Raw genomic sequence first — 57,671 nt, 5'->3', positions numbered from 1 at the left:
GAACCACGACGAACAGGGCGCCCAGAATCGACAGCGGCCAGACCAGAACCTCGACGAATCTGAGCGCGAGGTCGAGAGAAGTCACAGTGCGCGAGCGTAGTGCGTGAAGCCGATCTTCGTTACACCTCAACGAACATGCGCTGTCACGTGGAATCACTGCTGGTTGCCAGCATCGAGGGCAGAGCGACCACTCCTGCTCGGGCAGTTAAACGAAGAAGTCCTGACAACCGATCGAGGACGACCCCAATCAGTATGTCGGATCGAGTCAGACAGGGGAGCACGACGGTCCACTCCGGCGAGGTGTCTCACACACCTATCTCCCGAATCCGACGACGTCGTACTTCTGCCCCAGCAAGCGCATGACTGACCGCCCGGGATGAGGACATAGCGGAACCTACTCATGGACCTCGGAGACCGGGCAGACGACCTCCGGTTCCTCATCCGCGACCGGGCCGGCCAATTCACCGCCTCATTCGACGCCCGCCCTCTCCGACGCAGGCATCCAGGTCGTGAAGACCCCACCACAGTGTCCACGAGCCAACTGCCACGCCGAACGGTTCGTCGGCACCATCCGACGCGAAGCCACCGACCGACAACCAACACCACCTCAGAACAGTGCTGAACCACTACGCGGCCCACTACAACCACCGCAGACCACACCAAGCACTGCAACTCACCCCACCACGACCGCACCAGCCGATCACAGAGCAGGGCTACACCTCGATACGCCGCCGACCAGTCCTCGGCGGACTGATCAACGAGCACGAACCAACAGCAGCATAAACGCAGGTCAGACCCCATAGCCGAGTTTTGACACCCCACAGGCACCGCAGGCTCGTGGCACGCAAGTGGGATCACACCGCGCAGCGACGTACGGGACGCCGCCCACCCGAGCCGCGATCAAAACGGTCGTGCTATGGCTCGCCAGAGAGAACCCGCGATGGGGTCATCGGCGGATACAGGGTGAACTGGCCCGACTCGGCCACCGCATCGCCTACTCGACGGTCTGGCGGATCCTGCACGACGCGGGCATCGACCCGGCGCCACGCCGTAATGGCCCGACCTGGCGGGAGTTCCTCACCGCCCAGGCCCAGGTCATCATCGCGGCGGCTTCCTCCACCTCGACACCGTGCTCGGCAAGCGGCTCTACGCACTGGCGTTCCTCGAACACGGCACCGGGCGCATGCACGTCACCGACGTCACCTCCACCCGACCCGGGAGTGGACGACCCAGCAGGCCAGCAACCTCGCCGCCGACCTCGGAACGCGCATGGAGTCCCCACGCATCCTGCTCCGCGACCGCGACGACAAGTACGGCCACGCGTTCGACACCGTCTTCCCGGCGGACGACCTACGCGTCATCAAGAGCGCGCCACAGGCGCCTCGGACGAACGCCCACCGCGAACAAGTCATCGGCACCATCCGACGCGAACTCCTCGACCACATCCTGATCATGGGCGAAGCCCACGCACGACAAATCCTCAAGACCTACGAGAACCACTACAACCACCACCGACCCCACCAAGCCCGCGACCAACCACCACCCGAGACCCAACATCAACCTCCGGCAGCACACAACCTCAACACCCGCAGACTGCAACGCACCCGAGTTCTCGGCGGTCTGATCAACGAGTACAGACACGCCGCTTGACCAGCAGCGATGATTTTTCGAGCGGCACAGGCCCGCCAGGAGAACGACCGCAGGGATCACCGACGGATCCAGGATGAACCGACCCATCTCGGCCACCACATGGCACCCTCGACCGTCCCGTAGCTCCCGCCTGACGCGGGCGTCGGACCGGTGCCACGCGGTGTCCGTCTTGGGCAAGACCGACCGACGACCTGCCAGGCGGACCGATCGGCTCGCTGGCCGCGACCTGCTGACTACCCGGAAGTGTCCGCCGTGCCGCTGTTCGGCACGGCGATCCGCTGTCCCCGAGTCGTGATCAGCCAGTCGTAGAGGTCGGTGGTCCGGGCGACCATGCCCCCCACGCGGTGCCGTTCGAGAATCGTGCGGCGGGCTGCCGCACCGAGCCGGGCACTGCGCTGGGGGTCGAGGGCCAGCCGGATCAGGGCCTCGGCCAGCGACGTCGGGTCGCCTGGGGCCACGACTTCCCCGTTGACGCCGTCGGTGACGAGATCGGCCAGCCCGCCGACAGTTGTGGCGATCACCGGCTTGCTCAGGCCCATGCCCTCGGCCACGGCCAGGCCGAAGCCCTCCGAGAGGCTCGGTGCGACAATGGCGTCCGTCCGCGACAGCACGCCGGGCATCTCGTCCGGCAGGCGGGGGCCGTGGAAGAGGACGATGTCGTCGAGGCCCAGGCGGCGGACCTCCTCGCGCGCCGCGTTTGCGTATTCGGACGGGCCGTCCGGACCGACGATGACCACGCGCAGGTGCGGCGCGCTCGGGAGGGCTATCGCTGTCGCTCGGATCAGTTCCAGTATCCCCTTGGGACGGTAGATCCGGCCGACGCACAGGGCGATCCACGTGTTCTCGTCCAGTCCCCAGGCGGGACCGTGGCCGGTCGGTGGCCGATCGCCTACGGCGGGAGGCGCCTCGACACCGTGTGGAATCAGGTGGATGCGCTCGGGTGGAACGCCTTCGGTGCGGGCACGGTTGTAGTAGAACGAACTTGGTGCGATGACCGCGTCCGGAGCCAGCCTGTCGAAGACCAGTCGCAGCCGGCCACGGCCGAACGCCTCGGTCTGCGGTGCGTGTTCGTGGATGGTGACGACCAGCGGGACGTCTTGGTGATCGGCGACCATGCGGCCGAGGACGGCGGTCTCGATGCTGTTCGCATGCACCAGGTCGATCGAATCGAGCCCGTCCAGCACGCCCTGCAGTTCGTCCAGCACCGAGAACTGCATGGACCGCCATGTGACGCGCCTGGTGTCCCGCAATTGCTCGGTGTAGCGGGTGAGTCGGTGCACGCCCGCCTCGGAAGTGGGTGCCGACTCTCGCAGCGATCGGGTGTGGCCGTCGGTGACCACGGTGACGGTCCACCCCGTCTTCGTCGCATGCGCGTAAAGGCGGTGGGCGTATCGTTCCGCGCCTCCTGGAGAGGGCGGGAACCACGGGGCCAACAGTAATGCGTGCGGCACGGTCAGCCTACCTCGAAGGCGGCACGCAGGGCGTCGCGATGGGCTCGTACGTAACGGATGTCTGCCTCGTATAGGTCGGCGTGACCCTCGGCGATGTGCTGCTGGAACGCCTCGTTGCCCTGCGCGGCTTGGTCACGCATGAAGTCGATGAGCGCCTGCAACCGGTCGGGGACGACATCGACGACCTCGACGCCCACCTCCGCTCCGTACGCCCGGCAGAAGGCGGCGACCCGGTGCCCCTGCTCCAGCGGGGTGCCGAAGCTCTCCGGGTTGTCCGGGCCCTGCAGCGGCGCGAACCGGTAGACGGCGTAGGCGACGTCCCAGACCCGAGGTCCGGGGTGGGTGGCGTCGAAGTCGATGAAGCCGACCGGCAGGCCGTCCTTGACCACACAGTTGTACTGGGCGGCGTCACCGTGGCACATGACCTCGGCCGGTTGCCTGGCAGGGAAGAGCCAGGGGTCGTCGGGGTACGGCTGGAAGGTGACGCTAGCATCGTGCAGGCCCCGCAGCAGGGTGGCGACAGCGGCGAGCAGTTCGGGCGTGCGCAGGTCGGGTGTCAGTGCCTCGGGCACCTCGCCGTCGAGAAAGGTGAGCATCTCGTTGCCCTCGCCGTCGAAGCCCCGTGCCTCCGGAGCACCGTGGAACCCGTGATCGTGCAGGTGCTGCAGGAGTCGCTGGATCGCCGGTGACGCCGGTGACGCCGGCCGGTGCACCACGTCACCGTTGCGGCGCACCAAGTTCACGCCGCCCTGGAATTCCTGCCAATCAGTCATGTGGTACTCGCTTTCCAGTCCGTGTCGGCCCAGCGGGTGACCGACTCGCGCCGGTACTCCTCGGCCAGGGTGAGGTTGCGCTGCCACTGGTCGGCGACGTAGACCGGCGCCCATTCCTGTTCGCGCTTCCACAGCGCGACCTGGTCGCGGAGCTGGTCGTCGGTGAGGGTCTGCTCGTCGCGCTGGTCCTCGGGGCGGCCCATCGCCACCCAGGCGCGGTGCCAGGCGACGTGCCGGACCGGGTCGTGCTCGCGTGACGGCGCGGGCCCGATGGTCATGTCGTCCGGGTCGATGCCGTACAGCTCCCGGTAGCTGCCCACCGCGCCGGCGCGGGCGGCCCACAGTCGCCGGTCGTCGTCCTCCTCGGGCATCGGGCCCAGCGCGACCAGCGCCCAGTCGGGCGGGGAGATGATCGCGGCGCGGGACATGATCTCGACCCGCTCGTCCATGAGCTTGCCCAGGTCCTGCGCGTACTCGCTGATGGTGCCCGCGAAGGACTGCAACCGGTTGGTCCACCGGCCGGGGCACAGTTGGTCGGAGGTGGGTTCGAGGAGCTTGTCGACCCGAGACCGGATCACGGCGGAGACTGACTCGACGTCGTCGAGGGACCGTTCGTTGCCGACCGCGACCGCCCCATCCGCAGACAGCGGCAGGATCCACGAGTCCCGGTCCGACGTACGCGCGCACCGACCACAGGTCGACGTCATCCCGCCGCGTACCGGTTGCGACCGGCGGGCTCGCATCTTTTCCTGCTCGCGAAAGCGTTTGATCGGCCAGCCATGAACCGTGCGCATATCCGCTGGTCAAGGCCGGTTCGACAGCGGTCCGGGCGGTGTGTCGGCAGGGATCGATGCGCCTGACGCATTACTTCCATACCCGTGACGTGGGTGTGGTGGCGTGCCCGCCCTCTAGCGTCTCGCCGTGTTCGGTGGTGAGACCGGCGGGCGGCCCCTCGCGGGGGCGCCCGCCGGCATCGTCCGGCTCCGCAGCAACGGGGTCGGCCGTGCGCCCCACCGTCGGGCGGGCGGGGTGGTCGGTGGCCTTCGACAGCAGCGCGACCGCCCCGCGTCCCGATCGATCACGTGATGGAGGACGCCGAATGAGATTACGACCAGGCCGCCGCGGGCCGGGAGGCGCGGACCGCACCGGGTGGCTCGGAGCACTCCTGTCCACCTGGCAGGGGACCCTGCGACTGCTGACGGCGCTGTCGGTCGTGACGATGCTCGTGGTCCTGGCTGCCAGGTTCACGAGCTTCGAGGTCGAGCTCGGGCCGGTGAAATTGCGGTTCACACAAGGGCAGGCACAGTAGCCGTTCTCCGGACGCCGCGCCGCCGCCGACTGACCACCACCGGCCGGGCATCCTCGGGCGGTGGCGACTCCCGGTCGGTGTCACCGCATCGGGCGGCTTGCCTCCCGGAACGGGCATGGCCAGGACGGTGATCGGCACGGCGTGTGTAGCAGTAGTCGCAGGAGGTGCATCGGCCGTTCGTCGAGTTACCACATTTACCCTGACCAGCGGAAACAACGCTCGGCAAGGTGGCCGGGTGAACTCCGTCGACCGCTTACCGTGGATTCCGGGCCGTCGGTCGACCGGCACCCTGCGTCACTGGTCACGACGCCCTTAGCGTCAATGCCGGTACCTGGCACAACGCCAACGGGCGGCCCCGCACGGGGCCGCCCGTTACCATCCCGGACCCGGTGCAACGGGCCGGTCGGTCGCGCCGTCTCCGGGTACCGGCGGGGCGGCCGGTGCTCGTCACAGCAGGTCCGGCCACCCCGCGCTCACCGATCGATCATTCGGAGGACGCGAGATGAGATTAGGTCGGCGGCAACGCCGCGACACCTGTCGGTGCGCCGACGAGACACCTGTGTGCGACGACCGGCACGCCGCGCCGATCGCTCCCGATGAATCCCCCGGCCGGACGGTCCTGCGCCACCTGGCCACCTGGCCGGGCACCCTGCGGCTGCTCCTGGTCCTCACCGTCGTGGTCGGGCTGCTGACGGTGCTGATGCTGGTCACGCCCATCCGGCCCGTTGACCGGACTAAGGGACGACACGCCAGGTAGTTCTGCTACGGTTTCCTCGCCTCCTTCCGCGCGACCTCCCTGTTCGCGCACGTCCGGCGGCGGTTCAGGCCGGATCTGTTCGCGCTGGTGGAGGAACGCGGCCGCGCGCTGAAGGCCGAACCCCACCGGGTGCGGCTGGCGCTGGTCGCGGTCAGCAGGATGGTGCTGCACACCGGCCGCGACGTCGACCTGCTCACCGCCGAGAACCTGTTGGCCCTGCGCGCGAACTCCACGCGGCGACGCGGCTGTCCGGACCCCGACCTGCCGCTGGCGTGGTCGTTGCTGTGCGGTGTGGCCGACATGGGCGAGCACGCCACCCTCAGGGACGCGGTGCGCCACGGCCGCCAGTCCACCGCAGAGATGGTGGACCGCCACGGCATCCGCTCCCGCGACGTCCGGGAGGTGCTGATCCGCTACCTCGACGAACGCCGACCGGCGATGGACTACAACAGCCTCGTCCAGCTCGCCGCCCGCCTGGCCGGAAGCTTCTGGGCCGACATCGAGCGGCATCACCCCGGCATCGACAGTCTGCACCTGCCCGGCGAGGTCGCCGAGGCGTGGAAAGAGCGGATGCGGACCACGACCGGTGCCGCGTCCGGCGCCAGGCCGCGCAAAGAGCGCTGGGGGTTGTTCGTCGTGGTGCGCTGCTTCTACCGGGATGTGCAGGAATGGGCTCAGGACGACCCTTCCTGGGCGCGGTGGAGCGTTCCGAACCCCATCCGCAAGAGCGACACCGTCGGCCACGCCAAGGCCAGGCGGCGCAGCACCGCGGAGATGCACCAGCGGGTGCGGGACCGGCTGCCGCACCTGCCCGTCCTGGTGGAGACGGCAGAACGGGAGAAGGCCGACGCTGCCCGGTTCCTGGCCCTGGTCCGGCAGGCCCGGCTCGGGGCGAGGTCGTGTTCGACGGGCGGCGGTACCGTCGGGTCGCACCGGCCGCGTACGGAACCCCCTACTACAGCGGGGACACCCTTCCCACGCGGGCAGAGGACCTCGACTCCGGAGAGGTCGCCGACGTCGCGCAGGACGAGCACGAGGCTTTCTGGGCCTGGGCCGCGATCGAAGTCCTGCGGCACACCGGCGTCCGGATCGAGGAGCTGCTGGAACTCACCCACCTCGCCCTGGTCTCCTACCGGTTGCCCGACACCGGCGAGGTCGTCCCGATGCTCCAGGTCGTGCCGTCCAAGGCCGACCGCGAACGCCTGCTGCTGGTCGGCCCCGAACTGGCCAGCGTGCTGGCCACGATCATCACGCGGCTGCGCGCCGAGAACGGCGGCACGGTCCCGGCCACCGCCCGCTACGACCCCTACGAACGCGTGACCGGGCCGCCCCTGCCGCACCTGTTCCAGCACCGCGTCGGCTGGCGCTGGGAGGTGCCCGACAAGAAGACCGTCCAGAAGTGGCTCACCCGCACCCTGACCCGCACCGGCCTGACCGACCAGGCGGGCCGCACCCTGCACTGCACCCCGCACGACTTCCGCAGGATGTTCGCCACCGAAGCAGTCTCCGGCGGCCTGCCCTGCACATCGTCGCCCGCCTGCTCGGCCACGCCAACATCACCACCACCCAGGCCTACACCGCGATCTTCGACGACGAACTCGTCCGCTCCTACCGGACCTTCCTCGACAACCGACGCGCCCTGCGTCCCGAGGCCGAATACCGCGAACCCACCGAGCACGAGTGGCGGGAGTTCCAGCAGCACTTCCACACCCGCAAACTCGAACTCGGCGAATGCGGACGCCCCTACGGCACCCCCTGCAAACACGAACACACCTGCTTAACCGAAATGATCTTGGAGCAGATCCGTGTCCAGTTCGAAAGCGGCGAGACTACCTAGAGTAACTACGAGGACTTTCGCGGAACATCGGCTCGGGCGTGTCGTGTGGTCGTGCAGGTCCGAGTAGTCGCGCTTCACGGTGTGACAGGTCGTTCCGGTCAATTCATGAAGCAGCCCCTCGTCCATGAGGCAACGTCAGCAGCCACTGCTGCGACTGACGCGCGTGGCGATCCTCGAACCACGGTTGCCACCCGCGCTCAGCATCCTCGTTGATCGTGAGGAACCGTCGACTGTGGGCGGATTGGATGAGGTAGCCGACTCCATCTGGGCTGTCCTCCAGCCGCCACCGTTGCCACGGTTCGCGATGGACTTCCCACATAACCGGGTGAATGTCTCCCGAAGTTGGGACAGTTGAGTCCAGCGCGAGCGCGTTGGCCAGGGACACGATCAGCACTTCACCAGCGGTGCCGCTTGGCTTGAGCTGCCAGAGTTGGTGCTGCTGGCCGTGTGGCGACCATACTGTGGCCCCGGTCCCTGGCTCAGTGCCGAAGGCGGTGTCGAGCGCGAAGCCACATGCCCTGTTGATGATCAGGTAAGGACCGCTCACCTTGTCTCTGCGCCTGAAGACAGTCCGAATATCGTCCACGCCGATCACCAGACCGGGCAGACGTAGCTCGAGTTTCACCGTGGCCATGTCCGCTCTATCGACTACTACCGGCCACTTCGTTTCAGCGCCGAGGTGTAGACATCGCACCTGCTCGCAAGCCCTGGGCATGCTCGGCCGCGCTGCCCGTCCGCTCATCGGCACGAGCAGACGGGCAACTGGTGTGGATCAGCCGTTGGAACTCGACTTCTAATAGGGCTTTGTTAGGTCGAGTGATGGGATGTGTGGGCGGTGTGATCTTCTGCGGTGGTGACGCCGGAGGAGACGGCCGAGGTGCGGCCGGTGATCGAGGGGTTCGCCGCGGAGGTGTTCGGCGGGTTCGCCCGTCGTGACCAGCGCGGGAAGGGTGAGCTGTATCTGCGTGGGCTGCTGCTGGATGGCAGGCGCAAGTCCATGCAGCCCATGGCCGAGCGCCTGGGCTTGGATCATCAGCAGTTGCAGCAGTTCGTCACGAACTCGACCTGGGACCATGTCGAGGTCCGGCGGCGGTTGGCGGTGTGGGCGGCGGGGTTCGTCGATCCTGACGCGTTGGCGATCGACGACACCGGCTTCCCCAAGGACGGCACTTCCTCGCCCGGGGTGGCGCGGATGTACTGCGGGGCGTTGGGCAAGCGGGGCAACTGCCAGGTCGGGGTCAGCGTGCACGCGGTCACCGACTGGACCTCGGCGGCGGTGGACTGGCGGCTGTTCCTGCCCGAGTCCTGGGACGACCACAAGACCGACGACGACCAGGCCGCGGCGGAGATCGCCCGCAAGCGGGCCCGCTGCGCGATCCCCGACAAGGTGCGGCACCGGGAGAAGTGGCGCCTGGCACTGGACATGGTCGACGAGCTGCTGGCCTGGGGCATGCCCCGGCGACCGGTGGTGGCCGACGCCGCCTACGGCGACAACACCGCCTTCCGCCAAGGGCTGACCGACCGCGGCCTGACCTACGCGCTGGCGGTCTCGGCCTCCACCAGCCTGCACCCGGCCTCGTCGGTCCCGGTTCCGGCGACCTGGTCGGGCACCGGCCGCCCACCGACGAAGACGACCTACCCGGACAAGCCCATCACCGCCAAGACCCTCGCGACCGAGGCCGGGCGCTCGGCCGGGCGGTTCGTCCTCTGGCGCCACGGCTCCCGCAAGAGCGCCGGCAACCCGACCGCGACCATGCGCTCGCGTTTCCTGGCGCTGCGGGTGCGCCCGGCCAACCGAAACATCCCGCGCGCCGCCGACGGCAGCCTGCCCGAGTGCTGGCTCCTGGCCGAATGGCCCACCGGCGAACCCGAACCCACCGACTACTGGCTCTCGACCCTGCCCTCCGACATCCGCCTACGGGACATGGTCAGGATCGCCAAGATCCGCCGGCGGATCGAACACGACCACCGCGAACTCAAAGACGGTCTCGGTCTGGACCACTTCGAAGGCCGCTCCTGGCTGGGCTGGCACCGCCACGTCACCCTCGCCTCCGTCGCCCAGGCCATCTGCACCAAGCTCCGTCGCACCCCACAAGCCCCTGCGCAGGCCTGACCCTCTACGCCGTCCTGCGCCAACTCCAAGCCTTACTCACTGCCTGGACCGGCATCTGCCACACCTGCAGACAACCCGTCCAGGCCACAACCAACCCACAGAAACCACAGGTCAACAGCACCTAACAAAGCCCTACTAGTGGCGCGTCTTGGAGGGTTGACCCGGTAATCGAGCGGTTGGGTTGATCGGCGAGGCTGGTCCCGCGTGTCGAGTGCGGGAGGTGGTTGTGGCTCGTCGTCCGAGCGTGTTCGTGAGGCCGTTGTCGATGGAGGAGGGCCGGAAGCTTCAACGGGTCACCAGGACCGCGAAGGATCCGGTGCGGTTGCGGCGGGCGATCGTGGTGCTGATGTCCGGTCAGGGCCAGGCGGTGCGGGACATCACCTCGTTGATGCAGGTGAGCGAGGACTACGTGCGTGACGTGATCCACGCGTTCAACGAGCGGGGGTTCGCGGCGCTGGACCCAAAATGGAGCGGCGGGCGGGGTCGGACGATCGGTGAGGCGATCCGTGAACGGATCTGTCTGATCGCCCGCACTGCGCCCGCCGACTGGGGCATCACCGCGTTCTCGACCTGGTCGTTGTCCAAGCTGCGCGACCATCTGCTCGACCGCGGCACCGTGGCCGCGGTCAGTCGGGAGACGCTGCGGCGCATCCCGCGCGACGCGGGCGTCTCCTGGCAGACCACCACGACCTGGAAGGCGTCCACCGACCCGGACTTCCTTGCGAAGATGCACCGCATCCTCGACCTCTACGACCATCCGCCCGGCGACGGGCGGGTGATCTGCGTCGACGAGTTCGGGCCGCTCAACCTCATGCCGCGCAAGGGCAAAGCCTGGCGACCTGCCGGGTCGCCGCGCCGATTACGGGCGACCTACAACCGTCGCCATGGCGTGATGCACATGCTCGCCGCACTCGACCTGACCACCGGAAAGATCCACTACCGGATCCGACGCCGCAAACGCCACCGCGAGTTCCTCGACCTGCTCAAGACCCTGCGCGCCCGGTGGCCCGACCAGCGGCTCCACCTGGTCATGGACAACTTCTCCCCGCACCGGCACCCCGACGTCCGCGACTGGGCGACCGACCACGACGCCGAGCTGGTGTTCCTGCCGACCTACAGTTCCTGGCTGAACTGGATCGAGGCCGAGTTCGCCGCCCTGCGCTACTTCGCCCTCAACGGCACCGACCACCTCACCCACGCCGAACAGAACGCCGCCATCGGCTCGTTCGTCCGCTGGCGCAACGCCCGAGCCCAGCCCAAGACCGGCTTCGCCACCGACTCACCCATCCGCACCTGGACCCATTACCCGACCAAGGTTGCGTGACATGGCACTAGTCTCCCCCTGCACACGTAGTTGTGATCTTGAGAATTTCGAGAGCGCCGTTCCGGATCGACGCTCGCTGCTCGGGGGACAACTTCCAATCGTCTTGCGGCTCTCGCCCGCTCCGCAGCCTGCTGACATAGGCCCGACACTGTCGCCCGGCCCCTTCGGTGAAAACCGCTTCCGAAAGATTCTCGAATACTTCGTTGGACAAACTATACTGAGGCTTCCCGAACTCTCCCCCAGGCACCGAGACCAATGGCGTCGGGTCATCCACCCGAGAGCCTACGTAGACGCTTACAGCAGCCTTGGCGTAATGCGACTCGACCAGATCATGAGCTTTGACCACGACATGAGAATGAGCTTCCTTCTCGACGCGAGCTTGCAGGTCCTGAGGCGAGGGCGAACACCCGGCAACGACCACCAGAACGGACATACCTGCAAAAATCAGCCTTCTCAGCATGACCACCGCCCTGCGGCACAGATCGCATTGGCCTTCTTGTAGTTCCGCATCATGGCGTCATGATAACTCTTGCCGTACGGACCCAACTCTCCTCTACTGTAAGACTCGTTAAGTTTGGGGAGACCGATATTGTACGCAGCTGCGGCCAACTGCTCCGTGGAATACTTCTGCTTCATAGCAGCCGGAGCGCTGGCCTCGATGTCCACTTGGAGATCCTTCAACACGTAGGCCGTCATCTTTATTGCCAGGGCGTCATTTCCGATCATGTCGACCGATCGAGTACCGGCAAACTGTTCCGGGTGACGACTTGCCGTCTCGACGTAGAGCGCTTCCTGCACGTTACCCCAACCAATCGACGGAGGATTGTCCTTGAGGACACCCTCGTAGAGACCCATCCACTGAAGACCGATCTGGATCCACTGTACCGCGTCGTCGATCCCACCGAGTCTTTCAGACTTGCCCACCTCGATCATGAGAATGGCTAGCAGAAAACGTGGGTCGACACCAGCCTGCCTGGCCGCAGGCATAACGGCCGCTATCCAGTAGTCTGGCCCCTTGAACGTGTTGCAGCCCGCGCAGACCGGGTATGAACTGCCTACGGCAGTCGACGCCGGACCTCCACAGGACTGGAGGGCGAGATAAGAAGGAACACCGGCGCAATTGTTTTGAGCGGTAGGCTTTTTGGCGCTCGCAGCAGATTTTCGAGCCTGCTGACCGATGAAGTGGGCTACGGGATTGAAAGCGTTCGACTGGTCGTAGTTCCGCCCTCCGCAGCCTGTGGGGTGTCAGAACGTTGCACTGGGCTGCTGAGCTGCGACGATCACGCACGCTGGACCACCAGGGCATGATCGTGGGGTGTGGCGTTACGAATGCTGTACCTGATCTTCGCCCGACTTGGTGACTGGCTGGTTCTGCTCGGCCGGTCCTCCGGGGCCAAGGACGTGGAGTTGCTGGTGCTGCGGCACGAGGTCGCCGTGCTGCGCCGAACCAACCCCCGCCCGCAGTTGGACTGGGCCGATCGTGCGGTGCCCGCCGCGTTGGTGCGACGTCTGCCCGGCTGGTTACTGGAACACCGGTTGGTGACACCGGGCACCCTCCTACACTGGCACCGACGCCTGGTCGCGAAGAAGTGGATACCCCACCGCACCGGCCGCCCACCGGTCGACGACGCCGTCATGGCGTTGATCGAGCGGATGGCCCGGGAGAACACCGGCTGGGGCTACCGCAGGATTCAGGGAGAACTGCTCAAGCTCGGCCACCGGACAGCAGCCTCGACCATCCGCCGTGTGCTCAAGCGCCTGTGGTTACCGCCCCAGCGCGACACCGACACCTCCTGGCGACGGTTCCTCCGCGCCCAGGCATCCGGCATGTTGGCCTGCGACTACTTCCACGTCGACTGCGCCGTCACCCTCAAGCGGGTCTACGTGTTCTTCGTGATGGAAGTCGCCACCCGCTACGTGCACATCCTCGGCACCACCGCGAATCCGGACGGCCCTCAGACCACGCAACAAGCCCGCAACCTGCTCATGGATCTCGGCAACCGGGCAGACGACTTCCGGTTCCTCATCCGCGACCGGGCCGGCCAATTCACCGCCTCGTTCAACGCAGCCTTCTCCGGCGCAGGCATCCAGATCGCCAAGATCCCACCACGGTGCCCACGAGCCAACGCCCACGCCGAACGATTCGTCGGCACCGTCAGACGCGAAGCCACCGACCGACTACTCATCCTCAACGAACACCACCTGAGATCAGTGCTGCAGCACCACGTAGCCCACTACAACCACCGCAGACCGCACCAAGCCCGGCAACTCGCACCCCCACGACCGGACCGACCGATCGCAGAGCCGAGCTGCACGTCGATACGTCGCCGACCAATCCCCGGCGGCCTGATCAACGAGTACGAACCCACAGCAGCCTAACCGCAGCTCAGAGCACATGGCCGAATTTCGGCACCCCACAGGCACCGATGGGTCGTGGAACGCACCATCGCCTGGCTGTTCGGCCACCGTCGCCTGGTCGTCCGCTACGAACGCCACGCCGACAACTACTGCGCCTTCGCCACCCTCGCCGCCACCCTCATCTGCTTCAAACAGCTCGTCAAAACCACCACGTGAGACCAGCTTTTAGCCACTCGATCGGAACACGCAGTTCGGCAACGCTCGCAGTTGCGGTGCAGGTGGGCGGCAAGTTTGCGCGGGCTCCACCGGGTGAAGGGCAGGACTGCCCTTCACCCGGGCGAGCCTTGGCCGTCGCCACGACGAACGCTTCGTCGTCGGGGCTGATCAGGCGGGGACGACCTCCCGCCCAGCCAGGGTCCAGTACCGCCAAGCCGCGGGCGTTGAAGTCGTGGATCACGCCCCGAACGGCGTCGGCGCCTGCGGCGACCAGTCGCGCGATCGACGGCACCGGGGTTCCGGAGGACGACGCCAGGATGATCATCGCCCGGCGCATCCGGATCGTGCCCTGCCTGCCCCGACGCACGTAGTTCAGCAGGCGACGGCCCTCGTCCTCGGTTAATCGACGTGCTCTGACCGGCTCGGCCATCGACCAGCATCCATGCTCGGCGACTACGTCACCGCCGAACATGGGATCACGACGAACCGGGCATCAGGGATCTTGTCCAGCGTGTCCCCAACCCGGTGAACGTATGTGGTCAACACACTGGCCAGCGCTGCCCCGGCGGGGTTGACATGCTCGGAACGACTCAGTGCGCGGGCCGGTCGCCCCGATCGGCAGACATGTCGAACACGCCGTCGTACTCGCGCCCGATCAGCGCGAACAGGCCGGGCGAGGCCACCTCCGTCACCCACAGCAGCGGAGTGGTGGCGACTTCCTCCAGGATCTGGTCCCCCACGACCCGGCGGATCTCTTCCTGCTCCGGTCCCTCGAACTCCCACATCAGCAGGATGAAGTCGCAGTACCGGACGGCGTCCACCGCCGTCCGCGGGTAGTCGCGGAACGCCGGGAAGCCGAACTCGATCCAGAACTCCCCGACCGCCTGCGCGTCAGTGATTCCGAGTACCTCCGACCCGACCTCGATCGCCCGCTCGAAGCACCGCGCGGCCATTCTGGCGAGCATCGGCCGAGTCTCGGGCAACACCATCCAGATCAAGTCCGTCGGCATCCCCATCGACCAACTCATCCGCCGGGCCAGAGGTGGACGACCCTGGCCGCCGAAGAGCCCGTCGAAGATACTTCCCTTGCGCACCGGGACCAGCGAATCGCCGATCCACACCTCGCGCATGTCGTCCGCGTCAGCCACTACCCCACCATCCCGCCAGCACATTTCACAAGTTCACTTCGGCACGACTCCAACCCGCACGGTCAGGCAGGTTCAGAAGGCCCGAGCGCTCCTCTGACGCCCATCACGTCGATTGCGTCGAGGGTCGCTTCCTGCCAGCCGTGCTGCTGCACCGCCACTCCGAACGCCACGACGTTGAGCACCAGGATTGTCCGCTCGATCTTGGCAGCAGGCTGCACCCGGCGAGGCGTGGTACCGGCGCGTTCCTCGAAAACCGCGCCGGTGATCTTCGCTGTCGCGGCATGCTCGTCGACCTTCTTGACCTTGTTCTCGTAGCTCTCGTACCGACCGGGCTTGGCCCGCTTCCAGTCCTTGATCTCCTGCATGACCTTCCCGGTCTCGTCCTGGACATGGATCGCGTTCCACAGCTTCCGCGCCTCGACCTCGGCGACCTCGATGTCCCCGAGGTCGACCTTGGGACCACCGTCCTTGAGGTTCTTCCTCCTCGCATCCTCCAGCCATTCGGCAAGCCCCAGCCATCCGTCGACAGCCTTCTCGTGATGATAGATCTGCTTATCGGGCCTGTCGGCGGGTCCCGTCTTGTTCCCTGTCCTCAACTCGTTGACCAACGCGTCCGCGGTGCTTCCGTCTCCGACCGGTTTGCCCACGGTGCCGGGTCGCAGGTAGACCTGGTCGAGCTTTTTCTGGAGCGCGGCGTCCTTCACCTTGGGTGCAGTCGCGGGCGACGGCAGGGGCGGGGGTGTGTAGTTGGCGGGGTTGGTCGCCCGCTTGGGTCCGTTGACGCCGTCCGCGCCGTGGTTGGCGATGATCAGGCCGCTGGCGTCGTCGAAGGTGATCGGGTTGCTGTTCGCGTAGCCGTAGGAGGTCAGTGATAGCGGGTTGTCGCCGTCCACGACCGGGTCCGGGGACAGGAATCTCCCGGTCGACGCGTCATAGCTGCGGGCGCCGACGTCGGTGAGGCCGGTGGCGGCGCTCACCGGCTTGTCGAGGAAGCCTCGTGCGATCGGCCAGTTGGCGGTCGGGGTGAGGTTGTTGCCGTACGGGTCCTGCGTCCGGCGGGTCACGGAGTGGTTGACCGAGTCGAGCAGGACGATCGCCGTGCCGTGTCGGTCCGCGACCTGGTACTTCGGGTTGCTGTTGCCGACCCGGACCGCGACGGTCTGGCCGTTGTGCTTGTAGTACCGGGTGCCGGTCACGATGCCAGTGGTGTTGTCCCTGGTCAGTTCCTGGTTCGGGAGGAACAGCGTGGTCTTACCGTGGTCGCGCTTGACCAACTGGTTGCCGTCGCCGTCGTAGACGTAGGTCGTCTCGCCGGAACCGGTGGTGACCTTGGCCAGTCTGCTGTCGACGTTCCAGTCGAGGGTCTGGTTGCCGCCCGGCGCGGACTTCGAGGTCGTGTTGCCCGCGTTGTCGTAGCCGTAGGCGGTGGAGGTCGTGCCCGAGCCGTCGGTGACGGTGACGCCGCTGAGCGCGTGCGGCTTGCCAGCGGTGTTGTAGACGTAGGCCGTGGTCGTGTCCATGCCGGTTGTGGCGTGGCGCACCTGGGTGGCGCGCAGGCCGTTGGCGCCGAAGGTCCACGACAGCCAGAACGGCGTCGGGCCGCCGACGTTGGTGCTGCCGGGTGCCGCAGTGCAACTGTCGATCGCGGTCCACGCCGCTTCGAGGCGGTTAAGCCCGTCGTAGTCGAAGCACTGCGTCCGCACGGGTGCGGTATTGGGCAGTCCCTGCGTGTTCACGATCCGGGTGGTGTTGCCGAACGGGTCGTAGGTGTAATCGGTGCCGTCGACCTGGAGTTGGGCGGACTGCACCGACAGGACGCTCTTGGCCAACCGCCGGGTCTGGGGGTCGTAGTCGAACGCCAGCGTCGCGAAGTTGTTCGACGGGCCGAGCATGTACGCGCTCGGCTCGCCGAAGGGCGTGTACGCGGACTGGTCCACATAGGCGTTGCTGCCTAGCGAGCTCTGCGCTCGGCCGTAAGCGTCGTAGGTGAAGCCGATGGATTCGCCCGGCAGTCCGCCACCTGCCAACTGCTGCAAGGACTTGAGCTGGCCGGTCGAGGTGTAGCCGTAGGTCGTGGTGTAGTCGCCGTTCAGCCCCTGTTCCGCAGCCGGGACGCGGACCACCAGCTTGCCCGTCTTGCCCTGAAGGCTGTACGCCGTGACTGCGGTCTGGTAGTTGCCGGTCGGCGTGTGACGGGTCGTCACGTACGGTCGGCCGACACCGTTCGTCGCACCGTCGTAGGTCCAGGTCACCTGTCTGGTGCCTGAGGGCGAGTCGAGGAACTGTCCTGTCTTGCGACCGAGTTCGTCGTAGGTGTAGGCGAGCTTCTGTCCTCGCGCGTCGGTCGTGGTCAGGACCTGGCCCGCGAGGTCATAGGTCGTGGTGGACGTGCCGGAGTCGGGGTCGGTCTGACTGGTCCGACGTCCGAAGAGGTCGTACCCGTACTGCCGGAGGACACCACCGGGTTCCGTGATCCGTTCGACCTGGCCGGCCGCCGTATAGCCGTACGTGGTCGCTTCGTAGGCACCGGTCACGACGTTGCCGGTCACGGCCGGTGTCGTGTTGTGGAGACGGCGCTCGACGGTTGCGGAGCGGACGTCGGTGATCACGGTCTCGGCGACGCCGCCCTGCGGCGGGATGGTGGTCACGCGGTCACCACCGTGGACCGTCCGTGTGGTCCAGGTCGGGGTGGTGCCCCGGTAGGCCGTCGACAGCGTCGGCCTTCCTTGGTCGTCGTAGTCGGTGACCGTGCGGTCGTCGACCGCCGCGTCCGCGACCTCGATCAGCGTGGTGCCGGGGTCACCACCGGTGAAGTATCGGTTGTTGCTCGCGCGGACTCGGCCGTGCGAGTCGTAGAACGTGTCGGAGACGATCCGGCCGTTCTGCGTCTGAGTCTGGGTCTGACGTGGTTGCCCGAGCGCGTCGAGCAACTCGACCTTGGTGACGTAGCCGGTGGACGTGCCGTTGTCGACGAGGGTCTTGGTCGTCACCGCGAGAGGGCCGTTCACCCGGACCACGTAGTCGACGGTGGTGGTCGCGGGATCGACCCCCTTGACCTGGCCGGGCTGCCAGAGCGCGACCAGTCGGCCGAGGGCGTCGTAGTCGGCATCGGAACGCCGGTTCCCGGTGTCGGTCGTGCGGATCACGGCGCCGCGCGGATCTGCCTCGACGGTGTTCTTCTGCCCCTTGGGATTCGTCGTCTCGACCTTGGTCAGCACGCCGCCGAGGGCGGGGGTGAAGGCGATCGTGGTCGGTCGGCCGATCGCGTCCGTGCTCGCCTTGACCCGGCCCGCCGCGTCGTACTCCGTCGTCCCGGTCGTGGCGAAGGTGAGCGAGCCGCCGGAGTTGGCCGTCGCGGCGTCGACCCTGGTGAGGTTGCCGGGACCGGGTATCGCGCCGAGGACGGTCTGGCCGTCGTAGTAGTTCCGGCTGGCCTTGAGGACGAGCGCCGCGGTGGACGGTCCGGACTGGGGACAGACCTCTTGGGAGACAGTGGTTTCGGCGACCCGGTCCCGGATCCACGCAGTGGTGTTGTCCGCGTAGGTGGTGGTCGTGCACAGGTTCGGCACGCCGTCACCGGCGTCGGTGTTGGCGACGACACGGCCTGCGGTGTCGAACCTCGCAGTCGTCGTACTCGTACGCGTGCCACCCGACGCGAGCGCCGTGACGACCCGTGTCTTGGTGCTTCGGACCATGGTGGCGGTCAACGCCACAAGATCGGAGCGGTTGCGGGTTCCGGTTGTCGCGACCGTACCGAACGTCGTGATGGTCGACGACGCGCGCGCCCCACCGACACCGTCGAGCACCTCGACCTCGTGAACCTGCCCTGCGAGCGCGTTGGAGTCTGTCGCCGTTTCTCCGGCCGAGTTCGACATCGACGCAGCACGCGATTGACCGTTCGGCAACCGGTCGCCGTCCATGCCTCGGTAGTAGGTGGTGCGCGTCGCGGTCTGCCGGTCGGCGACCCCGTAATAGGAGTTCCCGGTGTCACCGGTGCGTACCTCGACCTGCGAGTAGCCCCGGAACTGGCCGTAGGTGCGGTGTTCCGGGCGCACCACTTCGTTGTCGTCGTAGTGCCACGCAGGCGAGCCGAGGTAGACGTAGGTGGTCCGTTGCGTGGGCGAGATGGGCTGACGGACTGCCTTCTGGTCCTGGACGTCCACCCTTTCGACGAGGTACTTGTGGAAGTAGTCCAGGGTCGGCTCGGTGTTGGACGGCAACGTCCAGTAGACCGGGTAGCAACGCCGCGTGTTGTTGGCGTGGTCAGCCGGCACGACGGACGCCGTACAGTCCTCGGAGCTGTAGGTAACGTTGATCATCGCGCCCGTGTCGGTCGTGATGTTCGTGACCCGCCAGTGTGGCAGTCCGCCCGCACTGTTGTAGTCCTTCACCCGATTCGACAGCACCTGGCCGGTGAAGGTCACAGGGGGGAGGGTGATCTCGGTGTTGTTCTTCCCATAGCCGGTGCGGGTGATCGACTGGAGCCAGAGCTCCTTGTTCGCGATCTCCTTGAACTCGTGTCCGAACTGGTAGCGGTCCACGTTCACCGGACCGGTGCCCGGGTTGTACCGCGTGGTGATCGTCGTCAACCGCTTGGTGGACCAGAACGACGGCGAATGGACGTTGCAGACCGTACCGGCCTTGCACTCCTGGTCCTGCGGTGCGTCCGGCCAGCGGGAGCGGTTGTCGGTGGTGAACTTCGCCGGATCGCAGTCGAATCCGGCGTCAGGCAGGCAGCGTTCAGCGGTGTCGAAGGCGATCTGGTTGGGCACCACGGATCCGTAGATGGAGCCGCCGGTGTTGCGCAGGCCGTAGTCGATCCGCTTGAGCGTCCCACCCCTGGTGTAGGAGACCCCACCGGTCTGGCGGTTCGCACCGTAGTGGTTCGTCTCAGGCGCGTAGTAGTACGCGGTCGCATTCCCGTGGAGGTCTTCGACGAAGTCGAGGTTCCACCGCCACGCCTGCGCGCACGACGACGCTGCGAACCCGCTCGGGTTGAAGCACGGGTCCCCCTGCCGGGGGCCGTACACGGGAACGGTCCACGCGGCGTTGGTCTGTTCCTGATTGGTGTAGCCGGGACCGCGATTGCGACCGAAGTAGTAGCTCACCCCGGCCTGGGTGGTCACCTTCCAGTGCTCGCCACCGTTGACCCCGTTCACGGCGTTCGGGAGCAGTTCTACACGCGAGCCGCTGTCGGCTCCGGCGCGCCACGAGCCTGTCGCATCGTCGCGTACGAGCGACGTGGTGCGGCCGTCAAGGCTCAAGGTCACGACCTGGCCGGCCCAGCACAGATCACCTGTCTGTTGCACGACAGGAAGGCTCTTGTCCGAGGCGCAGGTCCGGTAGGTTCGCTCGATGAAGCCGGGCGTGTAATCCCACCCCTGACCGATCCATGAGGTCTGCCCGTTGGTGGCTGCCGTGCGACCATCCACTGTGGCCGAGTCGTAGGACAGCGCGACCGAGGGAACGACCGTGCCCCCGACGGCGGGCTTGGGGATGTTCAGCGGGTAGGTCCAGGCGAACGAGCCCGCGCTCCCGGTCACCGACCACGTTCCGGACGGCGCGAGGGAGCTGGCCTGGAAGCTGCCGTTCGGGCCGGCGGCATCCGCCGTCGCCGCGAGCAGCACGGACCTCGACGGGGGGCCGCCCACGAGCTTTTTCGCGGCGGGCTGGTCGGGTGCGACCGGCGAGACGAGCGCCGTGAGGGTCGTCCGGGCCTGGTCGTTGGTCGACGGCAGAGGGGTGCGGACCTGGCAGTCCGGCATCTCGGGCGTTGTCAGTGCACACAGGGGCACCTGCTCCCACCGCAATCGCGAGCCGAAGTCACCACCACTGGCGTTGCGGAAACCCGAGTAGTCGATGCCCACCGACACGTCGTCGGGTGCGTCCTCGGCCGGAGTCACCGAAACGACCACACCGGTCACACCGGCCCGCTCCGCCGCCTCACGGTCGATCACCTCGACCTCGTACCTGCCCGCGCCACCTCGCGTGTCGATCGTCACCGGGAGGTCACCTACTCGCTGCGGAGTCGCGCCCGCACCGAGAGTGGCCTTGCCTGAACGGGGCCATGCCGCGTCACTCACCTCCGCCGGAGGCACTGCGGCCGGGTGGACGTCCTCGGCGAGCGGGACTTCCTCGTAGGGGATCGACTCTTCGTTCCGAAGCACGGCCAAGCCGCCCGGTGAGACGATGTCGGAAGTCAGCCCGAACGCCATCGAGGCCGCCATCACCGCGACCAAAACGACCGATGCCACCCGTCCGATCTTCCCGGCGCGGGCAGTATTCACAGTGGATGTGCGTACGAAGAACCGGTCGCGCATGACTCAAGCCCCCCTGAGAACAGGACCATGATCGGCCCTGGGCGAGCGGAACAGTAAGTCATGAACCGCCGGGACGGAAGAGTTTTCACCTTCTTCTCCGGCGCCCGATCCGCCTCACGTCCGCGTTACACGACCAGGTGTGATCCTCCCCACGCGTTCCCCTCTTTCCGCAGGTAGGCACGGCTAGTTACGGTCCGCTCCGGCCTGATTCGGCCATTCGCGGAACCGTCCGGGGGGACCTGTGCGTCCAATATCTTCTTTGTTTGCTGCGCGCAGGCGTCCTGTCGCGCTGGTCGTGCTGACCGCCGCCCTACTCGCGCAGACCGCCGTGGGCCTGGCTCCGACTGCCGGCGCGACGCCCGAACAACCACCCTCGCAGGCGCCCGCCGACGCGACGCCTGCGGAGGAGACGGCACTCACCGAAGCCGTACGCACCGGACAGCCCGTGGCGGTGGAGGACAAGCTCACCGAGACGAGCACCGTGCTGGCCAACCCGGACGGGACGTTCACTCTCCGCTCGCACGCGAAACCGGTGCGCACCGAGAAGAACGGCACCTGGCACGACATCGACACCACCCTGACACGCGCGGCGGACGGCACTCTCGCCCCCACCTCGGCACCGATCGACGTCTCGTTCTCCGACGGCGGCACCAAGCCTCTGGTGACCCTGCGCGAAGGCGACAAGACGTTCACGCTGAGCTGGCCCGCACCGCTCCCGGCACCGACGGTCGACGGGTCGAGCGCCGTCTACGCCGAGATCCTCCCCGGGGTAGACCTGAACCTGACCGCGAGCAGCACCGGCTACTCCGAGGTCCTGGTCGTCAAGGACGAGCGTGCCGCCGTGAACCCGGCGCTGGCGTCGTTCAAGCTTCAGGCCGCCGCGACGGGCCTCGACCTGACCACGGACACGAACGTGCTCAGCGCGACCGACAACACCGGCCGCGTCGTGTTCCAGGGCTCGACACCGATCATGTGGGACTCCACCAAAGACCCCAAGCGTGGCCCCACCCCGACAGCCACCGACCCGGGCAGCGGCAAGGTGTCCTCTTTGGACATCGCCGCGAGCACGGTGGACAGCGGACTGGCGACCACGACGGAACTCACCGTCAAACCGGACGTCGAAGCGCTGCTCGGCGAGGACGTCGAATATCCGGTGTACATCGACCCCGCGATGTCCCGCTCCCATGACGGTTGGGCAGAGGTGACCAGCAGCGGCTGGTACTACTGGAACGCCAACATGGACGCCCAGGTCGGTTACTGCGGGGGCTGGGACGGTTGCGGCGGCTTCTGGACCGCCCGTTCCTACTTCCGCTTCCCCACCGGCGAACTCCAGCAGCGCAACGGCGTCAAGGCCACCATCTTCGGCGCGACCTTGTACGCCCTGCAGAAGCACGGCACCTCGTGCACTTCCCACCCGGTCACGGTTTACCAGACCAACTCCTTCGACCAGAACCTCCGCTGGCCGGGAGCAGGCGGCTTCGAGGTGAACCGGCAGTCGTCCGGCGCGGGCGACCAGTGCGGCGGTGCGGGCTGGCTCGGCTTCAACGTCCACTCCAGCCTGAACAACGTCGTCGACTGGAATTCACCTTCACTGCCGCTCGGCCTGATCTCGCCGGACGAAGGCAACCGGGACCTGTGGAAGAAGTTCGCCAACGACCCGCACCTGGACGTGACGTTCGCCTTCCGGCCCAACCCCGCCGACCCGCCGACCATCGGCAACGCGGTCACCTGCGGCGGCAGGACTGTGGTCCCCGACACCAACCCGACGCTTTACGCGACAGCCACCGACAACAACAACCCGCCGCTCAACCTGGAACTCTACTACGAGGTCTGGACGAGCAACGGCGCCACCATGCAAGCGGACTCACGTAGCGCGCCCCCTGTCATCGCCTCCGGCTCACAAGGCCGATGGGCCACCACCACCAGCCTGCCCAACGGGGACTACTACGCCCGGGTGGCGGTGAAGAACCAGTTCCCGGGCGACCCTGCCCGCAACCTCTGGGGTGAGCGGTGGTCCTGGTTCCTGTGGTTCACCGCCCGCTCCGCACCCATCACCGCCAAGCCCACCATCTCCAGCACGGACTACCCGGCCAACTCATGGGGACGTCCACAGAACCTGCCCGGCGCATTCACCCTGGACGCCAAGGGCGCGAGCAACATCGCCGGCTTCACCTACACGTTCGACGGTGCCGGCACCGAACGGGTTCCCAACACAAACGACTGCGACTACAACCAGGTGTTCGGCACCAACGGCGGTTGGGTCGCGAACAACGGCGGTAAGGCCACCGTCACCATGCCGGCGACGATCAGTCCGGGCTACCACTCTCTGCACGTGCGCAGCTTCGACGACGCCCACAAGCTTTCACCCGAGTCCGACATCTACCGGTTCTACGTCGCACCCACCTACACGCCGATTGCGCCGACCCAGCGCACCGAAGCCGAAGCCCTGACCGGCACAGGGTTGTCCACCGCGATCACCAATGACGCAGCGGCCTCAGGCGGCAAGTACGCGACGGTCACCTCGACCAGCAGTGGCGCGTTCCTCAAGTACCCGTTCACAGTTCCGGTCACCGGTGACTACAACGTCGACGTCGGTTTGGTTGACAGCGCCACGCTGCCGGACTTGGTCGGTTTCACCCTCGATGGCGCTGTCGTCAGCGACGTCCACCAGGGCGGAACCAAGCCGACCACCACCATCGTCGACAAACAGATCGCCGGCCTCCGCCTCACCGCAGGACAGCACGAACTGGGCGTTTCGATCGTTAAGAAGGCCGACTCCACCGCCACCCAGTTCCTCGCCGGCATCGACTACATCGACCTGTCCCCGACCGTGAAACTCGATGCCGAGACGCTGCCCGTCGTCTCCGCCGACCGGCCCGTCATCCACTGGCCCGGCAACACCAGCGTGGACTGGAACAGCGCCGGGATGCGCCGGTTCGACGCCGACAACAGCGGCCAGGCCGTCACCCTCAAGTTCACCACCCCGATCGAAGCGGACTACGCGCTCGGCCTGGGCCTGGTCACCAACAACAATCGCGGGCGCTACACAGTCAAGGTCGACGACATCGTGATCGGCGACACCGACACCAATCCCATCGACGGCTACGGCACCGCCATCACCACCAAGCACACCAACCTCGGCGGAGCCCACCTCAGCGCGGGTGAACACAAGATCACATTCCGGTCGACGGAGCCGAACCCCAGCTCGGTGTCACCACGCTTCCTGCTGGCCATGGACTACCTGACGGTACAACCAGTCAACAATGCCACGGCGACAAGCTTCACCAACGCCATGAACAACAAAGGCATCAGCAACGACGGCGTCACCACGGCCAGCTTCGGCGACCTCGGGTACGGCATTTCCGCGCAGACTCTCGCCGCCGCGGGACTTGCCGCAGGCAACACGGTGATGATCGAAGGCGCGGCCTTCACCATGCCCTCGCCCGACCCCGTCAGCGGCAACGACAACGTCATCGCGGCCGGGCAGACCATCCCCTTCCCCGCCGCCCAACAGGTTAAGGCCAGCGCCGTGGGGTTGCTCGCGCTCAGCACCTGCGGAGCGGTCAAACCCCGCACCGGCACGATCACCTACACCGACGGAACGACCAGCAATCCCCAGTTCCCCGAGATCAACGACTGGGTATGGCCAGTCCCCGCGGACTACACCGGCATCACCCTGCCCTACCGAAACTCCCTGCTGGTCAAGGAAATCCAGTATCAACCGATGATCACGCCCGTATTCCTGCCCGCCGACCCCACCAGGGCCGTCAAATCCATAACCCTGCCCAACTACGGCAGCTCGCTGCTCAGCCGCGCGTGCAACCCGCCGGAACTCCACGTCCTCGCCATCGCACCACGCCCGGTCGCCACCGGCTGGGTCGGAGCCTGGGCAGCCCCGTCAGACGCAGCCGTCGTGCCCCCGGGCGGTCACGGCTTCGGCGACAAGACGCTGCGAACCGTCCTACGCCCCACTGTCAACGGCGGTCAGGCACGAGTGAAGCTGTCCAATGCCTTCAACACCGCATCGGTCACCATCGACGCGGCCACAATGGCCGCCCAGACCGGCACCGGCTCGGCAACCACCGCAGCCACAGCCCTCACCTTCGGCGGGAAAGCCTCGGTAACCCTGCCCGCCGGCGGCGAGGTCCACAGCGACCCGGTCGCCTTCCCCACCGGTGGCAACGGCAATCTCGTCGTCAGCCTCCACCTACCCACCGCGACCGCGCTCGCTCCCACCCACGGCAACGCGACCGCACCGACGTTCCTGGCCAACGGCAATACCGTCACCAACACCAACGGCACGCCGTTCACCACCACCCTCACCGGCAGCTACTTCGTCACCGGCGTCGAAGTGTCCACACCGGACACCAGCCACGGCACCGTCGTCGTCCTCGGAGACCACCTCACCGCCACAGCACCCCCCGGCGGCGCCCAACGCAACACCTGGGTCGACGAACTCCCCGCCAAACTCGCCGCGGCCGGCGGCACCATCCCCGGCGGCCTGGTCAACGCCAGCCGCGCCGGCGTCCCCGACACCGCCCGCTGGCGCATGACCGACGGCACCGGCACCACCGCCCGTGACTTCGCCGGCACCAACAACGCCACCGCCCAAGGTGGCGTCACCTGGAGCACCGACAACGGGGGCTCGGCCGTCCTCAACGGCACCAGCAGCCACTTCACCGCCACCAAACCCATCGACACCAGCAAGAGCTTCACCGTCACCGCGTGGACCAAACTCCAGTCCGACACCTCCTGGCAGACGCTCCTCAGCCAGGACGGCACCACCTACAACCCCTTCTACCTCCAGTACTCCCCGGACCATCGACGCTGGTCGCTGGTCGTCATCCCCTTCGACGCACAGCCCGACCGCGGCAGCCGCATCCTGTCCAAAACCGAACCGGTCCTCAACACCTGGACCCACCTGGCGGCGACCTACAGCGCCGAGACGAGGACAGTCCGGCTCTACGTCAACGGCGAACTCCAGGATAGCCTCTCCGGAATTTCCTTGTTCGCGGCTAACGGCCCCTTCACCATCGGACGCGCCAAATACCTCGGCACCCCCACCGACTACTACAGCGGCTCAGTCGCGGACGTCCGAGTCCACCAACGCGTCCTCTCCCTGGGCGACATCCGGCTCACCTACGGTCAGAAGACCTCCAAGCCGAGCATCGACACCGGTTCCCTTGCCGCGGCAAACGCGGCAAGGGACCTGGACCGCACCACCCTCGGCTCCCCCAACGTCCGCACCGTCCTCGTCGCAATGGGCGCGGCGGACCTCCTGAGCGGCGCGTCGGCTCCAGACATCCAGGCGCAGCTGGCGAAGTTCATCAGCTCGGCGAGCGTGGGCGGAGTCAAGCGGTACAACAGGACGGACGGCAACCCCATCCACGTCATCATGACGACCATCCCCCCGCTCGGGCTGGACGCCAACGATCCCCGAGAAGCACAACGCCGAGCGCTCAACGACAAACTGCTGACGTCATACCTCGACTTCGGCGCGGACTACGTCGTCGACTTCGACGCCGCCGTGCGAGACACGGTCAACCCGCAGCGACTCTCACCGCAATTCCTCACCAACGGCAGTGCCAACGCGGCATACCACAGTCAGATCGCACAAGCCCTGGCAGACGCGATCAACGACTTCCCGCCCCGAGCAGAGCTCTGAGCTTTTCCTTTCAGGGACTACCTGTCGTTCGGCACCCTGGTTGATCGTGGGCGCGGCCCTTGGTTGATGATCCTCTCTGCGAGAGAAGGATCATCAACCAAGGGCCGCGTGATCAGTGCAGGACCTCAACCCGACGCGGGTGCCGGGCGGTTGTCCGGGCTCCGCAGCGAGTTCCACCGTGTCCGACCCGTCGGGCGGACGAGTTGTTCAAGCTGGCCGATACCGTGCTGTACGCGGACGGGCCGGTGCGGACGTTGGTCGGGTTGTCGCCGGTGCCGGCCGCACCCGGCGGGCGCTGGCCCGCGACCAGGCCACCCGCTCACCGGAGCACCCACCGCTGCACATCGTGCCTGCCGATCCGGCGGCACCGGCGCACGACCAGCGCGAGGACGACCAGTACGAGAACGACGGCCCGGACGTGGTGATCCCGTTCGGGGTCTACGACGCCCACGCCGAAGCGGAGCGCATGTAGTGAGCCACCCGGCCGAGTACGCCCACGAACCGCTGACCACCCGCGAGGGCTGGCAGCGCTTCGTCCACCACAACCCGGCGCCGCCCGAGCACACCGCGCAGGAGTCGACCGACCTCTACGAATCCGAGCGGGAGCTGCACCAGGCCGCCCGACTGGACTACCATTCCGAGCTGGTCGTGGTGAACACCCCCATGGTCGGCCAGGTCGTCAACGCCGGCTACGAGCTGATGCTGGTCAACCGCCGCCAAATCGCCGGAGCCCGACGGGACATGATCGTCTACGGCCCGGCCGGCACCGGCAAGACCACCGCGGTCACCCGGCTCGGCCGCGCCCACGAACTGCGCGTGCGCCACCGCCACCCGCGCGGCGGGCCGGAGATCCCGGTCGTCTACCTCACCGTCCCGCCCGCCGCCACACCCAGGATGCTGGCGGTGGAGTTCGCCCGCTTCCTCGCACTGCCGCTGGGCGGGCGCCACAACCTGCCCGACGTGGCGCACGCCGTGTGCGGCGTGCTGGCCGACGCGGGCACCCAACTGGTCATCATCGATGAGATCCACAACCTCAACCTCGGCACCCGCTCCGGGGCGGAGGTCTCCGACCAGCTCAAGTACTTCGCCGAACGCATCCCCGCCACCTTCGTCTACGCCGGGATCGACGTCGAACGCATCGGCCTGTTCTCCGGCGTCCGTAGCCGCCAGATCGCCGGCCGGTTCACCCCGATCCCCACCACCGCCTTCGCCTACGGCACCCGCACCCGCACCCGCACCCAATGCCAACAATGGAAGGCACTGGTCGCCACCCTGGAACAGGCCCTGCGGCTGCGCGCGCACCGCCCCGGCGCCCTGCAACGCCTGGACCACTACCTCCACCGGCGCACCGGCGGCATGATCGGCAGCCTGTCCCACCTCATCCGCGCCGCCGCCATGCGCGCCATCCGCGACAGGGGGCACGTGGGGCCGGTCATGCGTCCCCTGTCGCATTGGCCGTGCGGTCAGTCCCGCTCGACGTGCTCCAGCGCGGCCAGCATCTCCGGCGAGCTGCACCAGTCCTCGACCCGGCCGCGGAACTCCGCGAACCGCAGCCACCGGCGGTACAGCTCCTCCGAGTGCGGAGTGGGCCGTGTCGCGGCCCGCCCGGAGCCCGACGGCGAGACGCCGCTGTACTGCGTGGCCCACCCCTCGGCCCACTCCTCGAACGACAACGCACCGATCCGCGCGTCGCCCACGGCATCGGCCGAGACGTCCTCGGTGTCGAGGTCGTCCTAACAGCAGGTCAGAGCACATGGCCGAATTTTGGCACCCCACAAGGAGGAGCCACCCGATGTCGTCGCCCGGCAGCCGACTGCTCCTCCCGAGCAGGCTTCCAGCCCACCGATGTGGAGTTCGTGGTGCCTCGACGCCCGGCGACACGTCAGCGCCAGTGCATCCCAGCCCTGGCGCGTGGCCAGGAGTACGCCCACGGCCGGACGTACTGTCGACGCGGTAGTGGACCGCGTTATCCGGTCCTGTGGTAGCGATCGCCTGGAGATCCGTGTTGACGAAACCGGGGTTCGCGCGTCTAACAGGTGTCGGGTGTAGTGGCTGATCACGGGGACGCGATGAACTTGGTGCCGAGTCGGCGGGGAGCTGGTCGGGACGCTGGGGCGCAACGGATGGAGGACGTCCGTGACCTTTTCGACCAGTACTACCTGTCTCTGGTCATGATCGCGGCGAGTGTCGTCGGTGACCCGGAGACCGCGGAGGACGTGGTGCAGGACGTCTTCGCCGCTCTGCCCAGGCGGGTTGCGGGCCTGGACAACCCGAGGAGCTACCTGACCACGGCGGTGTTCAACCGGGCGCGGTCGGTGTTGCGGCGGCGCAGGGTCGCGGACCGGTTCAGACCGTCCGGCACCATTGCCGCCGCAGGTGCCGACGAAGCTGGCTTACGCCGTGCCGAGCGGGATGCCGTGCTGGCCGCCATCCGACGTCTGCCGGACCGGCAACGCCAAGTCGTCGTGCTCCGCTACCTCGAGGAACTGTCGCCCGGTGAAGTGGCCGAAATCCTGGGCATCACAAAGGAAGCGGTCTCGTCGTCATTGAACCGGGCATTGGCCACGCTGCGCAAGACGCTCGGGAGATGACGATGGACGAAGTGGAGAACCGGGTGCGGTCGGCGCTCCGGGAGAACGCGGCGACGATCACGTCGGACTCGTTGCGCTACCGTGAGCCGGTGGGAGCGCGTCGTGGCAGCCGTCGCCGGGCGGTGGCCGTCGCCGCTTCCTTCCTCCTGGCTGCCTGCGTGGTCGCGGCGGCGGTCGTGTTCGGCGGAGGGGCGCAGCCCCACGGCGTGCAGTCGGCCGAGCGCGCGGACGACCTCCCGTACGCCGGATACCGCTGGCAACTGGAGTCGGTGGCGAAAAGCGGGGAGGAACACGAGGTGCCAGCAGAGGCCGGTGCCACGATCTCCTTTTTTCGGGATGGGAGCATCGTGCTGGGTGACGGGATCAACACCATGTTCGGCAAATACGACGGCCGGCCGGAGTCGATCACCCTGCACGACATCGGCAGCACCTTTGCGATCTACGCCGGTGACGACCCGATGCAACGCGCAGTCGTCGATTCGTTCCGAAGCGTGGTGGGGCAGGGTGCGGCGGACATCCGGATGACCGGATCCCGGTTGTCCATCACCACCACCGTGTTCGGGATGACATTTGCCCGAGGCGACGAATTGGCCGATCACCCGGCTTCCCCGCCGTCGCGGTGACGGGTCGGAGCGGCATGCGCCCACCGACCCGCCACCGCTCAGGATCGCTGTCCGGCCGGGACCGCTATCCGACGCGCAGGGATGCGTTGGGTCCGAGTTCGTTCACGATGGAGTGGGTGGACGTGAACAGGACATCCGTCGAACACTCGGTTCCCCATATCCGGACCGAGCCGCAGTTCGTCGTTGTCGACGACAACGTGCCTTGGATCAGGCCTGCGGCACCGACCCCGTCACTGCCGTAAGGCACCAGCACCGGGCCGCCGCTGTCGCCCTGGCCCGCCGCGATCGCCCCGGAGGTCCGCTGCTGGCCGCGAATCGACCAGAAGACGCTGAAGCCGTCGTTGACGCTGACCCACATGTTGTCGACCTGGATGGCGCAGTGGACGCCGGTGTTGGCGCCGCTGGTGCAGACCCAGTCGTTGAGGGACAGGTCGGCGAACCCTTTGACGCTCTTCCGGTAGCCGTTCGGGTCGTCCCAGCCTCCGTCGAACATCCAGTAGAAGCCGGCTCCGGTGAGGATCCGGGTTCCGGTCTGGTCGAGCGTGGCCTGGGTGGAGCCGTAGACGTTGCCCGGGACGGACCAGGCCGTGAACGGCTCGCTCGCGCAGTGCCTGGCGGTCATGGTCCTGGAGACACCGTTGAGCCACACCGCGAAGCCGCTGGTGCACCCCCGACCGTTCGCCCCACGAATCATTCCGCCGGCGTTGAACGGCGAGGAGTCGTCCGACCGGATGGTGAACAGGGTCGTGTCCGGGGCCTCGACCACGTCGACGACGGCCGGAGAGATCTTCCGGGCGGTGTCGAGCGTCTCCGGTCGCCGCGCCTCGGCGGCTTGTCCGCCCGTGTAGTGCCCTCGGACGACCAAACCGTCGGTCGTGAGGTTGGTGCCAGTCACGGACGTGAGGACGAAGCCGTTCCAAGCAGCACCCCGCACGCTCGCCCACAGCGCTTCGACACCGTCGTTCAGTTGTCGGCGCGTGTGGTTGACCGGTTTGATCGTCACCGCGATCCCTCGCCGCGCACCCTCCTCCAAGACGGCCGCCTGGGCAGGGGACTGCCCCGCCCACAACAAGGTGGTCGCCATGACATCGGCGTAGTTGGCCGATTCCACGAAACCGGCGTCGAAGATCCCGGGCTGTTCGATGAGCCAGGATTTGAACTGCATGAGCTTAAGCTGATTTTCGAGCAACCCCGGATCGACCGACGAAACCCAGCGGTCGACGGGACCTCCTGATGAATCGGGTGCCGCGACACTTGCACCCGCACCCGGTGACGCCGAGTATCCGACTAAAACCCCGATGGCCGCCACTATGGACAGTGACAACGCTCTCCAACGCATTGATGACCCCCTGGCTCACCCCGGGCTTGCCCCGAGGGTGGTGTCGACTCTGGCACCGAAAGGTCGGAGCGTCGACGAATTTATGATTATTGGGCCGTTTGTGTCAACGCGCTGGGCACGGCAGGGGAATGGCCGTGGGGTCAAGTGGTCATAGCTCGGTCATCGCCACGTATGGGTTTTGGTCAGGTCGATGTAGATCCCGAGGGGTGCGCGCGAGTCGAGGTGTCAGCCGGGGAGTCCGTCCAATTGTGCTGTGACTTTGCCGAGGTTGGACTGGGTGCGGACCGACAGGTCGATGCCTTGGGGAAGCGCTGGCGGAGCAGCGGTCGTCATAGGCACCGACCGACGTCAAACGGACGGGCGTCGGGGGCAGGTGCACCGACGACGTCGCGGACATCGTCGGCAACGTCGGCCGCACCCAAGCCCCCGGATGACGCGACCGGGCCGGCAAGGTGTGGAAGAAGGCGCTGAAGCTGTACCACGAGCAGAGCCCTGACACCGACGCCGCACTGCCCGGCGACGACTCGGCGTCCACGCGCCGAATCCGGACACCCGCGAGAACCGGCCGTTGCCCGGTCCCCCGTACCGGCGCGCCGGGCACTCCGCCAGATCGACCGGCATCCCGCGTGCGACAGAGGACCGGATCGGCCTCGGCCTCCCCGATGATTCGGCGCAGCCGGTCAAGTACGGGTGGTCGGCCGGGGGCCTGGTTGGGGAGGGCAGCGGCGGCGCAGCAGTCGCTGTCGTGCGCCTTGTGCGGACATGCCCAAAGCGGCGCCGATCTCGTCCCAGGTCCGCTTCGGGGCACCCGGCTCGCGCTGGCTTTGACGGGCCTCGGCGAGCAGTTCGTCCAGGTGCCTCTCAATGGTTTCCTGGATTCTTCTCGCCGCCCACAACCGCGCCAGCGTGCGATCCCCGAAGTGGGCGTGCATGTGTTCGGCCAGTTGGCCCACAACCACATGGACACTCTTGTCTAGCGATTCGTCTTCCCCCATGCGTTGACCATAGCGACCCCTACTGGAAATGAACAACTGTTGTTCATTTCACCCATTACGCTCGGAAACTGCCGGGTAGGCGACAACGACGACCAGACGCAGGAGATCACCTCTTTGCGCTGTATCCGGCGTTGGAGACGACGTGTCGTGACCGGGTTCGGGTCGACAGTGGGCCATGCGGGCGGATTTGGGGGCGCCGTATCTCCGACCCGTACGGGAACTCGATAAAGTCTTCCAACGAGGGGGCCTCGACGAAACAAACTCCGGTCGACACCATTGTCGCCCGGGAATGAATCGCGCTTTTCGGGGGTCCCCTGTTCCCGCGGGATACAGGAGGAATGTTGCACAGGTTTTTGGTTGCGGCGGCGGTCGCCGCAGCGATGGTGACGGTGGCACCATTCGCGTCGGCGGAGAACGCGACGGATCCGGCCACGGCGGCACAGACGGAGCAGGTCGTCTACGCCACGCCGGTCCGGGGAGGGCCCATCGAAGGCGCTCCCACGCTGGAGTTCACCGAGTCCCCCGGGCAAACCGCCGGCGGCGACATGACGGCCATGGCGTCGACCCTGCCGTTCAACTTCACATTCGACTTCTCCAGAGGGCTCAGTTCGCGCTTCTTCTGGCCGTCCGGCGCAGGAAATGCCTGTGTGAGCCTGCGCGTCACGAGCGGCGCCAGCCCTGACCCGAACTGGCGGTCCGGGACGGTCCAGGTGACGATGTGGGACGCCGACGGAATCGACACCCAGGTGGGATCGCCGATCAGCTACTCGATGAACGGCGACTACCACGGCTACTGCTGGACGGCGCTCTACACCAACCACGAGCACTACTTCGAACTCCGCCAGTCCGGGGTCTACTCGATCCAGGGCGACGGTTGGGCCTCGGCCACCTGAGCACGACCGCAGCCGCGCCGGGAGTGACGTTGTAGCCGAGAACGGCGGGGTGGGCGGACACGCTCTGTGTCCACCCACCCCGCCTGTGTGACGGCGACCTGTCAGTGAGGGGAAACCGACATGGCCACCGCCGGGACCTCCGCCGGGTCGACGGCCCGATCCACTCGCCAGCCGGCGCCGGTTCTGGCCAGTCGGCCCACAGAGACCACGACGTCGGGACTGGTGACGCTCCGGAACTCCAGTCGGTTGCCCTCCGCGATTTCACCCGGGCCGGTCGGGGTGAACAGCATTGTGTTCTGCGATCCAACAGTCAGCGTCCCGGGTATGCGGGACACGGCCGTGCTCACCGTGCCGTGCGCCATCCATCCGGCGGGGCCGGTGTCGATGCGACCAGTGGCATCGGCGACCACTCCCAGCAGCGCCTCCGGCGTCACCACCAGGTCCCCGACCGCGGGTGTCCGCGAGGTCGACCGGATGTTCATCGTGTCGCCCTCGCCGTGCACCGTCACGGGCACCGCGAGGGGACCCTTCGCCCCGGTGACCGGCCACACAGGCCGCCGCGACCGGTCATCGGACTGTCTCGTGGTGATCACGCTGTTCCACGCACCGACCCCGGAAGGCAGGACTCGCCAGAACACCTCGCCGGAGGACCCGGATTCGCTGTAGTCGTCGTCGACTACGGAACTCGTGATCGTCACACCCGGCATCCCTGGCGCAGACAACGCGAACCCGAGGCTGCCCCACGTCCTCGTTCCCGACGGGTCCGACGGGTCCGGACCGACGGCGACGAACCCCACCGCGCTCTGCGCGACATCGGCAGGGCCGACTGCACGCAACAGCAACCGCCCGCCGTCCGGTTCGCCGTCGGTGGCCGGACTGGTCACGAACGCCACTACCGTGCGCCCCTCGGAGGTCCGCCCCGACAGGACCACAACCACCAGGTTCACCAGCATCGACGGCGAGCGCTGCGCGTAGAGCGGACGTACCTGTCCCACCGGGGCATCCGGCCCCCCTGCGGCGCGCCACACCTCCTCGGCGCGCGACAACAGCGCACCGTCACCGGCCAACTCGCCGCGCAGCGGCCACTGGTCGACCGGCGCGGCGACCTCGACCTGCGACGGCTGCCACGCGAATCGGTTGCCGGCCACCACGACGCCGGCCACCACGACGGCCACCACCACGACGACACCCCACATTCGGACTCGCTGCGCGCGTTGCCGCGCCCGCCGCGTCACCACCCGATCGAGCACGTCGTCGACCTGACCGGGCCGCAGCACCGGCTCCACCGCGGCGGCACCCCTGCGCAACCGCACCACCGTCTCGTCCTGCCCTCCCACCATCACGCCCGTCCCCTCCTCGTCGTCTCGTCCGTCACCGGAGCGACCGCCCACAACTGGCGGATCCGCGACAACCCCCGACTGGTCAGCGACTTCACGGTGCCCACAGAACACCCCAGTTCCCTAGCCGCCTCCGCCTCGGACAGATCCAGCAGGAACCGCACCACCACCGCGGCCCGCTGCCTCGACGGCAGCCGCCGCAACACCGACAACAGCAGATCGCGCTCGACGGTCGCCTCCGCGAAGTCGGCCACCACACCCGTGGGCACCTCGCCGGTGTCGGCGTCGACCACGTCGCGGCGTCGCCGCGCCGCACGCAGGAACTCGTGCAGCACCGCCTTGCGCGCATACGCCATCGCGTGCTCGGGCCGGATCCGACGCCATCGACGCAGACACCGGGTCAACGCCTCCTGCACCACCTCCTCGGCGTCGGCCTGCCGGCCGGTCAACATCACCCCATAACGCAACAGCTGCTCGTACCGCTCACGCACGAACTGCTCGAAATCGCGCTCGTCACGGCGCACCCAGCCCGCCCCTCCATCACCCGCCACTACCTCCCAGACCCCGCTCCCCGTCGAAACGTTGCCGCGACTTGCCGCTGTACCTCGGCGATCTCGCCCGGGGCCAACTGCCAGGACTTCTGCAACGCCTGGTACCTGGCGAGTTGATCGGCGTTCCACCGGTGGAGCAACTCCGACGGGAAGTGCTCGGGCGTCGCGTCGACCTCCCACACGTGTTCCTCGCACAGCGGTTGCGTGCGTCCCGGTTCGCGCCCTCGCTCATCTCCTCGCTCCAGCGCGGACCGTTCTCGCGACGTGCGTGGATGTGCGCGATCCGGCTGTTCAGGATGAACTCGCCGGTATCGGCGTTCACCCGGTACAGCGGCTTGCGGCAGAACGCTTCGCCGCAACGGAACGCGGTCCCGTACAACTGCTTGATCACGGCGTCCGCCGGATACCGGTGTTCCCTGGTCTTGGGGTCGAACCGTGTCCCCGCCCTGTGCCGTCACCAGACCCACCCCCCACCATCACGACCCACGCCGGGCGGCGATTACCCCGACAGACGCAGGTGGCGACGGCCTAGTAGGACTTTGTTAGGTGCCGGTGACCTGCGGTGTCGGTTGGCTGGTTGTGGTCTGGACGGGTTGATGGCAGGTGTGGCAGATGCCGGTCCAGGCTGCGGGTAATCGTTGGAGTTGGCGCAGGGCGGCGGTAGAGGGTCAGGCCTGCGCAGGGGCTTTTGGGGTGCGGCGCAGCTTCGTGCAGACGGCCTGGGCGACCGAGGCCAGCGTGACGTGGCGGTGCCAGCCGATCCAGGAGCGGCCCTCGAAGTGGTCCAGGCCGAGGCCGTCCTTGAGTTCGCGGTGGTCGTGCTCGATGCGCCACCGCATCTTGGCCAGTTTCACCAGGTCCCGCAGGCGGATGTCGGCGGGCAGGGTGGACAGCCAGTAGTCGGTGGGTTCGGCCGCGTCGGTGGGCCATTCGGCGAACAGCCAGCACTCCGGAAGACTTCCGTCCGGGTCTTTGGGGATGTGCCGGTTGGCGGGTCGGATCCGCAGCGCCAGGAACCGCGATCGCATCCGGCCTGTGGGGTTGCCCGCGCTCTTGTAGGAGCCGTGACACCAGACCACGAACCGGCCCGCCGACCGGCCCACGTCCATGACCAGGGTTTTGAGATCGGTTGGCGGGTCGGGGTAGCGCGGCACCGACCGACGACCTACCCCGTTGTAGACGGGCGTCACCGGGGATGCCCCGGCCGGGTGCGCGGTGGCGATCGGGTTGACCGCCAGCACGTAGGCCAGACCCCGGTCGGTCAGCCCCTGCCGGAACCCGGCGGCGTCACCGTAGCCGGCGTCCGCGACGATCGACCGCCGGGGCAGCCCCCAGTCGTCGACGATCTCGTCGAGCATGTCCAACGCCAGCCGCCACTTCTCGCGGTGTCACTGGTCCTCGGGGATCGCGCACCGGTGTCGTCCCAGGACTCGGGCAGGAACAACCTCCAGTCGATCGCCGCCGACGCCCAGTCCGTCGCGGCGTGCACGCTGACCCCGACCTGGCAGTTCACGCGCTTGCCCAACGCCCCGCAGTACATCCGCGCCACCCCGGGCGACGAATACCCGTCCTTGGGGAACCCCGTGTCGTCCACCACCCACGCGCCCAGGTCGACGAAGTCGCGCGCCCACACCGCCAATCGACGCCGCACCTCGGTGTAATCCCAGGTCGCGGTGGTGACGAACTGTTGGAGCTGCTGATGGTCGACGCCCAGGCGCTCGGCCATGGGCTGCATCGACTTCCGCTTGCCGTCCGACAACAAGCCACGCAGATACAGCTCGCCCTTGCCCCGCTGGTCACGCCGCGCGAACCCACCGAACATATCCGCGGCGAACTCCTCGATCACCGGCCGAACCAGCGCCATCTCCTCCGGAGTCACCACCACAGAAGATCACACCGCCAGCCTGCCCGATCATCCAACCTAACAAAGCCTGTGCCGCTCGAAAAGTCATCGCCGCTGGTAGAGCGAGAGTGCGGTCGTCCTTGGGAGCATGGCCGGGTGATCGTGTCCCTGCTGTACAGGACGACCCGGAGGTTGCTGTCCGTCCCGGCGGTGCTGCTACGCCGCCGAGCGGCGAAGGACGCCGAACTGCTCGTGCTGCGCCACGAGAACGCCGTACTCCGTCGGCAACTCGCGACTCCAGTCCGCTATGAGCCCGCGGACCGGCTCTGGTTCACCGCCCTGTCCGGCTTGGTGGATCGTCGACGTTGGTCGGAGATCTTTCCGGTCACCCCGGGAACCCTGCTCGCCTGGCACCGCAAACTCATGGCCCGCAAGTGGGACTACTCCGCCCGTCGACACACCGGACGCCCACCAACCCGAGCGGCGACAAAGAACGCTCGTGCTGCGGCTCGCCAGGGAGAACCCGCGGTGGGGTCATCGGCGGATTCAGGGTGAGTTGGCCCGACTCGGCCACCGCGTCGCCTACTCGACGGTCTGGCGGATCCTGCACGACGCGGGCATCGACCCGGCACCACGCCGCAGCGGCCCGACTTGGCGGGAGTTCCTTACCGCCCAGGCCCAGGGCATCATCGCGGCGGATTTCCTCCACCTCGACACCGTGCTCGGCACTCGTCTGTACGCGCTCGTGTTCCTCGAACACGGCACCCGTCGCCTGCACATCACCGGCGTCACCGCCCACCCGACCCAGGAATGGACGACCCAGCAGGCCAGGAACCTCGCCACCGACCTCGGACACCGGACGGAGTCGTTCCGATTCCTGCTACGCGACCGCGACGGCAAGTACAGCCAGACGTTCGACGCCGTCTTCCAGGCCGACGACCTGCGCGTGATCAAGAGCGCGCCGCAGGCGCCCCACATGAACGCCCACTGCGAACGGGTCATCGGCACCATCAGACGCGAACTCCTCGACCATATCCTCGTCACCGGCGAAGCCCACGCACGACAAGTCCTCAAGACCTACGAAAACCACTACAACAGACACAGACCTCACCAAGCCCGCGACCAACTATCACCCGAGCTCCAGCAACACCCCACCGCAGCACGCAACCTCGGCACCCACAGACCGCTCCGTACCCGCATCCTCGGCGGACTCATCAACGAGTACAGACAAGCTGCCTGACCAGCAGCGATGACTTTTCGAGCGGCACAGGCCTACCTGCGCGACCGGCTGATGACCTGCGGCGCGCTGCCCACGGTGGACAAGTAGCTGCTACATGCCCAGACCTGGCTCCACCACCGGCTCCTGGCCCTGGAGGGAAGCGCGCACCAGCCGCTGCTGGGCCAGTTTCGGCCTGTGGCACCAGATCCCGCAGTTGCGCGTCCGCGTCCAGAACAGGCCGCTGACCAAGTCGACCCGCGGGTTCGCCGTGAGCAGTTCACCTAGGCCGAACGGTGCCTGGCCTGGCTCGACCAGCGCAACCTGAGACTCGCCGACTGCGCCCAGGCGACCTGGACGCCTGGCACGCGAGCACCACAAGCGCACCTCCGCAAGTTCCTGACCTGGGCGATCAACTCACGCCACATGCCCAGACTGGCCTTGCTGACCCCGCAGGTCCGCGCTCGACAGCCACTTACCCAGGCACGGCGCCTGGCGCTGTTGCGCCGCCCTGCTCACCGACGACCTGCTCCCCGCACAGGCCCGCGTCGCCGCCTGCCGAATGCTGCTTTGCCCCAGTCCGCCAGCCGCCTCATCCGCCTGACCACCGAGGACGTCCTACGCGACGGCAAGGACGTCCTCATCCGCCTCGGCGACCCGCCGGTGCTCGTTCCCGAACTCATCGGCCATCTCCTGTTGAACCCTCGCCGACCAGCAAGCCGCTCTCGACCATGCCGAAAGACGCTACTTTGGCGGGTCTTCGATCTCCCCAAAGAGGGCGTTGCTCCAGTCTTCCTGGATGGCAAGGGTCCCGTCTCGCTCGTCCGTCCACGTCTCCGAGTGGATGACTGCGGCATTGGCTTCAGAGAGCGGCATCACTCCGGCGACTCCCAGCACCGCGACACAGGCCGCCAACTCGCAGCCCATGTTGCGCAGCCGAGTCAGGATCGTCTCCAGGTCGTCGCCTTCGCGCGCCCACCGGGCGACCTCGTCGACGTCGACCTCCACTCCGAAAAAGTCCTCGACCCTCATCTGTGTCCTCCGATCCTGTTGCCGCGGATGTCATAGGTGACCGTCTGCACATTTCCAGTATGTGTACGAGTCCCCGTGAAGGTCACGTACTGGACGTTCTGCGAGGCACCGGCCTCGACTACGAACGACTTTATTCCTTCCATGGTGGCGCGCGGCCCTGGCCGTGCCCCGCCTTTCCCGTGCACGGAGATGGTTGTCAGATTCAGGGTACGGACTCCCGCCGAGTCGGTGTTCACCTCGTAGTTCCCGACGATGCGGACGGCGACGCCCCCGACCTCCCTGACGTTGGTGAACGTGCCATCAGGCCAGTACTGGGGAGGATTCAGGTCGTTGGGGTCGACAGCCGGTTCACCCTCGACAGCCGGTTCACCCTCGACAGCCGGTTCACCCTCGACAGCCGGTTCACCCTCGACAGCCGGTTCACCCTCGACAGCCGGTTCACCCTCGACAGCCGGTTCACCCTCGACAGCCGGTTCACCCTCGACAGCCGGTTCACCCTCGACAGCCGGTTCACCCTCGACAGCCGGTTCACCCTCGACAGCCGGTTCACCCTCGACAGCCGGTTCACCCTCGACAGCCGGTTCACCCTCGACAGCCGGTTCACCCTCGACAGCCGGTTCACCCTCGACAGCCGGTTCACCCTCGACAGCCGGTTCACCCTCGACAGCCGGTTCACCCTCGACAGCCGGCAGCGAGCTGCCGGCGTCGCCCGTTTTCGCCCGCCTCTCAACCGGCTCACCGTTCGATACTCTTGAGGTCTCGACCGAAGTTTCTTCCCCAGAGACTGTCTCTGGCCCGAGCTTGACAGTACCTGCGGATTCTCCGGGAGCCCGTACATTGTCACTTGGCGATTCGCGGGGAGCCATCGAAGCCCTCATAGTTCCCACAACCGACCGCACTGACCCTACACTGGCTTCCGCACTCCCCTGCTCTCGTGGTGCCATTGAATTTGAGATCAATCCTACGATTGACCGCACCGACTCCGACCCCGAGTCGGTCTTCGCGTCGCCCGATTCTTGCTGTTCTAATGCTACCTGCGTCACCGGTTGGTCCGGAGCGGGTTTCGCCTGGTCTGCCGCTCCGGGTGCGGAACGAGTTGTCGAATTCGGCGTGCCCGGGACGGCTGCGGCGTGGCCGCCATCGAGTGCAGAGGTCGGACCGGAAGGTACTTCGCTCATGAGTTAGTCGTACCCAGCGTGTCCGGGTAGAGCAGTTCTTTGAATCTCCAATCGAGGTTGAGGAAGTCGGCAGCACGGGCCAGACGGATGATAGGGTCGGGGTCGAGGTCAAGCTCGATAGCAGCTTTCTCATAGTATGTCGGCGTTACCCGACCGCGATAGGTCGTAAGCGAGTCAGATACAATCTCGGGAAGGCAGTCAAGAGCGGCTAGTTGTTGCCGACACGGGACGTGCGGAAGACGGAGACCACGCTGCCGCCATTTTTCGGTGTCAGGGTGTGGATCAGGCGAGTCCACCGCTTCCGTGAGCGCAATCACAACATCGGACCATCGGTAGCGGCCAACTTGCCATTGCACTTCGGCTCCGCCGCCCGGCGATGGTTTGCCCGCAAGCAATTGGGCACACACGACCCTGAGGTAAACCTCAAGGTCTTCGGGTGGATAGCAGGGCACGATTCCCGGATAGCGGGTGCCGACAGCGTCGTGGATGAGCTTCGCCACTGCACAATCCAGGGTTCGTTGGTCGTTTTCGGTCTTCAGTTGGTCGAGCCACTCGCGGTCGGGGTTGGGCTTCGAGAGGCCCATCAGGAGCGCGATCGTCGTTAGTTCGACCCAGAGGATCAGTCGAGCAGTGTCGTCGATGAGGTGTTCGGCCCGGCGGATCTGCGTTCGCGTGCACGGGCTGGACCAGCAGGTGTCGGGACAGGCGGGGCTGCGGGACTTGAGGATTCCGGGCGTACGGTCGACATAGTGACCGAATTCCCGGTTGGCACCCAAGAGTACTTGGGTGAGGACCGGGTGATCCATTCCTCCAGCGAACACGGCGGCTCGCCCGGGAGGGACAGCGACGAGATAGCGGGATTGTTCGTCGGCCAGATTCATAGCGGCACCCACCAATGCGCGATCGTCGGCGGCGGGCAGGCGATGCATGATCTTCAGGGCGGAGTTCTTGACCACGTCGGGAGCTATCTTTGCGGGAATCTGCTCGGCGACGATGATCCCTTCGCCGTAGGCACGGACTTCGGCGAGAAGCGAAGCGAACAGTTCGACCGCGTGCGCCGCAGGGCTGCCTGGTTCCGCTTTCTTGAGCAGACGGTGTGCTTCTTCGATCACGGTGACGTGACGCAGGTGCTCCTTGTCGTCGCCCCCAATATGATTGACCGTGGAGTTCTCCCGGTCCTGCGTGTGCTGTTGGTAACGTTGGCGCAGGTGTTCGTTAATCCGGATGAGGACAGCGCCGATGAGGAAGGCTTGGTCTTGGTCGTTGCCGATATCCTCCAGTTCCAGGACGGTGTTGCGGTTAAGCAGTTGGTCGAGATCGAGGGTGTGGCCGCCGTGGAAGAACCGTCCGGGAGTGCCCAGGGTAAGACTGCCGAGGCGGACGTCGATGAAACCGCGTACGTTGTCGGTGATTTCCCTGCTGTAGCCGATGTTCTCGACCACGTCCAGGGCGATGTCGCGCAGTTCACCGAGAGTCGGATAGCGCGGAACTATGCCTTCCTTCCGTGGTTTTCCGAGGGCAGGGTCCCATCCGAGGTCGCGGTAGGCGCGGTCGAGGGCGTGGCTGAGTACCTGGGGGAAGGGCTCGTGGGCATCGAACGCTGCGAGGAAGAGGGCGCGGACGAGGTCGATGTGGGTTTGCAGTGGGAAGCCGGGTTCGGGTTCCAGAGGGTTGAGGCATGCGGGGATGGCCGCCGGGTCGCCGGGTCGGATCGCGAGCACTGGCGGCGTGAGGTCGCGGAGGCGTCCGGCCATGCCGACGTATTCGGCTTTGGCCGGTTCGATCACCAACCATGGGACCGGTCTTGATGATCGTGCCAGTTGTTCAAGGATGGCTCGGACGGTCTGGGATTTGCCGGAGCCGGTGGCGCCGCAGACGAAGGTGTGGCGGTTGAGGGTGTCGAAGCCGATGCGCAGTGGCCCTGCGGGGAGGTCGTCGTGGTCGAGTACCTGCCCCAAGAGGATGGTCTCGGTGTCTGTGGTGTGTTCCGGGGTGACATCGAAGGTGGAGCGTTCGACGAGCCGGATTCCCGGTATCTCGGTGGCCGGAACGTGCGCAAGGGCGGCCAGGAGGCGTGGGTCGGCCAGGAACGGTACCTGTGTCACGCCGTCCTGTTCGACCGCCGTTTCAGCGGCGTGTGTAAGTCCGTGGACCGGTTTGAGCGGGATGAGTGCGTACGGAGTCCCGCGGAAGTCCTGGCCTGCCACGAGCAGGCCGGCCACGGCGGCGGCAGATGCTTCGTCCACTCCTCCGGCCAGCAGTCGCATCCGCCACAGTCCGGTCGAGTTTCCGGCGCTGACTTCCCGGTAGCGTCGTGCGAGCCGTTCGGCACTGGCCAGGTCCTCGGGGTTCGAGGCGTAGTCGCGGGCGGTGCTTTCCCTGTCCGCGAGCCAGGCGGCTTCTCGGTGCATGTCCTCACGTGACACGGGTTCGGCGAGCAGCAGCCAGGCGAAGGGGCCGTGCCAGGCGGAGAGCAGGCTCTGTTCGAGCCCTGCCAACGGTTCCGCTCCGCTGTGTGCCTGGTCGGGGTGCAGGGCGGACACGAGGGCGTCCACGACACCTGCGACGGGTACCCACCAGGACATCGATTCCAGGTGCTCGAGCACAGTGCTCGAGGTGATCGGGCGTCCTCGTGTGCCGGGAGGAAACATCAGTGCCGTGGGATAGTCGCGGCTGGCTGTGGTGGTGGACACCGCGATGGTCACCCGAGCTCCGGCCGCCGGCCGGTACCAGGCGAGTACGAGTGGTTCGCCGTTGGCCAACCGCTGGTGGTACGCAGCGACGACCGCAGGGTATCGGGCGTGCGCTCGATCAAGCCGCGCCGCATGTGCCCCGGGGGAGGTGCCGGAGTTCGTCGGCTTGTACACCTCCTCGATCCGACACAGCGATCCTCCGGCTTTGAGCCACGCCAATGGGTTCCGCCCTGTCCCCGAACCGGAGGAGGTCCCCTCGGTGTCGCCGATCATCGGCGGTGCCTCCGTCCGAGCCAGCGGGCGATGTCGTCGGCGGGATGTCCGGCCTGTGCCGCCGCCTCGACTTCCCTTGTGCTGTCGTACCGTCCGGCGGGTTCGGCGTCCAGGATCGCGATCTCCGGGTTCAACTCCACCGCACGGACCCTTCGCGGGCTGCCATCGGTGGTCGTCTCCACCAGCAGCATCGTGTAGTCGGGCAGGTTCTTGATCACCTCCGGGTCGACGCGGTGCTCGTACACCCGTTGACGGGTCTCGGAGTCCGACCAGCTCTCGGTGGTCGCGTCCGAGACCGTGGTTCCCCAGCTACGGGTCCGGTTCCAGGACTGGGTGTCCGAGTCGCTCCACCCCTTGGTACGCGACGTGTTCCTGGTCTTGGGCACCTTCGAGTCCGGCGAGTCGCCCTTGTTGTCACCTCGGGTACGCGACTCGTTGGCGCCCTCCGTCTGCGACTCGCCGTGACTGTCGGAATAGCTCACGCTGTTGGCGATCGAGTGGGTGTCCTGACCGCCGAGCGTCGTGCCCATCTGGGACACCGTGAACTTGTGCTCGCGGCCGATGAAGTCCGCGGCCCGTGCGGCCTGCTGCGGGTCGTTCAGGCGCATGAAGGCGACCGCGCCGCGGCCGATCATCCTGGCCGTCGTGTCCTCCAGCTTGCGGAACAACACGACCAGGCGCACTCCACGCCGTTCGCACAGGTCCGACAGGCGGTCCAGGTGCCGGGCGGCCAGGCGGTCCGCGGCGGTGACCAAGAGGGTGGGGATCGTGGTCGGGTTGTCGATCACCTGGCGGGCAGCCCAGCCGACCAGCAGGTCACTGAGGAAGTCGGCTTGGGCGCTGGTCCACTCGCTGGACATCGACAGCACCCGCAGCTGTCCTTCCAGGGGGCCGACGTCGCCGGTGCCCATCTTGGACAAGGGGCCGGCCATCGCCTCGAGGTCTCGGAGGTTGACCGCGACCTGACGCCGGTAGTCGTCCGCGAACGCCCTCCGCAACGCCGTGCGCTCGTCGAGCGACAACAGCACCCCGTCGGTTCCGCGGTCCCTCGCGTGCATCGCCACCCGCAGGGCCGCCGCGATGCGCCCCATCGACAACCCGCCCGGGGCGAGTTCCTCGACGACGGTGGTCAGGATCCGTTCGTCCACCCCGCGGACACCGAGGTCCGGCTTTCCCTGACCGCCGTGCCGCGCCTCGACCAGCAGTCCGACAACCTGCTCGTGAGTCATCCCGGACAGCAGGTCGACCTCCGCCAGCTCGGTGGGAAGCAGCCGGAAGCCGACCCTGTGGCCTGTCGCCTGCGCTCCGCGCACCAGCTCGCCCACCACGATGTCGCCGGTCAGGTCCAGCACGGTCACCGACCCGCTGGCGGCGAGGATCGACGCGCAGGTCACGGTCAGCAGCGCCTCGGTCCCGTAGGTGTTGTCGCCGACCACGCTCACCCGCGTCACGCCCGGCGACAGTTGCGCCGCGGTCCAGTCCGAGACACCGGCCAACCGCGCCGTCTCGTCGTCCTCGAACCGCGCGCGCCGGGTCTCCCACTCCGCCACCGCCCGCTCGTGACGCTGGTGGGACAACCTCCACGAGCCGCTCACCACGCTCGTGAGCCACCCCACGACGCCGCGCCACACCTTCCACACCGCGCCGGCGACGACGAGGCCGAGTCCCACCGCCCACAGCATCGCCGCCCAGAACGACGTCCCCTCCGCGTCGTGGAACCACGCGTACACCGCCGACACCAGCCACGACACGACCCCGCCCACCAGGGCGACCGCGAACACTCCGCGCGCGATCAGCCGTGCGTCCCCGCTCCGCCGGCGGGCGTCGAACTCGACCCGCTCCAACTGTCGGTCCAGCGGGTTGCCCTGTCCGGAAACCGGTGGCCTGACCCCGCCGAGAAGCCTGCACGCCACCGGCAACACCACGGCCGGAACCATGCTGCCCGGCGGCCGTACCGCCTCCCCGCCCCAGGCCGGCCGTCCTTCCCCGAACGCCTGCCTGTGCACGGTGCGGTCGCTGAATCTCCAGCCCACCCGCTCAGGTCCACGAAACAGCACCGGCCACGCAACCGATCCCATGTCGTCCGACGACACCTGTCGCACCTCGCTCCCGAGACCACGAACGGACCACAACGAACACCACGCTCGACAACGCCACCCCCTGGGCAGGTAGGTCCTCAACGGCGCACGAGCCCACCCAAGCCACCTGACACCCACTGCCCGCCGTCAACGACCACGACGACCCAAACCCGCGTAGCGACCAGCAAGCCCCTGGCACCTACCGTTCAGGGGCCACAATCATCACCACGGGTTTTCTCCGGCCGCACCGCGGATTCGCCCGCCGCCGAGGCGAAACGAGGAGCAGTCGCCGACTCCGACCGCCCACCACCCGGCCAGTCGGGTCGTTCCTCGCAGGCGCCCGTGCGTCCACATCCCGCTCAACCGTCGAGGTGACACTGCGACGGAAACGACGAGTACCGACATCATCGGGCACAACTCCTGCCAACGGCGACACACCAGCCACAGCGGAACCCTCCCCACAAGTCCGAACGAATCGAGAGTAGCGCCGCACACCGACAATCCATCGAGGCGAAACCGTCGGTGATCATGCTCTTCGGAGAACGTCACCCATTCGGCCCCCAATAGCCCCACCGACAGTGGCAACAGAGAAGACACCTCGCGCGGCGTCGTATCGCCACGACCGCATCCACGCTGGTCGATACCCGATTGACACGATCTTCGCGACGCCAACTCGCAAACAGGAACTCGCGCCGACATGACCGCATTATTCGTACATGAATACACCCCGACAGGCGATTGCCAACGCCCCACCCATGTCCCGCAGCAGCGGTCCGCCCGCAGGGCCACCGTAGGAAGGGACCGTGCCCGCGAGCAGACATCGGCGTCGCCGCTCCACGTGAGCGCGGCCCAACGCCCCTCTCGCGCACCGGATGGGCACTCGAGCACAGCGGCCGACCAGTCGCATTGTCCAGAACTGCCGCACCGGACCTGCCCCAATCCGTCTCCGGGGCAACGGCGACGAAACACACGTCGACCCGTGAGTAGTCCGACCGGTTCTGTGAGGTGGAGAAGGTCGGGGCCACGTCCAGGACGAGGCGCAACCGTCTCGGTGGCGCAGCAGGGTTCCACTGCGCCACCCAGACCGCCTATGCCTGCCGGCCGCCCCGGTCCGTGGTGCCTGTACGCGGCGGTGTGTCCTCGGCTCCGGGTTCGGCGTCCACCTTCTCCTCGGGAGCGGTGGTACGCCGGTACTGCGGGTGGTCGAGGTCCATCTGCTTCGCGGCGTGCAGGGGGACGGGGAGGCGGGAGCGTCCGTCCCAGAACTGGGCCTGGTGGCAGAGCTTCGCCGTGGAGATGGCGAGGGCTTCGGCAGAGACGTCGCCAGCGCACGCGAGCGGGAAGATCTCGTTGGCCGTCATGGAGTACCAGTTCTGGGGCATCTCCCCCTTGCGTCGTTCCTCCTTCTTCTCCGAGGAGACGGAACGTTTCGCGTCCCACCGGGTGTACTCCGATCCCAGTCGGCCCGCGCCGTCCCCGTCGAAGGCCCTGGGTACGTTGCAGAGGACCCAGAACGGAGTGCCGAAGTCCGTGGCGACCTCGTAGAGCGTTCTCGCGGTCTTCTTCTCCGCAGGTTCGCTGTCCTTGGACTTGGCGACGTGGGTGGTGCCGACCGGCTGGAGGACTTCCTCGTCGTCGAGGTTGACGCGGATAATGGCGCGAGGTCGCTCGTCTGGGATCAGGGTGTTGCCGGGAAGCCAGTAGCGGCTCTTCTTGTCCTCGGGTGAGCCGCCCAGGTGCATGTTCTGAAGGCCGTCCCACATCCGGCGGGAGGCGGCGGCGTCCACGGTGACCACGTACGGGACGTCGTCCAGTTCGTCGGCCAGGTCTGCCAGGGCGCGTTCGACGGTGTCGGCCGCGTCGTCCCAGCGTTGCCGGTAGGTCTTCCGGTCGCCGGTGCCCTCCGGGTAGGCGCTGGTGTGGAACGCGGGTTGTGCAGTGCGGTAGGGCTGCCACTGCGGTCGGGTGGAACTCCAGCCGAGCATGGTCCAGGTGCCGTCGCCCGCCTGTGGTGGTACGAGGGCGGACGCGGTGATGATCACCTTGGGTTGACCGGACTCGCCCTTGCGCTTGTTCTGCTGTCGCACGTAGACGCCGACGTGGGCGATGCGGTCGACCGGGTAGCCGTTCTTCTCGGGCAGCAGTGCGTTGGCGATGCGGTCGTCGATGATGCCCATCGAGCGGTAGAGGTCCAGCAGGGCCATTTCGGCGGGGTGGTCTTTGGCTTTGGGCTTGATGACGCCCTTGTCGTCCCTGCCGAGAAGGTACTGGGTGGGCACGCCGCGTCCGGCGAGGATTCTCTTGGTCTGGGGTTTGGCGTCGAGGTCGTCGAGGCTTGCCCCTCCGTGTTCGTCGGTATCGGCGGCGGTGGGGATCTCGGTCTCGCACCAGGCACCGACGAGCACTGTGTCCCGCGTCGGCAGCGAAGTGTCGGCGGCGGGTGGCACTGCGGCGCGGTCGCCGGAGGGTCCCGGCTTGAGGAAGTCCTCGGCATGGTGGAAGACCGCGGTGATGCGCTTGTCGTGCAGGCTGAACTCCATGCCGTCGTGCGGGTCCAGGTTCCGGGGGTCGAGGTCGAAGGTTTTGCACAGGGTGTCGAGCATCCGCAGGCGGGTGTCGTCCCGGTACCACAGGCAGACGATGCGCAGTGTGGTGAATCCGGCGTTCTCGACGGAGGCGACGAGGGATTCCGGTGTCGGGAAGAGGGTGCCGCGGGCACGGATCGGTCCGAGCGTCTTCGGGTCGGGATGCCGGTTTCGTTCCTCCTTGCGGCGCCGGTACTCGTCGTTGGAGATGTTCTCCGGGTCGGTGGGGCGGCGTGGCATGCTCGCCCGCACCTCGCGGATCTCCAGTGGCTCCGCCGTGTCGGGGAAGACGGCGGCGACGTGACGGTGCAGGAGCCGGAGGTGGTGCATGCCGGTGCCGGTGCCGATGGGGAAGGTGTAGTTCTTGGGCAGGATCGGCCAGACCTGTCCGGGGTGCTCCCGGGGGAAGCGGTTCGGCTGGTTGGTGGCCTTCGCGTCGGCGAGGAGCTTCTGTTCCCGCTTCGACCGGTCGTCGATGGTGCGCAGGATGGAGTAGTCCATCTGCAGACGACCGAGGGCCTGGAGTGCCAGGCGGTTGATGGTGCGAGCACCGCCTCGGCCGTTGAGGCTGACTTCCAGCAGGGGGCGTCCGGGACCGGGCTGTTCGGCCAGGGCCGTTCTCGAGAAGACTAGCGAGGAGGAGATGCGGGTCACCCGCGAGCTCAGCAGCAGCACGGGGTTTTTGATGTTAGGGACGGTCTTCAGCCTCAACGCGGTCCGGGACAGCGCGAACCGGCCGCCTTGCTCGTTCTGCCACGGATGGTCGAACGCGACCATGCCTCCCGTGGAGTCGGACCGCAGGGTGATGGTCCTGTCGTCGGAGATCGACCAGGGTCGGGCGGCCAGTCGCCGGGACAGGTCCCAGACGACCGTGCGGTACAGCCAGCCGGGGGCGGTGGGCTGGCTGCCGTGGGCGGGCTGGAGGTAATCGGCCAGCAGGTAGTGGTGTTCGGTGGTGTCGGCGATCCGTTTGGCCAGTTCCGGTGGCGTGGCGAGGTCAATCGTGCCGACCTCCTGGCCGAGGGCCAGGTGGTGGGTGAGGGTGAAGACGCGGCGCAGCAGCGTGTTGTCGATCGGGTTGAGCGAGGCGAGGAACGGGGTGCGGCGGTCCGGGTCGAAGTGGACGTAGCCGCCGCTGATCATGCTCAGGACGGTGGTGGCGATGGAGTAGGGGGCCTGGGCGTCGTCGTTGTTGAACTTCTTCTTGCATTGCCAGCTGAAGTCGTCCCACAGCTTCCAGGTCACCTCGTCGAGGTGCCGGACGTGGACTACGGCGTCGCCGACCAGTTCGGGGGTGCAGCGGACGGCGAGGGTGTTGAGGTATTTGCCGGGTGCGAGGTCGTGCTCGGTCACAGGTTCTCGTTCTCTCTCGTGCTTTCCGTCAGTTGCCTTGGTGGCCGGATGCGGGGTTTTCGATGCCGGCGTAGGAGAGGAAGGCGTTGAGCGCCTCCCCATACAGGTCGTTCATGCGCTGCCGGACCTCGGGAGGCCACAGGGAGTGGATGCGCCGCAGGACGGTCTCCAGGTCGGAGCTCCAGGTGTCCTCGTGGAAGGCGTAATCCACCATGTGCAGCACGGCGTCGGTGCCGCCGCGGCGGGCACGACCGGCGAGCTGGATCAGGTCGACGATCATGCCTGCGACGACTTCGTCCTGCAGCGACTTGTGCATCGCCGTGAACTGCGGTGCCGTGCGCAGCAGCAGCGCCAGTCGGTCCCAGGCGGCCTGGCCGGCCTCGGCGAGGGCTTGCGACGGGACGGGCGCACCGTCCATCGGCAGGGCGCGCAGGCCGGCGGCGTTGATGCTGCCGTACATCTCTGCGGGGTCGTTGAGCAGTGCGAGGGGCCGCACGCACAGGTACACCGACCGGACCGCCGAGCGGGTTCCGACGACGATGTTGAGTCCGCGTGCGATCAGCGCGAGCGGAACGACGAGGATCTTTCCGTGCTGTGGGAAGTCCTCGAACTGCTCGGCAGTCAACCGCACGGCGACGTTCTGCCTGGGGAGTTCGGGGTCGGTGCTGTGCAGGTCCTCGGCGCGGACGGCCAGGCACAGTCCCCCGTCGTAGTGTCCGGCGCGGCTGATGCCGCGGGCCAGCCACGCGCATTGTTGGTAGGAGTTGGCCACGACCAGGACGCGTCCCCGGTCGTCCTTGCTGGTGCGGTTGATCTCTCGGCGGATGTGGCGGTCGTACAGGTTGCCGCCGAGTTCGATGAGTGCGTCCTTCTTGCGGCTGGGGTGGGTTCCGGAGATCTTGATGGGCTCGCCGAACAGAGGGTGGCCCTCGCCGTAGTCGATGCGGTGCTTGCGGGCGCGGATGGACTTCGCCTGGGCGTCGGTCATCCACCACCGAACCGGGGCGAACAGATGTTCGCGAACTGCCTGGGGGAAGTAGGCGGTGGCCGACAGTCCCATCACCGGCCGCTCGACGCCCGCAAGGACCAGCGAGACGATCCCGCCGAGTTCAGCGGTGAAGGTGTGGGGGTCGCCGGCGATGGTCTGCGCGACGAGCGCGGCGTTCTTCTCCTTGTCGTCGAGTCCTGTGACGCGATACCCGGTGATGGACCGTCCGAGCATGCCCAGCGGCAGGACAGCGGAGACCGCAGTGGGCCGCAGGCCCTCGACGATCCGATGCGCCGACCGCAGGCCCGAGGAGCGGTAGCCGTGGGCTTTGCCCTGCAACTCCGCCAGCGCCTCGTCCAGCTCGATCATGGCGGTCCGGGTGACCAGCAGGTTGATGGCCTGGGCGCGCCTGTGCGGGTCCTTCACGCTGTCTTCGAGCAGACGGTGCAGTTCGATCTTGACCTGGTCGAGGAGGTGCTCGCCGCGGGGGGCGACCAACGCGCCGAGCGCTTCCCGCACGTCGCGCCAGTCCGGCTCGAGCAGGTTCGCGTGTCCGCCGAACGGGCCTGGGCGCTGGTACCTGGCGGGCATGAGGGCGTTGAGCTTGTCGAACAGCTCGGCCGGGACGGACGTCTCGTCGTCGGCTTCCTCGTCCGGCCAGAGCAGCCGCAGCAGGGTGCGGTCGCGTCCGCGGGCCAGGTGCCAGCGGGTGCTGGTCTGGTCCGGGACGCGTGTCTGCGCCCGGTCGTCCTCCGTGACGTGGAGGCTCAGGGCGTTCTGGCAGATGCTCAGGAGGAGGAACTCGGCCATCAGCCGGACGTGGCTGACGCTCGGCAGCAGGTTGTGCTCGTCGTCGATGGGCAGTCGTTTGACGTCGGTGTCGATCTCCTGAGGTGCGGCGGACCAGTGCCGGCGGGAGTGCAGGACGATCTCGCTGGCGCATCTGTCCACGGCCCTGGACTGGAACTGGTCGACCTCGTCGATCAGGACCGCGTGGCAGGTCCGCAACGCGAACTCGGCGGCGGTCATCCCGCGCACGGCACGGCCGTCGAGGTTGACGCCGATGCGCAGGTTGCCCTGCATGAACACGTAGTGGTTCATGATGACGACGTTGGCCGTGGCCGACTCGTACACGGGGGTGTACTTCCCGCAGGTGGGGATCCAGGGGCAGGCCGTCGATCCGACGCCCTGGCGGTGCAGGGACAGGCACGGTTCGCGGCTTGGTGGGTAGTCACCGGTGGCGTCGAGGAAGGTCTCGAGGGCGCACCCGTAGGCCAGCGGGTCCACGTCCCGTTCGGCCCGCTCGCCCCATTCCCCCGGCGCGTCCGGGTCCTCTGTGATCAGGGAGGCGAGCTTGACCGCCCGATCGTGCATCCCGGAGGACGACATCAGGTGCGCGCACCCGGGCTGGTGCCCGATTGCCCCGGTGCGATGCAGGTAGGCCAGGTCCCCGCGGACGTTTCGGGTCAGGGCCAGACACGCCTTGATGTCCGGCAGGACGATCGCCACGCGCAGGTCGTGCGCGGCGAACCAGGCGGCCATGACACGGACCAGCACGCTCTTGCCGGTGCCGGTCGGCGCGTTGAGGATCTCCATGCCTCCGGCGGTCAGCCGCACCAGGTCCGCAGGGGAGACGGTGTCGCTGGTGTTCAGCACGGCGAACAGACCTGTGAGGACACTGTGCAGGTAACGCTTGTCCTCGGGGTAGCGAGAGTCGATCTTCTCGGCGAGATCGAGCAGTTCGGGCGTGGCGATGCTCAGGTCGGTCTGGTGCGGTGCGGTCGAGACGCAGGGCAGGCTGTCGTGGTCGAGCGCCTCGGTGAACCGGGGGTAGGAGGGGATCGTGACGCGCCCGTGTACCTGGCCGACGTCCTTGACGAAGATCTCCCCGGTCTTCCACGTGCCCGGTCCGGCGAACTCTGCGGGTTTGGGACGAGCGCTAGGACGGCAGAACCTCGCGGTCAGGCGGTCGACGTAGCCGAGCGGGTCGCCTCCGAGTCTGGGCAACGCCGCGTCGGCGGTGAACGGGTTGTCGCCCGCGAGTTCGAAGGGGGCCATGACCGACGAGTCATCGGTGTCGTCGGGATTCAGCCGTGTCAGCAGGGAGCGTGCCGCCAACGAGAATTTCGTGACGTCGGCGAGTTCGCCGGGGGCGATGGAGCACACCAGGGCGATCCGTTGCTTTTCGTCGTGGGGCAGGAGCTTCCAGCGTTCCCACGCCCGGTACTTGCCGGACAGCAGGAACGCCGCCTCGGCGAACGGCGCAGCGGCGCGCTGGTCCTCCTTCACGACGTGGGGGAAGTAGTGGGTCGCGAGGGCCAGTGCGGCGTAGACCGCGGTCTGTCCGATCGGCAAGTCGCTCATGCCCAGACCACCCCGGCCTCGTCGCAGACCATCTCGCCGAACTCGGAGGCGGTGGCCACCCGCATGTCGTACCTGGCACAGACTCCCGACAGCAGCGGCACGTGGCGACCGTGGTGGTCGGGCAGCACGAGCCAATCGGCTCCGCCGCGGTCGCCTTCCTGGGCGTGGACGAGGTCGGCCAACGTCCTCGCCGAGGTGTAGTCCTTGACGTCGACCTTGTAGGAGGTCTTCCTGCCTCGTTTCGGACCCGCCTCGACCAGCAGGTCGAAGGCGTCCAGTCCCGGCCACAGACTGACCTTCAAACCCCGCGCCGCCAACTGGTCGTGCAACGCCAGCTCGGGCAGGCCGGGGATGGTCGTGTAGCGCCAGATTCCCCGAGTGAGGGCCCTATGGTCTTCGGTGGGCAGCGCCGCCGGCACGTCGCGGAGGTCCGGGTACAGCACCGCCTCTCGTCCGACAGGCCGTGGTGGCGCGGGCTCGGGCAGCAACTGCGGCGCGCCGGCGTCTGCAGGCAGTCGGAACAGGTAGGAGGCGCCCATCTCGGCGTGGGGGGTGTGCCGGCAGCGTGCCGCTCCGATGGTGGTCCCCGCGTTGTTCCGGACGGTGATCCGCATCGGCCATCGGCAGACCGGACAGGCGAACCACCACCCCAGGTAGGCCGAGTCGTAGGGGATGTCCTGGTAGAAGTCCGCGACCAGCGGCGGCAGCCGCAACTCGGCCAATTCGTGCACCGGGCCAGAGGGGCGGCGGATCAGATCCCTGCGACCGGCCTCGTACACGGCCTGCTCGCCCTGCTTGCGCAACAGCGTGAACACTGTCTCTTGGTCGAGTTCCGACTGGAATTCCCGATCGCTCACGACCGCTGCGGTCTTGTCGAGCTTGTGCAGCACACGCAACAGCATCTGCTGCTCGAGGTCGAGGTCGAGAGCATCCTCGGTCACCCGACCGTCCTGGTCGACGACCCGCGTCCCCGCCAGGTCCAGATGCCTGACACCGTCCGGCAGGAGGACCGCCAGGTCACCTTTGAGCGCGTGCCGGAACTCTCCGAACGACAGCGGACTGCCCGGGCCGCGTGCCGCCAGCATCGTGCCGTGACACTCCATCAGGGTTTCCAGGCGTTTCTCGGGCTTCACAGCCGGTGCGGTCATCGCCTTCGCCGCGCGCAGGGCCGCCCGGGTCACCAGGTATCGGACCCGGACGTCGTCGAGCGTCTGTGCGCTGTCGTCCACGGGACTCGTCACGGTCGAAAAGCGTAGACGACCCCTCCGACATTTCCCGGAACCGCAAACATAGGGATTCTTTGTTTACGATTACCCATCCACGATGTGATCAAGCCCGACCGTGTCCACACGCGGATACAACTCACGGTAGATATGAAGATATTCCGCGATATGACGCCGGCCCAACCGTGTCAAGTGCCAGCGGTACTCAGCGACGTGCGTCGCGCCGGGCGCCATGAGCGGCACAGAGTCCACCAGACCACGACTCGGAGTCCCTCCTGCCTTGCCGCGGTAGCCCACCCCGACGAAGAACAACGAGCGGCCTGCCAACCGGTCGTCCTCCAAGCCCGAGGGCCCGGCGGCCCCCACCCGTGCCACGACGCCCCACAGCCACTCCGACAGCAGGTGTGCCGCAGGGCCCGGATCGCGTGGTTCGCCCAGGCCCGCCCGTGCGGCGGCCCTGCCACGGCGCGTGATCTCGACCAGCACTCGTCCGACCGTGCCGACACCGGGGTGCTCGACCGAGTCCTCCGTGATCACCACCAGACCCCGGCGCTCCAACGCGTGCACCGTCTGCCCCGCACCCGGATCATGCACGCCCCGTCGACGCAACCTTTCCTGCAACCTGGTGTATCCCACCACCGACGGTGCGGCCTGCAGGGTCAACGACAACGCCCGCCACAGCGCCGCCTTCTGCGACGGCAGTCGCTGGACCCGCCGCATCCACATCTCGGTCTCCCGCATGCGGTCCTCCCGCATGATCTCGCCCAGGTAGACCTGTTGACGCTCGTTCAACGACGCCCAGGTCGCCAACGCCCTTGCGGAGACCTCCGGCTTCCGCCGCGTCTCCAGAACCGGGGCCTGCTCACCCTGACGGGTACGCATCCAGGCGTCCACGACCATCCGAACCGGAACCCCGTACGCCTTGGCCATCGGGGCGACAAGCCCACCGGTCACCTCGGGCTCCAGCCAGTGTCGCCCCCGGACCGGCCGCCCAGCCTCCAAGGCCGACACCTTGGACGCAGACACGCGCAACTCCCGACCCGCCGGCGACGCCCGCAGCAACTCCGCGACCCGCTCCAACGTCAGCCCTGCCCGATACCTGAGATCGACCAGCGTCTCCTGCCCCCGAACGGCACCGGTGAGCACATCCACACCGCAGTCCAACGCCGACGCCAACCGCGCGAGGCGGGGCGGCGTCGGCGTATGCCTGCCCTTCTCGTAGAAGAAGACCATCCTGGGCGATACCCCGGCACGTCCAGCCAACTCCTCGCGGGTCAGCCCCATCTCGACACGCCGAGCCACAAGCCGCGACGGGTCGATCCCACGCAAGGGAAGAGGCATGCCCCGAATACAAGTCGCATGAAGACTTCATCGCAACAGCGACACCGAAGTCAGTGATCCACCTGACCCCACGTCGCGATCCCCCACCAGGAAACGCGGCTGCGACGACTGGACGGACGATGGCGACGATGATCTCCCGGCGACGATCCTCAGCTGTCCATCTGCCCCAACGGGCCAACTCGACCGGTACGAAAGCCCGTGTAACCCTCTATCGCATGCAGACCCCCCGAACGGGTGAACGGCGAGCGGACGAACTGGCATTGCCGAGCGCCACCCGCAGCCGGGTTAGTGCCCCGGGACCGCCGTCGTCTGTTGTGACGTGGGCTGGATTGACAGGGTTGGTACCTTCGTGGTGGCCAGTGCGAAGGCCATGCCGTCGTGGAACTCCCGGACTGTGGTTCCCACTAGGGCGGTTGAAGGGCTACAGCTCCCGCAGCTCGAAACAATGACATGAGTGGCATCTGCTGATCTCGATTGCCGCTGGCCGGGTAGCGGAACGGGAGACGACTGTGCCCTCCGGCGGCCTTCTGGCCCTGCCTGCGATCGCGATGCGCCCCTTGGTGGTGGCGATCGCCCATCTGCCCATACTGATCGTGGTGTTGTGTGCCATCCCGATATGGGTGGCGGCCGTTCTGCACCCGGCGACGCACAGCGAGTTGGCGTTGCGGTTGTTGCGAGAGCTGCGCACATGGAGCCGGGAGGCCATCGGTGCGGTGTATGGGGGCCAGCACCGATGACGCAGATGGAGAAGCACCCGCCGGAGGTCGTGCGTCGCCGGACGCAGTTCACCGGAGAGAAGCACCAGACGGCTTCGCGGGTGATGCCACAGCCCGGCGACGGGCCGCCATGGATCTCCGACGCGCGGAGCCTGGCTCAACAGTTCGTGGAGTCAGCGGTCCTGTCGCGCTTGTTGCTCGGGGTTCGGTCTTTCTGGCCTGGTGGCATCAGGCCGAGGTTTCCGCTGTTCGTAGAGTCGGTCAGTCCGGAGGCCCGCAGTCTGCGGCTGATCGTGCCCCGCGGCGATGCGAGGTCTTTCGCCATGGCCTTGGCCCTCCGACAATCCGGTGCTCGGCTACCTGCCGACGGGGTCGACGTCCGCTCACTGGGCGGTATCCGCGTGCAGGTGAGCAGCACGAATTCGGCGACGGAAGTGGTCCGGCTCACCTGCCAGTGGAGGACCATGTTCGAGGCCATACAGGGCAACGCTTTCCACGCCGCGCAGCCCCCCAACGTTCTCCGCCTCCGTGCCGGCTCCCGAGCCCAACTGACTACAGGAGACCGTGCGCTCTTCAGCGGCCTGCTTCGACGAGCCGCGCTGTTCGGTGATCCAGGCGCACTGGACTGGTTGTTCGGATGGCACGCATGGGTGCTGCTCGGGCGCGTGGGGGCACTGCCGCCACTGCCCACGGGCCTGGCCTACGACCTTGCCGACAAGAGTTTCGGCCTGAGGCCAGAGCATCTCCGTACCTTGGGAATCCGCAGCGCGCCAGTCTCGCCTTTCTCCACGGACGGCCGAGCCGCCGACGACACACGGCCGACGACAACAGGAGCTTCCGAGCGTTTCTCGGATGAAGTCCCCGAGGCGGCGAGAACACTTCCTACACCTGGCGCGAAAGAAGAACCAGGGCTGGGCGGTCAACCGGTATCGAACTCGTCCCATTACCGCCACCTCGCCGTCACTGCCCTGCGCTTGGTTCCCGGGAATCCGAGCCGGCACGACTACTACCTGTTGAGGTTTCCCGAGCGTTGGAGGGAAGCGTTGGAGGTGCTCGCGGGCATCGGCGGGCACCGCGGCGGAAGACGCAGACGCCTTCCCATCGCCGTACTGAACGAAGCGATCACCGCGGTGCTCGCCGACTGCGTGGTCATCCGGCCTTGGGGCGGCGATGACGACGGTTGGCTCCTGGCCTACCGTCCGGTATCCACGGAGTTGATCTTCCGTTTGGTGGCCGGATGGGTCCAGGCGCTGGACGCTCCTCCTGAAGTGATCCGGTCGATACTGGCGCGGTTCGAACCGTCCGACCTGGAGTGGGAGACCGTTCACGTCGATCTCGACCAGCCTTTCGCGCGGCTCGGGCGGTTGATCTCGATGGACGTGGCGGCCAGACTGTCACGGCCCGATGCTCGGACTCCGTTCGGGCGTTTGCGTTTCGTCCGCTGCCCGAGTATCCGCGGTGCGCAGATCATGTCTTGGCCACCAGAACAGACCGACTCGATGGCGTTCTCGATCACGATCGAGATATCGGTGCAGACC

Annotated in this window: 34 protein-coding genes and 2 pseudogenes (1 of these 36 cut by a window edge); 15 read left to right on the top strand and 21 right to left on the bottom strand. The window is 67.2% G+C overall.

The genetic code is table 11. The features are described from left to right. Positions 1–1,269 precede the first annotated feature (1,269 nt). Positions 1,270–1,650, top strand: a complete 381-nt coding sequence (locus AC0HI0_RS03060) for an integrase core domain-containing protein (RefSeq protein WP_480930699.1) — start codon at positions 1,270–1,272, stop codon at positions 1,648–1,650. Positions 1,651–1,883: 233 nt separating this feature from the next. On the opposite strand, the gene AC0HI0_RS03055 is transcribed toward AC0HI0_RS03060, so the two are convergent. The 4 genes from AC0HI0_RS03055 to AC0HI0_RS03040 all read right to left on the bottom strand — a co-directional run bounded on the left by AC0HI0_RS03055 (position 1,884) and on the right by AC0HI0_RS03040 (position 6,474). Further along, positions 1,884–3,101 carry a glycosyltransferase family 4 protein gene (locus tag AC0HI0_RS03055; RefSeq protein ID WP_480930698.1) on the bottom strand — a complete coding sequence of 406 codons (1,218 nt, stop codon included), beginning with the start codon at positions 3,099–3,101 and terminating at the stop codon, positions 1,884–1,886. A 2-nt stretch (positions 3,102–3,103) separates the two neighbouring features. Next, positions 3,104–3,874 (bottom strand): phosphotransferase, encoded by a 771-nt coding sequence (locus AC0HI0_RS03050; protein ID WP_480930697.1) that lies wholly within the window; start codon positions 3,872–3,874, stop codon positions 3,104–3,106. After that, positions 3,871–4,452, bottom strand: a complete 582-nt coding sequence (locus tag AC0HI0_RS03045; RefSeq protein ID WP_480930696.1) for a hypothetical protein — start codon at positions 4,450–4,452, stop codon at positions 3,871–3,873. The genes AC0HI0_RS03050 and AC0HI0_RS03045 overlap by 4 nt, the downstream gene beginning before the upstream one ends. Before the next feature lie 1,239 nt (positions 4,453–5,691). Beyond that, entirely contained in the window at positions 5,692–6,474 is a 783-nt protein-coding gene (locus tag AC0HI0_RS03040) for a hypothetical protein (RefSeq protein WP_480930695.1), read from the bottom strand. Positions 6,475–6,839: 365 nt separating this feature from the next. Between AC0HI0_RS03040 and AC0HI0_RS03035 the strand changes: the two genes are divergently transcribed. Beyond that, on the top strand, positions 6,840–7,721 hold the full coding sequence (locus AC0HI0_RS03035) for a hypothetical protein (RefSeq protein ID WP_480930694.1): 882 nt from the start codon (positions 6,840–6,842) through the stop codon (positions 7,719–7,721). A gap of 159 nt (positions 7,722–7,880) precedes the next feature. On the opposite strand, the gene AC0HI0_RS03030 is transcribed toward AC0HI0_RS03035, so the two are convergent. Then, the gene (locus AC0HI0_RS03030) at positions 7,881–8,411 is read right to left on the bottom strand and encodes an RICIN domain-containing protein (protein WP_480930693.1); all 531 of its coding nucleotides are present in this window, start codon (positions 8,409–8,411) and stop codon (positions 7,881–7,883) included. A 219-nt stretch (positions 8,412–8,630) separates the two neighbouring features. Between AC0HI0_RS03030 and AC0HI0_RS03025 the strand changes: the two genes are divergently transcribed. Further along, positions 8,631–9,890: an IS701 family transposase gene (locus tag AC0HI0_RS03025; protein ID WP_480930692.1), complete on the top strand. Its 1,260-nt coding sequence runs from the start codon at positions 8,631–8,633 to the stop codon at positions 9,888–9,890. A gap of 244 nt (positions 9,891–10,134) precedes the next feature. Further along, on the top strand, positions 10,135–11,214 hold the full coding sequence (locus AC0HI0_RS03020) for an IS630 family transposase (protein WP_480930691.1): 1,080 nt from the start codon (positions 10,135–10,137) through the stop codon (positions 11,212–11,214). Between the two features lie 453 nt (positions 11,215–11,667). Here AC0HI0_RS03020 and AC0HI0_RS03015 read toward each other — a convergent pair whose 3' ends face one another. After that, on the bottom strand, positions 11,668–12,138 hold the full coding sequence (locus tag AC0HI0_RS03015; RefSeq protein ID WP_480930690.1) for a hypothetical protein: 471 nt from the start codon (positions 12,136–12,138) through the stop codon (positions 11,668–11,670). Between the two features lie 405 nt (positions 12,139–12,543). On the opposite strand from AC0HI0_RS03015, the gene AC0HI0_RS03010 reads away from it, so the two are divergent. Together AC0HI0_RS03010 and AC0HI0_RS03005 are read left to right on the top strand one after the other, a co-directional pair. Further along, positions 12,544–13,593 (top strand): integrase core domain-containing protein, encoded by a 1,050-nt coding sequence (locus AC0HI0_RS03010; RefSeq protein ID WP_480930689.1) that lies wholly within the window; start codon positions 12,544–12,546, stop codon positions 13,591–13,593. 39 nt (positions 13,594–13,632) lie between these two features. After that, positions 13,633–13,788, top strand: a pseudogene (locus AC0HI0_RS03005) (IS5/IS1182 family transposase); the annotation flags it as partial. Here the strand turns inward: AC0HI0_RS03005 and AC0HI0_RS03000 are convergent. From AC0HI0_RS03000 to AC0HI0_RS02990, 3 genes are all read right to left on the bottom strand, one after another. After that, positions 13,772–14,218 carry a helix-turn-helix domain-containing protein gene (locus AC0HI0_RS03000; RefSeq protein WP_480930688.1) on the bottom strand — a complete coding sequence of 149 codons (447 nt, stop codon included), beginning with the start codon at positions 14,216–14,218 and terminating at the stop codon, positions 13,772–13,774. The pseudogene AC0HI0_RS03005 and the gene AC0HI0_RS03000 overlap by 17 nt on opposite strands. Before the next feature lie 160 nt (positions 14,219–14,378). Next, positions 14,379–14,936 carry a hypothetical protein gene (locus tag AC0HI0_RS02995; RefSeq protein WP_480930687.1) on the bottom strand — a complete coding sequence of 186 codons (558 nt, stop codon included), beginning with the start codon at positions 14,934–14,936 and terminating at the stop codon, positions 14,379–14,381. Positions 14,937–14,998: 62 nt separating this feature from the next. Then, complete coding sequence (locus tag AC0HI0_RS02990) at positions 14,999–20,938, bottom strand: RHS repeat domain-containing protein (protein WP_480930686.1); 5,940 nt, start codon at positions 20,936–20,938, stop codon at positions 14,999–15,001. 613 nt (positions 20,939–21,551) lie between these two features. On the opposite strand from AC0HI0_RS02990, the gene AC0HI0_RS02985 reads away from it, so the two are divergent. The 5 genes from AC0HI0_RS02985 (at position 21,552) to AC0HI0_RS02965 (ending at position 30,135) form a co-directional block, all read left to right on the top strand. Then, entirely contained in the window at positions 21,552–26,921 is a 5,370-nt protein-coding gene (locus tag AC0HI0_RS02985) for a LamG-like jellyroll fold domain-containing protein (RefSeq protein WP_480930685.1), read from the top strand. A gap of 346 nt (positions 26,922–27,267) precedes the next feature. Further along, complete coding sequence (locus AC0HI0_RS02980; RefSeq protein ID WP_480930684.1) at positions 27,268–27,393, top strand: hypothetical protein; 126 nt, start codon at positions 27,268–27,270, stop codon at positions 27,391–27,393. After that, on the top strand, positions 27,393–28,658 hold the full coding sequence (locus tag AC0HI0_RS02975; RefSeq protein WP_480930683.1) for a TniB family NTP-binding protein: 1,266 nt from the start codon (positions 27,393–27,395) through the stop codon (positions 28,656–28,658). Before AC0HI0_RS02980 ends, AC0HI0_RS02975 begins: the two co-directional genes overlap by 1 nt. A 386-nt stretch (positions 28,659–29,044) precedes the next feature. After that, on the top strand, positions 29,045–29,512 hold the full coding sequence (locus AC0HI0_RS02970; RefSeq protein WP_480930682.1) for an RNA polymerase sigma factor: 468 nt from the start codon (positions 29,045–29,047) through the stop codon (positions 29,510–29,512). Between the two features lie 2 nt (positions 29,513–29,514). Continuing rightward, on the top strand, positions 29,515–30,135 hold the full coding sequence (locus AC0HI0_RS02965) for an META domain-containing protein (protein ID WP_480930681.1): 621 nt from the start codon (positions 29,515–29,517) through the stop codon (positions 30,133–30,135). 64 nt (positions 30,136–30,199) lie between these two features. Here the strand turns inward: AC0HI0_RS02965 and AC0HI0_RS02960 are convergent, their stop codons facing one another. Further along, positions 30,200–31,300, bottom strand: coding sequence for a chymotrypsin family serine protease (locus tag AC0HI0_RS02960; protein WP_480930680.1), 1,101 nt, complete (start codon positions 31,298–31,300; stop codon positions 30,200–30,202). 854 nt (positions 31,301–32,154) lie between these two features. Then, positions 32,155–32,469, bottom strand: a complete 315-nt coding sequence (locus tag AC0HI0_RS02955) for a hypothetical protein (RefSeq protein WP_480930679.1) — start codon at positions 32,467–32,469, stop codon at positions 32,155–32,157. A gap of 338 nt (positions 32,470–32,807) precedes the next feature. On the opposite strand from AC0HI0_RS02955, the gene AC0HI0_RS02950 reads away from it, so the two are divergent. Next, positions 32,808–33,362 (top strand): hypothetical protein, encoded by a 555-nt coding sequence (locus tag AC0HI0_RS02950; RefSeq protein ID WP_480930678.1) that lies wholly within the window; start codon positions 32,808–32,810, stop codon positions 33,360–33,362. A gap of 101 nt (positions 33,363–33,463) precedes the next feature. Here the strand turns inward: AC0HI0_RS02950 and AC0HI0_RS02945 are convergent, their stop codons facing one another. The 3 genes and pseudogenes from AC0HI0_RS02945 to AC0HI0_RS02935 all read right to left on the bottom strand — a co-directional run bounded on the left by AC0HI0_RS02945 (position 33,464) and on the right by AC0HI0_RS02935 (position 37,129). Further along, the gene (locus tag AC0HI0_RS02945; protein ID WP_480930677.1) at positions 33,464–34,528 is read right to left on the bottom strand and encodes a hypothetical protein; all 1,065 of its coding nucleotides are present in this window, start codon (positions 34,526–34,528) and stop codon (positions 33,464–33,466) included. A 173-nt stretch (positions 34,529–34,701) separates the two neighbouring features. Next, positions 34,702–35,223, bottom strand: a complete 522-nt coding sequence (locus tag AC0HI0_RS02940) for a SigE family RNA polymerase sigma factor (protein WP_480930676.1) — start codon at positions 35,221–35,223, stop codon at positions 34,702–34,704. A gap of 695 nt (positions 35,224–35,918) precedes the next feature. Beyond that, positions 35,919–37,129: pseudogene (locus AC0HI0_RS02935) on the bottom strand (IS701 family transposase). Between the two features lie 463 nt (positions 37,130–37,592). On the opposite strand from AC0HI0_RS02935, the gene AC0HI0_RS02930 reads away from it, so the two are divergent. Further along, positions 37,593–38,333 (top strand): integrase core domain-containing protein, encoded by a 741-nt coding sequence (locus AC0HI0_RS02930; protein WP_480930675.1) that lies wholly within the window; start codon positions 37,593–37,595, stop codon positions 38,331–38,333. A 720-nt stretch (positions 38,334–39,053) separates the two neighbouring features. Here AC0HI0_RS02930 and AC0HI0_RS02925 read toward each other — a convergent pair. The 7 genes from AC0HI0_RS02925 to AC0HI0_RS02895 form a co-directional block, all read right to left on the bottom strand. Then, positions 39,054–39,341, bottom strand: coding sequence for a hypothetical protein (locus tag AC0HI0_RS02925; protein ID WP_480930674.1), 288 nt, complete (start codon positions 39,339–39,341; stop codon positions 39,054–39,056). Beyond that, positions 39,338–40,207, bottom strand: a complete 870-nt coding sequence (locus AC0HI0_RS02920) for a hypothetical protein (RefSeq protein WP_480930673.1) — start codon at positions 40,205–40,207, stop codon at positions 39,338–39,340. The genes AC0HI0_RS02925 and AC0HI0_RS02920 overlap by 4 nt, the downstream gene beginning before the upstream one ends. A 308-nt stretch (positions 40,208–40,515) precedes the next feature. Next, positions 40,516–43,224 (bottom strand): ATP-binding protein, encoded by a 2,709-nt coding sequence (locus tag AC0HI0_RS02915; protein ID WP_480930672.1) that lies wholly within the window; start codon positions 43,222–43,224, stop codon positions 40,516–40,518. Positions 43,225–43,481: 257 nt separating this feature from the next. After that, positions 43,482–45,398 carry a hypothetical protein gene (locus AC0HI0_RS02910; protein WP_480930671.1) on the bottom strand — a complete coding sequence of 639 codons (1,917 nt, stop codon included), beginning with the start codon at positions 45,396–45,398 and terminating at the stop codon, positions 43,482–43,484. A 1,253-nt stretch (positions 45,399–46,651) separates the two neighbouring features. Beyond that, positions 46,652–49,603: an RNaseH domain-containing protein gene (locus tag AC0HI0_RS02905; RefSeq protein ID WP_480930670.1), complete on the bottom strand. Its 2,952-nt coding sequence runs from the start codon at positions 49,601–49,603 to the stop codon at positions 46,652–46,654. A 3,246-nt stretch (positions 49,604–52,849) separates the two neighbouring features. Then, positions 52,850–54,094 carry a restriction endonuclease-related protein gene (locus AC0HI0_RS02900; RefSeq protein WP_480930669.1) on the bottom strand — a complete coding sequence of 415 codons (1,245 nt, stop codon included), beginning with the start codon at positions 54,092–54,094 and terminating at the stop codon, positions 52,850–52,852. Between the two features lie 69 nt (positions 54,095–54,163). Further along, entirely contained in the window at positions 54,164–55,417 is a 1,254-nt protein-coding gene (locus AC0HI0_RS02895; protein WP_480930668.1) for a helix-turn-helix domain-containing protein, read from the bottom strand. Positions 55,418–55,926: 509 nt separating this feature from the next. On the opposite strand from AC0HI0_RS02895, the gene AC0HI0_RS02890 reads away from it, so the two are divergent. Both AC0HI0_RS02890 and AC0HI0_RS02885 read left to right on the top strand, forming a co-directional pair. Beyond that, on the top strand, positions 55,927–56,154 hold the full coding sequence (locus AC0HI0_RS02890; protein ID WP_480930667.1) for a hypothetical protein: 228 nt from the start codon (positions 55,927–55,929) through the stop codon (positions 56,152–56,154). Continuing rightward, positions 56,151–57,671, top strand: partial view of a pPIWI_RE module domain-containing protein gene (locus tag AC0HI0_RS02885; RefSeq protein WP_480930666.1) — the beginning only. The gene runs 1,881 nt beyond the window's last position; 1,521 of the gene's 3,402 nt are visible here — the first part of the coding sequence; it begins with the start codon at positions 56,151–56,153; its stop codon lies off the right edge, out of view. The genes AC0HI0_RS02890 and AC0HI0_RS02885 overlap by 4 nt, the downstream gene beginning before the upstream one ends.

It is taken from the genome of Saccharothrix sp. NBAS 001 (genome assembly GCF_056640475.1).
This window is presented reverse-complemented; position numbering and strand designations above follow the sequence as displayed.

Coding starts and splice junctions, on each gene's coding strand:
- AC0HI0_RS03060 (WP_480930699.1), top strand. CDS start 1,270: ATGGAGTCCCCACGCATCCTGCTCCGCGACCGCGACGACAAGTACGGC.
- AC0HI0_RS03050 (WP_480930697.1), bottom strand. CDS start 3,874: ATGACTGATTGGCAGGAATTCCAGGGCGGCGTGAACTTGGTGCGCCGC.
- AC0HI0_RS03030 (WP_480930693.1), bottom strand. CDS start 8,411: ATGGCCACGGTGAAACTCGAGCTACGTCTGCCCGGTCTGGTGATCGGC.
- AC0HI0_RS03010 (WP_480930689.1), top strand. CDS start 12,544: ATGCTGTACCTGATCTTCGCCCGACTTGGTGACTGGCTGGTTCTGCTC.
- AC0HI0_RS03000 (WP_480930688.1), bottom strand. CDS start 14,218: ATGGCCGAGCCGGTCAGAGCACGTCGATTAACCGAGGACGAGGGCCGT.
- AC0HI0_RS02970 (WP_480930682.1), top strand. CDS start 29,045: ATGGAGGACGTCCGTGACCTTTTCGACCAGTACTACCTGTCTCTGGTC.
- AC0HI0_RS02965 (WP_480930681.1), top strand. CDS start 29,515: ATGGACGAAGTGGAGAACCGGGTGCGGTCGGCGCTCCGGGAGAACGCG.
- AC0HI0_RS02960 (WP_480930680.1), bottom strand. CDS start 31,300: ATGCAGTTCAAATCCTGGCTCATCGAACAGCCCGGGATCTTCGACGCC.
- AC0HI0_RS02955 (WP_480930679.1), bottom strand. CDS start 32,469: ATGGGGGAAGACGAATCGCTAGACAAGAGTGTCCATGTGGTTGTGGGC.
- AC0HI0_RS02950 (WP_480930678.1), top strand. CDS start 32,808: ATGTTGCACAGGTTTTTGGTTGCGGCGGCGGTCGCCGCAGCGATGGTG.
- AC0HI0_RS02925 (WP_480930674.1), bottom strand. CDS start 39,341: ATGAGGGTCGAGGACTTTTTCGGAGTGGAGGTCGACGTCGACGAGGTC.
- AC0HI0_RS02920 (WP_480930673.1), bottom strand. CDS start 40,207: ATGGCTCCCCGCGAATCGCCAAGTGACAATGTACGGGCTCCCGGAGAA.
- AC0HI0_RS02905 (WP_480930670.1), bottom strand. CDS start 49,603: ATGGGGAGGCGCTCAACGCCTTCCTCTCCTACGCCGGCATCGAAAACC.
- AC0HI0_RS02895 (WP_480930668.1), bottom strand. CDS start 55,417: ATGCCTCTTCCCTTGCGTGGGATCGACCCGTCGCGGCTTGTGGCTCGG.